This window comes from Ottowia thiooxydans DSM 14619, assembly GCF_000422885.1.
GTDB lineage: Bacteria > Pseudomonadota > Gammaproteobacteria > Burkholderiales > Burkholderiaceae_C > Ottowia > Ottowia thiooxydans.
The window spans coordinates 115,344-173,014 of record NZ_AUGX01000014.1 but is presented as its reverse complement, the minus strand read 5'-3'; the positions used below and the strand labels follow the sequence as shown (position 1 = coordinate 173,014).

Annotated in this window: 52 protein-coding genes (2 of these 52 cut by a window edge); 31 read left to right on the top strand and 21 right to left on the bottom strand. The window is 59.1% G+C overall.

What is annotated here, in order from left to right; genetic code table 11:
* Positions 1-1,110 carry the 3' portion of a (Fe-S)-binding protein gene (locus tag G518_RS0114140; RefSeq protein ID WP_028603110.1) on the top strand. It extends 213 nt beyond the left edge of the window, so only the last 1,110 of its 1,323 coding nucleotides appear in the window; its start codon lies beyond the left edge, outside the window; its stop codon occupies positions 1,108-1,110.
* Between the two features lie 83 nt (positions 1,111-1,193).
* Here G518_RS0114140 and G518_RS35165 read toward each other — a convergent pair whose 3' ends face one another.
* The 5 genes from G518_RS35165 to G518_RS0114115 all read right to left on the bottom strand — a co-directional run bounded on the left by G518_RS35165 (position 1,194) and on the right by G518_RS0114115 (position 6,803).
* Positions 1,194-3,404 (bottom strand): acetate--CoA ligase family protein, encoded by a 2,211-nt coding sequence (locus tag G518_RS35165; protein ID WP_084651811.1) that lies wholly within the window; start codon positions 3,402-3,404, stop codon positions 1,194-1,196.
* Positions 3,405-3,414: 10 nt separating this feature from the next.
* A complete protein-coding gene (locus G518_RS0114130; RefSeq protein ID WP_028603109.1) occupies positions 3,415-4,434 on the bottom strand; it encodes a 3-hydroxyacyl-CoA dehydrogenase family protein in 1,020 nt (339 codons plus the stop codon).
* A gap of 1 nt (position 4,435) precedes the next feature.
* Complete coding sequence (locus G518_RS0114125) at positions 4,436-4,831, bottom strand: RidA family protein (RefSeq protein ID WP_028603108.1); 396 nt, start codon at positions 4,829-4,831, stop codon at positions 4,436-4,438.
* 11 nt (positions 4,832-4,842) lie between these two features.
* A complete protein-coding gene (locus tag G518_RS0114120; protein WP_028603107.1) occupies positions 4,843-5,805 on the bottom strand; it encodes a Bug family tripartite tricarboxylate transporter substrate binding protein in 963 nt (320 codons plus the stop codon).
* Between the two features lie 194 nt (positions 5,806-5,999).
* On the bottom strand, positions 6,000-6,803 hold the full coding sequence (locus G518_RS0114115) for an IclR family transcriptional regulator (protein ID WP_051236658.1): 804 nt from the start codon (positions 6,801-6,803) through the stop codon (positions 6,000-6,002).
* Positions 6,804-6,908: 105 nt separating this feature from the next.
* Here G518_RS0114115 and G518_RS0114110 point away from each other — a divergent pair, with 105 nt between their 5' ends.
* Together G518_RS0114110 and G518_RS0114105 are read left to right on the top strand one after the other, a co-directional pair.
* Positions 6,909-7,883: an NADPH:quinone oxidoreductase family protein gene (locus tag G518_RS0114110; protein ID WP_028603105.1), complete on the top strand. Its 975-nt coding sequence runs from the start codon at positions 6,909-6,911 to the stop codon at positions 7,881-7,883.
* A gap of 22 nt (positions 7,884-7,905) precedes the next feature.
* The gene (locus tag G518_RS0114105) at positions 7,906-8,832 is read left to right on the top strand and encodes a LysR family transcriptional regulator (RefSeq protein ID WP_028603104.1); all 927 of its coding nucleotides are present in this window, start codon (positions 7,906-7,908) and stop codon (positions 8,830-8,832) included.
* Positions 8,833-8,929: 97 nt separating this feature from the next.
* Here the strand turns inward: G518_RS0114105 and fdxA are convergent, their stop codons facing one another.
* From fdxA to G518_RS0114080, 5 genes are all read right to left on the bottom strand, one after another.
* A complete protein-coding gene (gene fdxA, locus G518_RS0114100) occupies positions 8,930-9,268 on the bottom strand; it encodes a ferredoxin FdxA (RefSeq protein ID WP_028603103.1) in 339 nt (112 codons plus the stop codon).
* A gap of 213 nt (positions 9,269-9,481) precedes the next feature.
* Entirely contained in the window at positions 9,482-12,073 is a 2,592-nt protein-coding gene (acnB, locus tag G518_RS0114095) for a bifunctional aconitate hydratase 2/2-methylisocitrate dehydratase (RefSeq protein ID WP_028603102.1), read from the bottom strand.
* A 60-nt stretch (positions 12,074-12,133) separates the two neighbouring features.
* Positions 12,134-12,715, bottom strand: a complete 582-nt coding sequence (locus G518_RS0114090; protein WP_156909393.1) for a hypothetical protein — start codon at positions 12,713-12,715, stop codon at positions 12,134-12,136.
* Between the two features lie 82 nt (positions 12,716-12,797).
* Positions 12,798-13,772 (bottom strand): HpcH/HpaI aldolase/citrate lyase family protein, encoded by a 975-nt coding sequence (locus G518_RS0114085; protein ID WP_028603100.1) that lies wholly within the window; start codon positions 13,770-13,772, stop codon positions 12,798-12,800.
* A 167-nt stretch (positions 13,773-13,939) separates the two neighbouring features.
* Complete coding sequence (locus G518_RS0114080; protein WP_028603099.1) at positions 13,940-14,926, bottom strand: malate dehydrogenase; 987 nt, start codon at positions 14,924-14,926, stop codon at positions 13,940-13,942.
* 259 nt (positions 14,927-15,185) lie between these two features.
* On the opposite strand from G518_RS0114080, the gene G518_RS0114075 reads away from it, so the two are divergent.
* The 7 genes from G518_RS0114075 to G518_RS0114045 all read left to right on the top strand — a co-directional run bounded on the left by G518_RS0114075 (position 15,186) and on the right by G518_RS0114045 (position 21,080).
* Positions 15,186-15,983 (top strand): GntR family transcriptional regulator, encoded by a 798-nt coding sequence (locus G518_RS0114075; RefSeq protein ID WP_028603098.1) that lies wholly within the window; start codon positions 15,186-15,188, stop codon positions 15,981-15,983.
* An 80-nt stretch (positions 15,984-16,063) separates the two neighbouring features.
* Positions 16,064-16,492: a succinate dehydrogenase, cytochrome b556 subunit gene (gene sdhC, locus G518_RS0114070; RefSeq protein ID WP_028603097.1), complete on the top strand. Its 429-nt coding sequence runs from the start codon at positions 16,064-16,066 to the stop codon at positions 16,490-16,492.
* Positions 16,493-16,509: 17 nt separating this feature from the next.
* The gene (gene sdhD, locus G518_RS0114065; protein WP_028603096.1) at positions 16,510-16,875 is read left to right on the top strand and encodes a succinate dehydrogenase, hydrophobic membrane anchor protein; all 366 of its coding nucleotides are present in this window, start codon (positions 16,510-16,512) and stop codon (positions 16,873-16,875) included.
* A 47-nt stretch (positions 16,876-16,922) separates the two neighbouring features.
* Positions 16,923-18,728, top strand: a complete 1,806-nt coding sequence (gene sdhA, locus G518_RS0114060) for a succinate dehydrogenase flavoprotein subunit (protein WP_028603095.1) — start codon at positions 16,923-16,925, stop codon at positions 18,726-18,728.
* A 22-nt stretch (positions 18,729-18,750) separates the two neighbouring features.
* Positions 18,751-19,455: a succinate dehydrogenase iron-sulfur subunit gene (locus G518_RS0114055; protein ID WP_028603094.1), complete on the top strand. Its 705-nt coding sequence runs from the start codon at positions 18,751-18,753 to the stop codon at positions 19,453-19,455.
* A 3-nt stretch (positions 19,456-19,458) separates the two neighbouring features.
* A complete protein-coding gene (locus tag G518_RS0114050) occupies positions 19,459-19,722 on the top strand; it encodes an FAD assembly factor SdhE (protein ID WP_028603093.1) in 264 nt (87 codons plus the stop codon).
* A gap of 62 nt (positions 19,723-19,784) precedes the next feature.
* A complete protein-coding gene (locus G518_RS0114045; RefSeq protein WP_028603092.1) occupies positions 19,785-21,080 on the top strand; it encodes a citrate synthase in 1,296 nt (431 codons plus the stop codon).
* A gap of 57 nt (positions 21,081-21,137) precedes the next feature.
* On the opposite strand, the gene G518_RS0114040 is transcribed toward G518_RS0114045, so the two are convergent.
* Together G518_RS0114040 and G518_RS0114035 are read right to left on the bottom strand one after the other, a co-directional pair.
* A complete protein-coding gene (locus G518_RS0114040) occupies positions 21,138-22,592 on the bottom strand; it encodes an HlyD family type I secretion periplasmic adaptor subunit (protein ID WP_028603091.1) in 1,455 nt (484 codons plus the stop codon).
* Positions 22,589-24,832, bottom strand: coding sequence for a type I secretion system permease/ATPase (locus tag G518_RS0114035; protein WP_084651823.1), 2,244 nt, complete (start codon positions 24,830-24,832; stop codon positions 22,589-22,591). The genes G518_RS0114040 and G518_RS0114035 overlap by 4 nt, the downstream gene beginning before the upstream one ends.
* 280 nt (positions 24,833-25,112) lie before the next feature.
* On the opposite strand from G518_RS0114035, the gene G518_RS35160 reads away from it, so the two are divergent.
* The 16 genes from G518_RS35160 to accD all read left to right on the top strand — a co-directional run bounded on the left by G518_RS35160 (position 25,113) and on the right by accD (position 44,135).
* Positions 25,113-26,054 carry a LysR family transcriptional regulator gene (locus tag G518_RS35160; protein WP_036594657.1) on the top strand — a complete coding sequence of 314 codons (942 nt, stop codon included), beginning with the start codon at positions 25,113-25,115 and terminating at the stop codon, positions 26,052-26,054.
* A 29-nt stretch (positions 26,055-26,083) separates the two neighbouring features.
* Complete coding sequence (gene leuC / locus G518_RS0114025) at positions 26,084-27,538, top strand: 3-isopropylmalate dehydratase large subunit (protein WP_028603089.1); 1,455 nt, start codon at positions 26,084-26,086, stop codon at positions 27,536-27,538.
* 71 nt (positions 27,539-27,609) lie between these two features.
* On the top strand, positions 27,610-27,801 hold the full coding sequence (locus G518_RS0114020; RefSeq protein WP_028603088.1) for a hypothetical protein: 192 nt from the start codon (positions 27,610-27,612) through the stop codon (positions 27,799-27,801).
* A 187-nt stretch (positions 27,802-27,988) separates the two neighbouring features.
* The gene (gene leuD / locus G518_RS0114015) at positions 27,989-28,639 is read left to right on the top strand and encodes a 3-isopropylmalate dehydratase small subunit (protein ID WP_028603087.1); all 651 of its coding nucleotides are present in this window, start codon (positions 27,989-27,991) and stop codon (positions 28,637-28,639) included.
* Positions 28,612-29,316 (top strand): hypothetical protein, encoded by a 705-nt coding sequence (locus G518_RS0114010; RefSeq protein ID WP_156909392.1) that lies wholly within the window; start codon positions 28,612-28,614, stop codon positions 29,314-29,316. The genes leuD (G518_RS0114015) and G518_RS0114010 overlap by 28 nt, the downstream gene beginning before the upstream one ends.
* A 20-nt stretch (positions 29,317-29,336) precedes the next feature.
* Positions 29,337-30,407 (top strand): 3-isopropylmalate dehydrogenase, encoded by a 1,071-nt coding sequence (gene leuB / locus G518_RS0114005; RefSeq protein WP_028603085.1) that lies wholly within the window; start codon positions 29,337-29,339, stop codon positions 30,405-30,407.
* Between the two features lie 196 nt (positions 30,408-30,603).
* Positions 30,604-31,506, top strand: a complete 903-nt coding sequence (ku, locus tag G518_RS35155) for a non-homologous end joining protein Ku (RefSeq protein WP_051236655.1) — start codon at positions 30,604-30,606, stop codon at positions 31,504-31,506.
* Positions 31,448-34,150, top strand: coding sequence for a DNA ligase D (gene ligD / locus G518_RS0113995; RefSeq protein WP_028603084.1), 2,703 nt, complete (start codon positions 31,448-31,450; stop codon positions 34,148-34,150). Before ku ends, ligD begins: the two co-directional genes overlap by 59 nt.
* A 27-nt stretch (positions 34,151-34,177) precedes the next feature.
* Positions 34,178-34,888, top strand: a complete 711-nt coding sequence (locus tag G518_RS0113990) for a haloacid dehalogenase type II (RefSeq protein ID WP_028603083.1) — start codon at positions 34,178-34,180, stop codon at positions 34,886-34,888.
* A gap of 330 nt (positions 34,889-35,218) precedes the next feature.
* On the top strand, positions 35,219-36,349 hold the full coding sequence (gene asd, locus G518_RS0113985; RefSeq protein ID WP_156909398.1) for an aspartate-semialdehyde dehydrogenase: 1,131 nt from the start codon (positions 35,219-35,221) through the stop codon (positions 36,347-36,349).
* Between the two features lie 345 nt (positions 36,350-36,694).
* Positions 36,695-39,493, top strand: coding sequence for a FimV/HubP family polar landmark protein (locus G518_RS0113975; RefSeq protein WP_051236651.1), 2,799 nt, complete (start codon positions 36,695-36,697; stop codon positions 39,491-39,493).
* A 4-nt stretch (positions 39,494-39,497) separates the two neighbouring features.
* Complete coding sequence (gene truA / locus G518_RS0113970; RefSeq protein ID WP_028603079.1) at positions 39,498-40,283, top strand: tRNA pseudouridine(38-40) synthase TruA; 786 nt, start codon at positions 39,498-39,500, stop codon at positions 40,281-40,283.
* On the top strand, positions 40,280-40,972 hold the full coding sequence (locus G518_RS0113965) for a phosphoribosylanthranilate isomerase (protein WP_028603078.1): 693 nt from the start codon (positions 40,280-40,282) through the stop codon (positions 40,970-40,972). The genes truA and G518_RS0113965 overlap by 4 nt, the downstream gene beginning before the upstream one ends.
* A gap of 133 nt (positions 40,973-41,105) precedes the next feature.
* On the top strand, positions 41,106-42,389 hold the full coding sequence (trpB, locus tag G518_RS0113960; protein WP_028603077.1) for a tryptophan synthase subunit beta: 1,284 nt from the start codon (positions 41,106-41,108) through the stop codon (positions 42,387-42,389).
* On the top strand, positions 42,386-43,195 hold the full coding sequence (trpA, locus tag G518_RS0113955; protein ID WP_028603076.1) for a tryptophan synthase subunit alpha: 810 nt from the start codon (positions 42,386-42,388) through the stop codon (positions 43,193-43,195). Before trpB ends, trpA begins: the two co-directional genes overlap by 4 nt.
* A 67-nt stretch (positions 43,196-43,262) precedes the next feature.
* Complete coding sequence (gene accD / locus G518_RS0113950) at positions 43,263-44,135, top strand: acetyl-CoA carboxylase, carboxyltransferase subunit beta (RefSeq protein ID WP_028603075.1); 873 nt, start codon at positions 43,263-43,265, stop codon at positions 44,133-44,135.
* Between the two features lie 117 nt (positions 44,136-44,252).
* Here accD and G518_RS0113945 read toward each other — a convergent pair whose 3' ends face one another.
* On the bottom strand, positions 44,253-44,816 hold the full coding sequence (locus G518_RS0113945) for a YggT family protein (protein WP_028603074.1): 564 nt from the start codon (positions 44,814-44,816) through the stop codon (positions 44,253-44,255).
* 31 nt (positions 44,817-44,847) lie between these two features.
* Between G518_RS0113945 and G518_RS0113940 the strand changes: the two genes are divergently transcribed.
* Positions 44,848-45,495, top strand: a complete 648-nt coding sequence (locus tag G518_RS0113940; RefSeq protein WP_036594715.1) for an LON peptidase substrate-binding domain-containing protein — start codon at positions 44,848-44,850, stop codon at positions 45,493-45,495.
* 57 nt (positions 45,496-45,552) lie between these two features.
* On the opposite strand, the gene G518_RS0113935 is transcribed toward G518_RS0113940, so the two are convergent.
* The 4 genes from G518_RS0113935 to leuC (G518_RS0113920) all read right to left on the bottom strand — a co-directional run bounded on the left by G518_RS0113935 (position 45,553) and on the right by leuC (G518_RS0113920) (position 50,568).
* Positions 45,553-47,382, bottom strand: a complete 1,830-nt coding sequence (locus G518_RS0113935; RefSeq protein WP_051236649.1) for a polysaccharide biosynthesis protein — start codon at positions 47,380-47,382, stop codon at positions 45,553-45,555.
* A gap of 90 nt (positions 47,383-47,472) precedes the next feature.
* Positions 47,473-48,525: a LacI family DNA-binding transcriptional regulator gene (locus G518_RS0113930; protein WP_036594712.1), complete on the bottom strand. Its 1,053-nt coding sequence runs from the start codon at positions 48,523-48,525 to the stop codon at positions 47,473-47,475.
* A 17-nt stretch (positions 48,526-48,542) separates the two neighbouring features.
* Entirely contained in the window at positions 48,543-49,151 is a 609-nt protein-coding gene (gene leuD / locus G518_RS0113925; protein WP_028603070.1) for a 3-isopropylmalate dehydratase small subunit, read from the bottom strand.
* Positions 49,138-50,568, bottom strand: a complete 1,431-nt coding sequence (leuC, locus tag G518_RS0113920) for a 3-isopropylmalate dehydratase large subunit (RefSeq protein ID WP_028603069.1) — start codon at positions 50,566-50,568, stop codon at positions 49,138-49,140. Before leuC (G518_RS0113920) ends, leuD (G518_RS0113925) begins: the two co-directional genes overlap by 14 nt.
* Positions 50,569-50,724: 156 nt before the next feature.
* Between leuC (G518_RS0113920) and G518_RS0113915 the strand changes: the two genes are divergently transcribed.
* Genes G518_RS0113915 through G518_RS0113900 form a run of 4 tightly spaced genes read left to right on the top strand, consistent with a single transcriptional unit; the run spans position 50,725 to position 54,144 of the window.
* Positions 50,725-51,891, top strand: a complete 1,167-nt coding sequence (locus tag G518_RS0113915; protein ID WP_028603068.1) for a mandelate racemase/muconate lactonizing enzyme family protein — start codon at positions 50,725-50,727, stop codon at positions 51,889-51,891.
* 16 nt (positions 51,892-51,907) lie between these two features.
* The gene (locus G518_RS0113910) at positions 51,908-52,822 is read left to right on the top strand and encodes a ketopantoate reductase family protein (RefSeq protein ID WP_028603067.1); all 915 of its coding nucleotides are present in this window, start codon (positions 51,908-51,910) and stop codon (positions 52,820-52,822) included.
* Positions 52,823-52,856: 34 nt separating this feature from the next.
* The gene (locus G518_RS0113905) at positions 52,857-53,831 is read left to right on the top strand and encodes a Bug family tripartite tricarboxylate transporter substrate binding protein (RefSeq protein ID WP_028603066.1); all 975 of its coding nucleotides are present in this window, start codon (positions 52,857-52,859) and stop codon (positions 53,829-53,831) included.
* Positions 53,809-54,144 (top strand): antibiotic biosynthesis monooxygenase family protein, encoded by a 336-nt coding sequence (locus G518_RS0113900; protein WP_342663768.1) that lies wholly within the window; start codon positions 53,809-53,811, stop codon positions 54,142-54,144. The genes G518_RS0113905 and G518_RS0113900 overlap by 23 nt, the downstream gene beginning before the upstream one ends.
* Before the next feature lie 38 nt (positions 54,145-54,182).
* Here the strand turns inward: G518_RS0113900 and G518_RS0113895 are convergent, their stop codons facing one another.
* The 4 genes from G518_RS0113895 to G518_RS0113880 form a co-directional block, all read right to left on the bottom strand.
* On the bottom strand, positions 54,183-54,818 hold the full coding sequence (locus tag G518_RS0113895; protein ID WP_036594649.1) for a sugar transferase: 636 nt from the start codon (positions 54,816-54,818) through the stop codon (positions 54,183-54,185).
* 79 nt (positions 54,819-54,897) lie between these two features.
* Entirely contained in the window at positions 54,898-56,058 is a 1,161-nt protein-coding gene (locus G518_RS0113890) for a DegT/DnrJ/EryC1/StrS family aminotransferase (protein WP_028603063.1), read from the bottom strand.
* Positions 56,059-56,091: 33 nt separating this feature from the next.
* Positions 56,092-57,180, bottom strand: a complete 1,089-nt coding sequence (locus G518_RS0113885) for a glycosyltransferase family 2 protein (protein ID WP_051236647.1) — start codon at positions 57,178-57,180, stop codon at positions 56,092-56,094.
* Positions 57,170-57,671 carry the final stretch of a glycosyltransferase gene (locus tag G518_RS0113880; protein WP_028603061.1) on the bottom strand. Its footprint extends 569 nt past the window's final position, so only the last 502 of its 1,071 coding nucleotides appear in the window; its start codon lies beyond the right edge, outside the window; the stop codon is at positions 57,170-57,172. The genes G518_RS0113885 and G518_RS0113880 overlap by 11 nt, the downstream gene beginning before the upstream one ends.

Below are 57,671 nucleotides of genomic sequence, written 5' to 3'. Positions count from 1 at the left end.
TCTGCCACCTGGATCCGGCAATGCAACGGCTGCGGCGACTGCATCCCCGCCTGCCCGGAGGGTGTCAACCCGCGCAAGATGCTGATGATGAGTTGCTCCAAGGTCGCGGAGGTGCACAACCCCACGCCCCATGTGTTCCGAAAAATGGCGCGCGCCATTCGAATCATGGTGTCGATGCAGCTCGTGCCGGAAAACGTTGCACGCCTGCTCCGGCCTCCTCAGGCCCGCGATGTCGATGTGGTGTTCTATACCGGCTGCAACCCCATCCGCACACCGCACGTGCTGTTCAACGTGATGACCGTGCTGGACCATCTGGACATCGAGTACGAGGTGATGGGAGGGCCTTCCGCCTGCTGTGGCATCGTGTACAGCAAGTGGGAAGGCGATTTGAAGAAAGGTGGCCGCGTTTCGGAGCAAACCTTGCACCGCTTCGGGGAGTTCAAACCACAGAAGGTGCTGAGCTGGTGCCCGTCTTGCCAGATCCACTTGGGCGAGACCATCAAAGGTTACCGCGAGGTGAGTTTCGATTTGGACCACATCACCCAATTTCTGCTGGAGCACGAAGACGATCTCGTCGCCCGCTTCAATACACCGGTCAACAAACGCGTGGTGGTTCATACCCACCATGGCCTGCCCGAAGTAGGACAAGCAGTGCTGCGCCTGCTGCGCTCAATACCGGGCCTGACCATTGTCGAAGAAGCCGAGGAACCCGGGTATATGTGCGGCGCCTCCGGCTCCGATCGGTCCCCCGAGCTCAAGGCCCACGTTCGCAAAGACACCATTGCACTCTGTCAACGTGACGATGTGGACGCGCTCGTGTCGCTGTTTCACGGCTGCCACCTGCAACTGTCGAAGGAGGGTCAAACCCACGGCTTCCAGGTGATTAACTTCACCGAGTTGCTGGTAGCGGCCCTTGGCGAGCAGCCATGTCCCGACACGGTGGAGCCGTTCCGCCAGCTCAACGACTGGCGTGCCATGGTGCTGGAGGCCGGCCCCATGTTGAAAGCGAACGGTATCAATATGGACCCTGAAGAACTTGCCGCGGTGCTGCCCGAGGTGTTCACATCAGCAGAATTTCGGGGCGGGCTCTGCAGCTTTGCACCCCAGTAGCCGAACCTCCGGGGCAGCTACGCTGCCCCGTCAGGTGCGCCCTTCAAGCGAGGGTATACGCACCACGCGCCGCACAATAGCCTTTATGGCAGCACTCGTGCAGGTTGCCCGCAAGCTGTCTCTCGCAGACCGGGCAGCACGTCCGTGGGCTCCAGGCCACGGCTCAGGCGTAGAAGAGCATCGACCGCCACCACCCCATCGGCGCGCGCGATGAGAGGATTGATTTCCAATTCATCGAGGTCTGCGGCTAGCGCACAGGCTGCCTCAGAGATCGACGCAATGGCCTTCACCAGCGCGCCCTCGTTCACCTGCTCGGCGCCACGGAAACCTTCCAGCAACGGCCAGGCTTTGAGGCGCCGCAGCAGGGTTGAGGCGAGCTCAGCGCTCACCGGCAGCGGCGCGTGCACCACATCGCCAAACACCTCTGTCCACACGCCGCCCAGGCCCAGTGTCATCACAAGGCCAAAGACCGGATCGCGCACCACGCCCACCAGCAGTTCTGTGCCTGGCGCCTCCTGCTTCTGCACCAGCAGACCAGCCACCCTTGCCTGGGGTTCTCGCTCAGTCACTCTCTGCAGCACACTGGCACAAGCCGTCTGCACAGCACCGTCGTCGATCAGGTTCAGGCGCACCCCACCTACCTCGGATTTGTGGACGATGTCGGCACTCAGCACCTTCAGCACCACCGGGTAGCCGATGGCGCGCGCGGCCTCCACCGCCGTCGCCGGAGTCAGCGCTACGCGCTCTTCCGCTACGGGCACGCCGAACTCGGCCATCAATCGCTTGGCGCGGTGTTCGTCAATGGTCAGTTCGCCATCGCGGCGGGCCTCTCGAACGATTTCCTTAGCCACCGCAGGCAAGTTCGCGGGCGATGTGGCGCGAGGGCTGCCAGCGTAACGTCTGCGATTCTCGTGCCAATGGGCAAGACTGGCCAACGCGCGCACGGCGCGTGTCGTGTCGTCGAAGACCGGAACGCCGGCGGCCTCGAGCACCTCACGCGAGGCCACCTTGCCGGTGGAAATGGCCGCCACCAGACGACCTGTGGCCTTGGAAACCGCAGCCAGTCCTTCGGACATGCGGTCGATCAGGAAACCCGGCGCATAGATCACAGCGAAATCCACCTCGCCTGATGCGAAGAGCGTTTCAAGTGCCTGCGCTGCAAACTGGTGCCGATTGACGATGTTGCCCGTGAAATCTACCGGGTTGTGCACCATGCCGAAGCGCGGAATACCTTCGCGAAGCGCCTCGCGCACCGGCACACTCAGTTCAGGCAAGTCAATACCCGCCTGCGTAAAGGCATCGGCCAGCAACGCACCGATGGCGCCGGAGATGGTGAGCACAGCCACGCGCGGGCCGCTGGCGCGTTCACGAAAACGCCCCAGATAGGCCACATCTGCGGCATGCAGGATGTCGTGCGCGGACACCACGCACAGCCGCTCGAACATGGCGCGGTACACCGCACCGGAGCCTGCGAGCGCGGCGGTGTGGGACGCCGCCGCGAGCGCGCCCTTCTCCGTTTCGCCTGCCTTGAGCAGGGTCAGCAAACGGCCCTCGTCGCGCATGCGCGTCGCTACGCGCTCAAACCGTGCGCCATCACGCAGCCCTTCGATGTAGCCGACAATGGTCTCGGTGCCAGGGCGATCGGCCAGGTACTCCAGGTATTCTGAAAACTCGACGCAGGCCTCGTTGCCGGTGTTGATCACCACATTGAACCGCACGCCCAACTGGCGGCCGGCAGCGTAAATGGCCGAGCAGATGCTTCCGCTCTGCGTCACCAGCCCGGTATCGCGCGGTGAGGCGGGCGGCTCGACCGTGCGGAAGATGGCTGTGAAGGTGCTGTACGCGTGGCTGTCCAGGTTGCCAAAACCCATGCAGTTCGGGCCTGCAACCACCATACCCAATTCGCGGGCAACGTCAACCAGTTCGGCCTGCAGCGCCAGCCCTTCGCTGTCGTTTGCCTCCGCGAAACCAGCGGCGAACACTACCGCGGCGCGGATGCCGCGCGCGGCAGCCTGGCGCATCACGCCCACCACCTCAGGCGCCGCCACAGCGATCACGATCAGGTCGGCAGGTGCGGGAAGGGAGGCGATGTCAGGGTAGCAAGGCAGCCCTGCGATCTCCGTGTACTTGGGGTTGATGGGGTAGATGGCGCCCTTGAAACCACGTTCTGTGAGCAGGGCCACGGGCATGCCGCCCAGCCGTGTGAGATCGGCGGAGGCGCCGTACACAGCGATCGAGCGCGGATCGACAAGAGGCCGGAGGCGCGCCGCCCCTTCAGATAAGGAAGATGTCATGGAATTGAATTCAGATGGGCTTTGGATCAGAGGCGTGTTCAGCCAGGCCTCGCATGACCTGCCACAGACGAAGGTCGCGCTCGCGCTGCAACTCCAGCGTGGAGCGGCCGCCGTAGTCGTAGAAGCCGCTGCCACTTGCAACGCCCAGTTCGCCACGGGCCACGCGTTCTTGCAGCAATGCCGGGCTCCGGTTGACCGGCGCGTCGACGATGTCTGGATCGGCCAGGTTGCGCAGGCTCAGGTTGAGCCCCGTGTAGTCGTAGCGTTGCATGATGCCCAGGACCTGCATGCGCGGCGCCAAACTGGTGCGCACGGCCACATCGAGTTCGGCGATGGAGATGACGCCCGACTCAATCATGTCAAAGGACTCGCGCCCAAGCGCCCGCAGCAAACGATTAATGACAAAACCAGGGACGAATTTCTCCAGAACCACGGGCGCCTTGCCCAGCGCTCGTAGCAGCGCGACACTTTCCTCGCGAAGTGACTCTGGCACGGGGTCTTGGCAGACGACTTCTACCAGCGGCAGGATGTGGGGCGGCGCGAACCAATGCGCCACCAGCAGCCGAGGTGCCACTGCGGGGGGTGCGAGAGAAAACACATCCAGCGTGGAGGTGTTGCTCCAGACCACGGCGTGCGCGGGCGCTGTGTCAGCCACCTGTGTGTACACGGCGCGCTTGATCTCCCGGTCTTCCGGCACGGCTTCCACGATCAGATCCGCATGAGCGATGCCTTCAGCGATACCGATGCGCGGCGTCACGCGGGCAAGCGTAGCGCGCGCGCTTGCGGGATCACATACCTGCGCATGCACCTTGAGGTTCAAGGCGTCAGCCAGCGAGGCCATCCCGGCGTCCAGCGCGGGCTGCCGCACTTCACAGAGATCGACCTGATATCCGTACTCGGCAAAGACCAGCGCGATGCCCGGCCCCATCACGCCGGCGCCGAGTACCGCAACACGTGCTGAACCCGGCGTGAACCCGCGCCCGTTGAGTGTCAGGCCACCGGGCCTGGGTTGCTCCTGTGGTGCGGTCATGTCAGTACACCACCGCGATCGCTTCGACCTCAAGAAGAAGCTCTGGCCGAGCCAGGGACGATACACCCACCATGGTGCTGGCGGGTGGGCCGTCCGGGCGCAGGAAGCTTGCGCGCACCTCGCGGATAACCCGAGCCTTCTCGGTATCCAGGTCGCGCACGAAGAGCACAGTCTTGACGATATCGTCCGTGGACGCGCCCTGAGCCTGTAGTGCTTGCTGAATATTGAAGTAGACCTGACGCGTCTGCGCGGCCAGATCGCCCTCGCCCACCACGCTACCCGCGTTGTCATAGGCCACCTGCCCTGACACGTAGATCGTCGTCCCGCCCTGAGCGCGGGCGGTATGGGAAAACCCATTCGGCTTCGCAAGCGATGCCGGCTGCTGGAAGCTATTCATCTAAGCGCCTCCTAAAGCGAGTTCTTCATACCCAGGCGCGCAATGGTGCGTGCTTCATCGGCATAGGTTTTCTTCGCCCACTCGGCGTAATCGGCCGGGTTCATGTAGATCGTGGGCTGGTCGTAGCGATCAATCATCTCAACCACCTTCGGATCGGCCAGCCCCGTGCGGAAGGCATCATGCAGAACCTTGACCACGGCAGGGTCCATACCAGCGGGGCCAACGATGCCGAACGGTGAGTCGGAGGCCATATCAAAGCCCACCTCTCTCAGTGTAGGCACCTGAGGCCAGCGTTTGGTGCGCTGGCTGCCATACGTCACAAGCAGGCGCATCTTGCCGCTCTCCACATGCGGCGCCCAACCGGTGGTGTCGGTGCCCACCATCACATGCCCGCCCAGTAGCGCGGGCAGCATGTCGGCGCTGCCCTTGAATGGCACATGAACAATATCAATGCCGGCGCGAGAAGCGAACTCGTCCATGGCCAAGTGAGGGCCAGCGCCGATACCGGTGGAGCCGTAGGTGAGCTTGCCCGGGTTGGCCTTGGCGAAGGCCACGATGTCCTTCACGCTTTTGAATGGCGAGTCGGCACGCACCACCATTCCGAAGGTATAGCCAGTCAGGTTGATGATGTAGGTGAAGTCCTTCAGCGGATCGAAGGTCTGCACGCGCTGCATATGCGGCACACGGAACATGCCCATTGGGCACTGCGTGAGCGTATAGCCGTCGGGGCGGGCCGTACGCATGGTGGGCGCGGTCATGGTGCCGGCGGCACCAGGGCGGTTCTCCACCACCACCGGCTGCCCAAGCACACGGCCGGTCGCATCTGCCAAGGAGCGGAACATCAGATCAGTAGGCCCGGCTGCCGGAAACGGACAGTACAGGGTGATGGGCCTGGCCGGGAAGGTCTGGGCTGCAGCACCCAAGGGCAACGCGCCCAGAGCACCAGTGGCAAGAAGCAGATCACGACGTCGCATGGAAGACTCCTGTAAGTGGGATAGGACACCAGTGACAGCCCGGAGTCCAGAATGCTTTCTTTTAGTTCCGCTAAGCGGAATTTGATGCATCCTTAAATTTAGTTTACAGACGCCAACCCGCGCGGTAAACCGGGTTTTGCCTTGAACCAGGTTGTTTATGCGTCCCGAAAGGTTTCATTCACCGGCGCTTGTTTTCAGTTTTCGGAACGGATGGCTCGCTCCATTCGTGCGGCGGTATCCAGCAGGCGCGGAGCGATCTGCGCCAACCGCTGCGGCGTCATCATGCTGGCCGGCCCGCCACAATTGAGCCCAAAACGCTCCCGGCCGTCACCAGGGTCCAAAGTAACCGCAGCCGCGCCGATATCAGCCCCCGGAAGGGACAACACCACTCCCTGGCGCGCGTAGCTTTCGCGGGCCTGCTGCAGACCAACCTGTCCCTGCTCCCACTCCAGCGGCGCCTCTGCTCGAAGACTGGCGAGCGCTTTTTCGCTCGTGGAATCATCCAGCGAAAACAGAACTGCACGCCCTATGGCGGAGGTCGCCAGGGACAGGCGTGCCCCTACATCCAAACCCAGCGTGAGCGGTGCCCCCGAACGGCAGTGGGTCACGTACACGACCCAACCACCACTGCGTACGGCCAATGAAACGGCGGCCTGGGCCTCATCCGCCAAGGCTTGCATGAACGGCCGCACGATGCGCCCCAACTCAAAGTGCGAAAGCACCCTGAATCCCAGACCCAGCACCGGCAACCCGAGGGCATACATCTCACGCTCGGGTGAATGCTCCAGATAGCCGAGCGTGGTGAGCGTGTACGTCAGACGTGAAACAGTGGCCTTGGGTAAATTGGTGCGGCGTGCAATTTCCTGGTTGGGTAACCACCCGTCGGAGTTCTGGAAGCAGCGCAAGACATCCAGACCGCGCGCCAGGGCACTTACAAAGCGACGATCCTCCTCGGATTCGCTGCGAGGTGTTTTGATCGGTTTAACGGTTCGTCCCAAGGGTATCTTTCTAGTTTCGCTGTGCGGAATATAAATTTAAAGTGGATAGCGCGCAATGGGGCTCTTGGCTATACTGACCCGCCAACTACAACTAAAAAGACAACGATGAAAGCAGTGGTGTGCAGGCAATGGGGACTCCCCGAACTCCTCGTCGTGGACGAGATCTCGCCTCCCGTGCCGGGGCCCGGACAGGTTCTTATCGAGGTACACGCGGCTGGCGTCAACTTTCCCGACACCCTCATCATCCAGCGCAAGTACCAGGTGCAGCCCGAACTGCCCTTCTCGCCTGGTGGCGAGGTAGCGGGCCGTGTGAAGGCGCTGGGGCCTGGCGTCAGCGGCTGGAGCGTAGGCGATCGCGTGGTGGGTAGCGCCACCTTTGGCGGCTTCGCCCAGGAAGCGGTGATCGCGGCCGAGCGCGTCGTGCCTATACCCGAGGGCATGGATTATTCCGTAGCCGCCGCCTTTGTTTTGGCCTACGGCACCACCCTGCACGCACTGAAGGACCGGGGCCGGCTCGCAGCGAACGAAACCCTGCTGGTGCTGGGCGCGGGTGGAGGGGTCGGCATCGCGGCAGTCGAGATCGGCAAGGCCATGGGCGCACGTGTCATCGCCGCTGCATCAGACGCCGGCAAACTCGAACTCTGCACCACCCACGGTGCAGACGCCGTCATCAACTACACGACCGAAGACTTGCGCGAACGCATCAAGGAATTAGCGCCCAACGGCATTGACGTCATTTTCGACCCCGTTGGTGGTGAGCGGTCCGAAGCCGCGTTTCGCTGCATGGCATGGGAGGGACGACATCTGGTGGTGGGATTCGCCGCTGGCGAAGTTCCCCGGTTGGCACTCAACCTGCCGCTGCTCAAGGGTGCGTCGATTGTTGGCGTGTACTGGGGCAACTTCCTGCGTCGCGACGCCGAAACCACGCGGGCGCACATGAGAGATCTCTTCGCGCTGTACGCCTCAGGCTCCGTACACCCCCCCGTCACACGCAGCTACCGCATGGAAGAAGCCGGCCAGGCCCTGCGGGACGTCATGGAACGCCGCGTCAAGGGCAAGGTCGTCATCCTGACGCGCTGACATCAACCCCAGGAGCAACACCGTGCATCGCCTGAGTGAAGATATCTCGTCGCGCAAGCTGGAGGCCCTGGTGGCTTATCTGGAGTGCAAGACGCTCAACGCCGCCGCCGACGCACTCAACACCAGCGCCGTGAGCGTGCACCGCGCACTGCACTCCCTGGAAGACAGTGTGCGCTGCTCGCTATTTCGCCACGAGGGCCGGGGCCTGGTGCCCACAGAGGCCGCTCACACGCTGGCCGGCGTGGCCCGGGACGTACTCAGCAGGCTGGATCGGGGCATTGAGGCTACGCGCATTGCTGCCGGCTACGCGTCTGATCGGCTGAAAATAGGCTCGCTCTATTCCCTCACGAGTCATGTGCTACCCGAGCTCATCAAGTCCATGAATCAGCGCCGGCCCAACCTGCAGTGTGAGCTGATCCTGGGCAAGTCCCGCCACGAACTTCTGCCCCGCTTGAAACAGGGGCAGATCGACGCGGTGTTCGCCGAGATACTTCCCGGCGACTCGGACCTGGTGTCGCTGCCCATGTTTGAGGACGAGCCCTATTTCGCCGCCCCGCTGAGCTCGCCGCTCGCCGTGCACGAGACCATCGTACTCTCAGAGCACGTGGGCGAGAAGGTGGTTACTTTGGCCGAGGGGCCCTTCTCCGCAGTCCAACTGGCAGAGCGATTCAAGAATTTTCACCCATCCGTGGTGATGGAAGTACAGGACATCTTCACTCAAATGAACCTGGTTTCTAGCGGAGTAGCCTGCGCAGTGGTTCCCGGCCGCATCCGTGCGATGTATCAGCACCTGGTGCGGTTCATTCCGTTTGCTGAAAGCGAGGGCGCTAGCCAGACCATGGGATTGAGCATCATGAAAGCGCGCGAGCGCGACCCCAATCTGCTGGTCCTGACCTCGGTGGCGCGCATCTTCGTCAGGGAACGCGAGACTCGGCTGCCAAGCGTTTAAATCAAAACGGCGCGCGCCAGTTCATCGCTGAACGTAGCCCCTTTCGCAGCCGAAGGGCAACACCATACGGCTCCTATAGGCGGTCTAAAACACCCGCTCAAGCCAGCGCAGGATCGCTTGCACCAAAGGCGGCCTTGAGCTTCTCCGGGGCGCCGTCCCATGCCGAAGCATCATCTGGCGGTACGCCTTTGGCGGAAATTGGGCGCCATACAGATGCGTACTTGGCGTTGAACAGGGCCCAGCCACGCATGCCGTCGTCGACGTCGGGGCGAATCGCCCCGACCGGGCATTCGGGCGTGCACACACCACAGTCGATGCAGACCTCCGGGTTGATGACGAGCATCGTGTCCCCTTCGTGGAAACAATCGACGGGGCAGACGGCGACGCAGTCCATGTATTTGCATCGGATGCAGTTTTCGGTGACAACGTAGGCCATGGCAGAGCTTGGTAATTGGAAAGCCCTGAAGTTACCGACCTCGCCCGTTCCAAACAAACACAGCGCAGCGGTGTCTTTCCGCTTTGTGCAACGTTGGCCGCAGCGCACTTTACGTCAGCCCAGAATGAACAAAACCTCCGTTTTACAGGAGGCTTTGTCAGCGCGCTCAAACAGCCCGCAGGCTGCTTGATTGCAAAGGGGAAGCTACAGCGCTTACGCCGCTACTTCCTTGGCCACATTCGCATACTCTTCGATCTGATCGAAGTTCATATAGCGATAGACACTTGCCTTGTCTGCATCGATCACGCCCATTTCCTTGAGGTATTCCTCTTTGGTAGGCAGCTTGCCGATACGCGAAGCAATGGCAGCCAACTCGGCCGAGCCCAGATACACATTCGTGTTCTTGCCCAGACGGTTAGGGAAGTTACGGGTGCTGGTGGAAATCACCGTGGCGCCCTCACGCACTTGAGCCTGGTTACCCATGCACAGCGAGCAACCGGGGGATTCCGTGCGCGCACCTGCGGTACCAAAGGCAGAGTAATGCCCTTCCTTGATCAGCTCATCCTGGTCCATCTTGGTAGGCGGTGCCACCCACAGCTTGACCGGAATGTCCCGCTGGCCGCCCAACAGCTTGGCAGCTGCACGGAAATGGCCGATGTTGGTCATGCAAGAGCCGATGAAGGCTTCGTCGATCTTGGTACCGGCCACTTCTGACAGGAACTTCGCGTCATCAGGATCGTTGGGGCAGCAAACGATCGGCTCCTTGATGTCAGCCAGATCGATCTCGATCACTTCGGCGTACTCGGCATCCTTATCAGCTTCCAGCAGATCAGGTTTGGCGAGCCAGGCTTCCACTTTTTCGATGCGGCGTATCAAGGTTTTTGCGTCTGCATAGCCTTGGGCGATCATGTTCTTCATCAGAACGACGTTCGACTGCAGGTACTCCATGACTGGCTCTTTGTTGAGCTTGATCGTGCAGCCAGCAGCCGAGCGCTCAGCGGATGCATCTGACAACTCGAACGCTTGCTCAACCTTCAGATCTGGCAGGCCTTCGATCTCGAGAATGCGCCCAGAGAAGGCATTGATCTTGCCGGCCTTGGCTACGGTGAGCAAGCCTTTTTTGATGGCGTACAGAGGAATCGCGTGCACCAGATCACGCAAAGTGACGCCCGGTTGCAACTCGCCTTTGAAGCGCACCAGAATGGATTCGGGCATATCCAGTGGCATCACGCCAGTGGCTGCACCGAAGGCCACGAGGCCGGAACCAGCAGGGAAGGAAATGCCGATGGGGAAACGAGTATGCGAATCGCCGCCGGTACCCACGGTATCAGGGAGCAGCAAACGGTTGAGCCATGAGTGGATCACGCCATCGCCCGGACGCAGCGCCACGCCGCCCCGGTTGCTCATGAAGGCAGGAAGTTCACGGTGGGTTTTCACGTCCACTGGCTTTGGATACGCGGAGGTATGGCAGAACGATTGCATCACCATATCGGCGGAGAAGCCGAGGCAGGCCAGGTCTTTCAGCTCGTCACGCGTCATGGGACCAGTGGTGTCCTGGCTTCCTACGGTGGTCATGCGTGGCTCGCAGTACGTGCCCGGACGAACGCCCTGTCCTTCTGGCAGGCCACATGCGCGGCCAACCATTTTCTGAGCAACCGTGAAACCGGCTTTGGATTGAGCAGGTGCTACGGACAGACGGAACACGTTCGAGGCCGGAAGCCCCAAGGTCTCACGAGCCTTGGCTGTCAGCGAGCGGCCGATGATGAGGTTGATGCGGCCGCCGGCCTGCACTTCATCCAAAAGCAGATCGTTTTTGAGCTGGAAATCTGCGACCTTCTGGCCGTCCCGCTCGATCCTGCCTTCATAGGGGAAGATGTCCAGCACGTCGCCCATGTTGAAGTTGGTGACGTCCACCTCGATCGGCAACGCACCGGAATCCTCTTGCGTGTTGAAGAAGATAGGAGCGATTTTGCCACCCAGTGTGACACCGCCGAAACGCTTGTTTGGCACAAACGGAATGTCTACACCTGTCGCCCAAATCGTGCTGTTGGTAGCTGATTTACGGCTGGAACCGGTGCCGACCACATCGCCGACATAAGCCACCAGATGGCCTTTTTTCTTCAGGTCTTCGATGAACTTCATCGGGCCGCGCTTGCCATCTTCTTCTGGCACGAAGGCCGCGTCAGAACGAGTGTTCTTCAGCATGGCCAGGTAGTGCAGCGGGATGTCAGGGCGGCTCCAGGCATCAGGTGCAGGTGAAAGATCGTCGGTATTGGTTTCGCCGGGGACCTTGAACACCGTGACGGTGATCTTTTTAGCCACTTCAGGTCGGCTGGTGAACCACTCAGCATCAGCCCAGCTCTGCATGACTTCCTTGGCCTTGACATTGCCTGCCTTGACCTTGATAGCGACGTCGTTGAAGAAATCGAACATCAGCAGCGTCTTCTTCAGCGCATCCGCTGCCACGCCGGCCACTTCAGGGTCGTCCAGCAATTCGATCAACGGGTGTACGTTGTAGCCGCCGACCATTGTGCCGAGCAACTGCGTAGCTTTGGCCTTGCTGATAAGGGCAACTTGCAAATCGCCATGGGCCACGGCCGCCAGGAAGCTGGCTTTGACTTTAGCGGCGTCATCTACTCCCGGCGGAATGCGGTGCGTCAGCAAGTCGAGAAGGAAAGCATCTTCGCCTGCTGGCGGGTTCTTGATGAGTTCGATCAAATCTGCAGTTTGCTTGGCATCCAGCGGGAGCGGAGGAATACCAAGGGCAGCGCGTTCAGCAACGTGGGTACGGTAGTTATTTAACATTTTTTCTCCTGAAACTTGACTATTCACAACACTCGCCAATGCGGACGCATTTTTCGTGCCTTACTTTTTCGGGTCGTCCAACAGGCCGGGGGTTTTATTGACTTTCATGTGCTCGGCGACGAGGCGCTGAGCGTCCGTGGCGCATTCATCAGCCACTCGCTGGCCGGCTCGCTGATCCATCAGCATGGATTTGTTGCCCAACTGGAGCCACATGGCACCCGCACGGCCATCTTCCAGACGAATAGCGCCTGTGCGGCTTTCGACCGGGTACATGTAGTAACGACGCTTGCCAGTGCTGATATAGAAGAAACCACGGTTGGCTTCATCCGCTTTCACGGTGACGTCGGCGCCAAGCTCACACTGGATCTTGCCGGTATGAATAACGTCGGCAATGGCCAATTCCGCTTCTGTCAGGCGGCTGGAAAGAGGCACCACAGGGGTGTTGGCTTCCACCGCCTTAGCCGTTTTCACAGGTACCCGAGGTTTGGGAGCGGCTTTCTTGACTGGGGCTTTTTTCGCGGCCGGAGCCGCCTTCGTGGCTGCCGGCTTCTTGGCATTGTTGGCCGTTTGCGCCTGAACGACACCACTCGGCAGCGACAAGGCAGCAGTCAACGTAGCGAGGGCAATGAGCTTAATGGTCATGGGTAAGCCACCTTCTGGGTAAAAGCGAAAGAATACGAGAGGGAAATGACATTCAGACGCGGGTGCGTCACACGGTCAAAGTTCAAAACCATGGCATCACCTCCGAGGGAAGCGCTCGGCCAGTACCGTGTGCTCGTTCCAGCACATGCCAGAAATGCCGATAACTGGCACGGTCATGCAATGCACCGGCATAGCTGATGGGAGCCCAATCGGCTTTAACGGCTGCCAGCAAAATGGCAGCGGCCGTTTCTATCTGCCTTTCATCCGGGGCAAAGGCCTCCAGAATGGGGCGAATTTGGCTAGGGTGAATACTCCACATGCGGGTATAGCCAAACTCGCGCGCCGCGCGCCGCGCGGCTGTCTGCATGGCCTGCACATCATTGAATTCGGTCACCACACAATGCGAGGGAACCTTGCCAGATGCGTGTGCGGCCGAAGCAATTTCAAGTTTGGCACGCAATACCAGTGGATGCGTAAACTGGCCTTCAATGCCCATGCCATCTGCGGGAATCGCGCCTGCATGGGCAGACACAAAATCCATCAAACCGAAACTGAGCGATTGAACGCGCGGATGGGCTGCGATTTCAAAAGCACGGTGCACAGCCGCTGGCGACTCAATCAACACCTGTAAGGGCAGGCCGGCAGGATAGGCCGACAAAAGGGCTTTTTCTGCGAGCTCAACATCATTCACTGACTCCACCTTGGGAATCATGATGTGAGAAAGCCGGCCACCCGCCCTGCCAGCGATTTGCGCGATATCAGCTTCGAATGAGGGGTGATCGACCGGGTGCACCCGAACCCCGACCCTTGCATCCGCAGGGGCCGCGAGGGCCAGTTCAGTGACCAGCGCGGCATGTTCGGTCTCGCCACCCACCGGAGCACCATCTTCGCAATCGAGCGTGACATCGAAGACGCAGGTTCCGAACTCCTGAGTCATTTCAGCCTGCAGCTGCAGGCTCTTGCGCATACGCGCTTCGACGCCGCTGTAATGGTCACAAACCGGCAGCATGCCAGCTGTGGCTTGAGCGCCGAGAAGAATATCGCGAGGATGCTGCATGGTGGGAGGTGTGAAAAAGCGATTGGAGGGCTGATGCGCAGAGAGATTTCTCTTCCTTGTAGCAACATGCTCTAAGCACAGGCTTTTTTTCTTATCTGCGCCGCCGCCCTCCCCCCAAACCCGGCCTCACTCTCACCCCAAAAAAGGAGAGAGTGAGCCAAGTTGCATCAAAGCAGATGCTTGACGCCGTCTTTCTCGCCTTCGAGCTCTTCCAAGGTTTTGTTGATGCGCTCTTGGCTGAAAGCATCGATTGGCAGGCCTTCGATGATTTTGTATTCGCCGTTCTCGCAAGTCACGGGGAAGCCAAAAATCGTATCCTGAGGAATGCCATACCAGCCCTGCGATGGAATACCCATCGTGACCCACTCGCCATTGGTTCCCAGTGCCCAATCACGCATGTGATCGATAGCGGCATTGGCAGCGGAGGCAGCTGAGGACAAGCCACGTGCATCAATGATGGCGGCGCCACGCTTGCCGACGGTGGGCAGGAACACGTTGGCGTTCCACTCTTGATCGTTGATCATGTCCTTGACGGCTTCGCCATCAATGGTGGCAAAGCGGTAGTCAGCGTACATGGTGGGCGAGTGGTTGCCCCAAACTGTAAGCTTCCCGATAGCGGCCACAGGCTTGCCTGTTTTCGCTGCCACTTGGCTCAGAGCGCGGTTGTGGTCCAGACGCAGCATGGCGGTGAAGTTCTTAGCAGGCAGGCTAGGAGCGGATTTCATCGCGATGTAGGCGTTAGTGTTAGCAGGGTTGCCCACCACCAGCACCTTGACGTTGCGGCTGGCCACTTTGTCGAGCGCTTTGCCCTGTGCAGTGAAAATCTGCGCGTTGGCAGCCAGCAAATCGGCGCGCTCCATGCCAGGACCGCGAGGACGAGCACCCACCAGCAGTGCGTAATCGATATCCTTGAAGGCGGTCATGGGATCGCTGTGCGCTTCCATACCCACCAGCAGTGGGAATGCGCAATCTTGCAACTCCATCATCACGCCTGTAAGCGCCTTTTGCGCTTTTTCATCAGGGATTTCGAGCAACTGGAGGATGACCGGCTGATCCTTGCCCAGCATTTCGCCGGAAGCAATGCGAAACAGCAGGGCGTAACCAATTTGACCGGCGGCGCCGGTAACGGCGACGCGAACAGGCTTCTTGCTCATCGAAAAAACTCCAGTTGGTATTGAGAAAACGGTAACGGCCTATACGCCCCGATGCGGTCAAACCGCAAGCCAAGGAGCATGGCGATTAACCTGGGAGTGTATCCGGGAAATCCCCATACGGTCAATTTGTCTTGTGTCTTATATAAGATATGATTGCCCTGCCCCGACGGCGGCCAGGGAACCCGTGAAAAACTGGGGGTCCCCATGAAGGGCGCGCTTTTTCATTTCCTGCTTTCGCGCCGAAGACATCTACCCACCTATGGCCACCCCCGCCTTTTCTCTCTCAGATTCCGAGCCGCCGTTCTCTCCCGGCTTGCCCTCGGGTGGTGGAACCCCTGCATTCAGTCCGCTTTATCAGCAAATCAAGGGTTTGATCCTGCGCAGCCTGCAACAGGGCGAGTGGAAGCCTGGTGAGGTCATCCCCAGCGAATTCGACCTTGCAGCACGTTTTCGCGTCAGCCAGGGAACGGTACGCAAAGCCGTGGATGAACTGGCTTCTGAGAACTTACTGATGCGTCGGCAGGGCCGCGGCACGTTCGTGGCCACGCATGCCGAGCAGCACGTGCAGTACCGTTTCCTTCGCCTGGAGCCTGACAGCGGCACCACAGACAGCGAAGGCCCGGCCCAACGAGAAATCATTGAATGCAAGCGCCTGCGGGCAAGCGCTGAAATTGCGCGTGCGCTGGCATTGCGCACTGGAGACCCTGTTCTTCAGGCACGGCGCGTACTGACCTTCACCGGCGTTCCCACCATTTGCGAAGACCTCTGGCTTCCTGGCGGCCCATTCAAAGGCTTGACCGCCGAACGACTGGCTGCCTATCACGGCCCCATGTACGCGCTCTTTGAAGCTGAATTTGGAGTGCGCATGGTGCGCGCCGACGAGAAAATTAGGGCCGTTTTGCCGGATACAGCGCAAGCAGATTTGCTGGGAGTCACTCCGGCGACACCACTGCTCAGCGTAGAGCGTATTGCCTACACTTACAACGACGTTCCCATGGAGCTTCGCCGCGGCTTGTACCGCACTGATACGCACTACTATCGCAACCATCTCAGTTGAGTCTGCTGCATTGCAATAGAATTTACAAAATTTGCCCGCGAACTACGACCTTGTCGTTACACATTGAAGAAAGATCTCCCATGAGCGAAGTTGCCAAGAAACGGCCTGAGTTCCGCAACATCAACATCACCGACATAACCACCTACCGCATGCCGCCGGCGGCCATCGTGTCGATCCTTCACCGGATCAGTGGTGCCCTGATGTTCCTGTTGTTGCCGTTCATCATCTGGCTGTTCGACAAATCGGTTTCTTCGGAAGTTTCTTTTGGTCAGTTCACTGCGGCCTTCACCACCGGACTGTGGTTTTTCCCCGGCTGGTTCATCAAGTTGGTCGTGCTCGCGCTCATCTGGGCCTATCTGCACCACCTGATCGCAGGCTTGCGTCACCTCTACATGGATGCCACGCATAAGTTGAGCAAGGAATTTGGTAGAAGCACGGCCCTCACGACCCTGGTCCTGAGCGTGGCGCTCACCGTGATCTTGGGTGCCAAGCTGTTTGGTTTGTATTGAGAAGAAGGGGAAAGAAAATGGCAGTGAACTACGGTTCCAAGCGTCTTGTCGTAGGCGCGCACTATGGTCTGCGTGATTGGCTAAGCCAACGTTTCACAGGCGCGCTGATGGCCGTCTTCACCTTGATCGTGCTGGTCCAGGTGCTGGTCAACAAAGGCCCAATGGGCTATGACAAATGGGCGGGCATTTTTTCCTCGCAATGGATGAAGGTGTTGACGTTCTCCGTCATCGTGGGATTGGCCTGGCACGCCTGGGTTGGTATCCGCAACGTCTTTATGGATTACGTCAAACCAGTTGGTCTCAAACTGTTTCTGGACACCCTGACGCTTGTCTGGCTGGTGGGCTGCGCAGGATGGGCCGTGCAGGTGCTGTGGCGCCTCTGAGTTGCCGTTGATCTACTTGAAACGACATAAGAATTGAATCCACGATCATGAGTTATACAAAAGAGCAAGTAACCACTCGCAAGTTCGATGTGGTGATCGTTGGCGCAGGCGGATCTGGCATGCGCGCATCTCTACAACTGGCGCGTGCTGGCTTGAACGTTGCCGTGCTGTCAAAAGTCTTCCCAACCCGTTCGCACACGGTAGCTGCCCAAGGCGGCGTGGGCGCATCGCTCGGCAATATGAGCGAAGACAATTGGCACTATCACTTCTACGACACCATCAAGGGCAGTGATTGGCTGGGCGACCAGGATGCCATCGAATTCATGTGCCGCGAAGCACCCAAGGTGGTTTACGACCTTGAACACATGGGCATGCCGTTTGACCGCAATGCAGACGGCACCATCTACCAACGTCCATTCGGCGGCCACACAGCCAACTACGGCGAAAAGCCCGTGCAACGTGCCTGCGCTGCTGCAGACCGCACTGGCCACGCCATGTTGCACACCCTGTACCAACAGAACGTGAAAGCCAAGACCACCTTCTTCGTTGAATGGATGGCACTTGATCTGGTTCGCGACGACCAGGGCGATGTGGTGGGAGTCACTGCCCTCGAAATGGAAACGGGCGAGCTGTACGTGCTGCATGCCAAGACCGTCATGCTCGCCACTGGCGGCGCCGGACGCATCTTTGGCGCCAGTACCAACGCCTTCATCAACACAGGCGACGGCTTGGGAATGGCAGCCCGTTCGGGCATCCCTCTCCAAGACATGGAGTTCTGGCAGTTTCACCCCACCGGCGTTGCCGGTGCCGGCGTGTTGCTGACCGAGGGCTGCCGCGGAGAAGGCGCCATTTTGCTGAACAGCAACGGCGAGCGCTTCATGGAGCGTTACGCGCCTACGTTGAAAGACTTGGCTCCACGCGACTTCGTCTCCCGCTCCATGGATCAGGAGATCAAGGAAGGACGAGGCTGCGGTCCTAACAAGGACTACATCCTGCTCAAGCTGGATCACCTGGGTGCGGAAACCATCCATAAGCGCCTGCCCTCCGTGTATGAGATCGGCGTCAACTTCGCTAACGTCGACATCACCAAGGAACCTATTCCTGTGGTGCCCACCATCCACTACCAGATGGGCGGTATCCCGACGAACATCCACGGCCAGGTGGTTATGCCCACCGCGACGGATCCCAATGTGCCGGTGAACGGCCTCTACGCCGTAGGCGAATGCTCCTGCGTGAGCGTGCACGGTGCCAACCGCCTGGGCACAAACTCGCTGCTCGATCTGCTGGTATTCGGCAAAGCCGCCGGTAACCACATCATTGAGTTCAGCAAAAACACCACGCACAAAGATCTGCCGGCCAACGCTGCAGACGCTTCGCTTGAGCGCCTCAACCGCCTCGACAATGCGAACAACGGCGAATACTCCCAAACCGTCGCCAACGATATCCGCTCCGCCATGCAATTGCATGCGGGTGTGTTCCGCACGCAAGCCAGCATGGATGAAGGTGTCGTCAAGATTGCTGCCTTGCGCGAGCGCGCCAAGGGCATCGGTTTGCAAGACAACTCCAAAGTGTTCAATACAGCGCGCATCGAAGCACTGGAAGTTGAGAACTTGATCGAAGTTGCTCAGGCCACCATGGTCTCAGCCGCTGCACGCAAGGAATGCCGCGGCGCCCACACGGTGCTCGACTACGAACACCCCGCGGACCACCCTACCGCCCCACTTGGCCGCGACGACGCCAACTGGATGAAACACACGCTGTGGCATTCGGAAAACAACAGCCTGAGCTACAAGCCCGTGCGCATGCAACCGCTCACGGTCGAATCTGTGCCGCCTAAAGTGCGCACGTTCTAAGCAAAGAACAGAGGACTAGACGATGGAAAAACGCACATTCAAGATCTACCGGTACGATCCCGATAAAGATACCAAGCCCTACATGCAAACCATCGAGATCGAACTCGAAGGCCATGAGCGCATGTTGCTTGACGCACTGGTCAAGCTGAAAGAACAGGACCCTACCCTGTCGTTCCGCCGCTCCTGCCGTGAGGGTGTTTGTGGCTCGGATGCCATGAACATCAACGGCAAGAATGGCTTGGCGTGCCTGACCAATATGCGCACGCTCAAAGGCACGATCGTGCTCAAGCCCCTGCCCGGCCTGCCTGTGGTGCGGGATCTGATCGTCGACATGACGCTGTTCTTCAAACAGTACGATTCGATCAAGCCTTACCTCATCAACGAGGCGATCCCGCCCGAAAAAGAGCGCTTGCAGTCGCCTGAAGAGCGTGAAGAGCTGAACGGCCTTTACGAGTGCATTCTGTGCGCCAGCTGCTCCACTTCGTGCCCTAGCTTCTGGTGGAACCCTGACAAATTCGTAGGCCCAGCCGGTCTGCTGCAGGCTTACCGGTTCATCGCCGACAGCCGTGACCAAGCCACCGGTGAACGTCTCGACAACCTGGACGACCCCTATCGTCTGTTCCGCTGCACTTCGATCATGAACTGTGTCGATGTATGCCCCAAAGGCTTGAATCCAACCAAAGCCATTGGGAAGATCAAGGAATTGATGGTTCGTCGCGCTGCCTAAGAAATGAGTACCGACTGCATTGATGAACGTGCTCTGAGCAAGTTACGCTGGCGCTGCCGGCGTGGCTTGCTGGAGAATGATCTATTCATAGAGAAGTTCTTCGCCAGCCATGAGTCGTGCGTCACTCAATCACAGGCGCACGGTTTAACGCAGCTGATGGATCTTGCTGACAACGATTTGCTTGATCTGCTTCTGCGGCGGACCGAACCCAAAGATGACCTGGACACACCGGAAGTGCGCGAAGTATTGCAAGCCATGCGCCACTGAACGAACCGGTATTCGCAGCCATTCCAACTGATTTCAACCGCCAACTCATCAGGAATTAATCGATGAAAATTGCCGACAACAAAGCCACCCTGTCGTTCTCGAACGGCAGCCACGGAGTCGAACTGCCAATCTACGAGGGCACTATTGGGCCAGATGTCATTGACATCCGTAAGCTCTACGCTCAGACCGGCATGTTCACGTACGACCCTGGGTTCATGTCCACAGCGGCCTGCGAGTCGGCCATTACCTACATCGATGGCGACAAGGGCGAGTTGCTCTACCGCGGCTACCCGATTGAACAGCTGGCTGAAAAGTGCGACTACCTCGACACCTGTCATCTGCTGCTCAAAGGCGAATTGCCCAACACCACTGAGCGTGATGATTTCCACAAGCTCGTGATGAACCACACCATGGTTCATGAGCAGATGCAATTCTTCCTGCGTGGTTTCCGTCGTGATGCTCACCCCATGGCCGTATTGACCGGTTTGGTGGGTGGTATGTCCGCCTTCTATCACGACAGCACCGACATCCACAACCCCGAGCATCGCGATATCGCGGCTATCCGCCTGATCGCCAAAATGCCGACTCTGGTGGCCATGGCCTATAAGTACGGCGTTGGACAGCCATTCATGTACCCGCAGAACGATCTGTCATACGCAGGCAACTTCCTGCGCATGATGTTCGGCACACCTTGCGAAGAGTACAAGGTCAGCCCAGTGCTGGAAAAAGCGCTTGATCGCATTTTCATCTTGCACGCTGATCACGAGCAGAATGCCTCCACTTCTACTGTTCGCTTGTGCGGCAGCTCCGGAACCAACCCCTTCGCAGCCATTGCCGCAGGTGTGGCCTGCCTGTGGGGCCCTGCTCACGGTGGCGCCAACGAAGCCGCACTGACCATGCTGGAAGACATCCAGAAAATGGGTGGCGTAGCCAAAGTCGGCGAATTCGTAGCCAAGGTCAAAGACAAGAACTCGAACGTCAAACTGATGGGCTTCGGGCACCGCGTCTACAAAAACTACGATCCACGCGCCAAGCTCATGCAAGAAACCTGCGATGAGGTTCTGGCTGAACTGGGCCTGGAAAACGACCCGCTGTTCGCCTTGGCTAAAGCCTTGGAGAAAATTGCCCTGGAAGACGACTACTTCGTGCAGCGCAAGCTCTACCCGAACGTTGACTTCTATTCCGGCATCGTTCAGCGCGCCATCGGCATTCCAGTGAAGCTGTTCACCGGTATCTTCGCCCTCGCCCGCACCGTAGGCTGGATCGCCCAGCTTAACGAGATGATTGGTGATGCTGATTACAAAATCGGTCGCCCACGTCAGCTCTACACCGGCCCCGTGCGCCGCGACATCGCATAAATCACTGCCAAGCCAGTTGAAAGCCCCCCAACGCAGCCGCGTTGGGGGGCTTTTTTACTACCGCTCTCTGAGACTTTCATCCCCAGCCCGCTGGATAGGACTTAACAAGTATTCGATCACTCTTCGCTTTCCTGTCTTAATTTCGGCTGTGACATTCATTCCGGGCGCGAGCTTGACGGATCGACCATCTACATCGATGTGGCGTTGCTTTAGCTTTAACACCGCAGGGAACATGGCTCCCCCTTTTTCATCCATCACCGCGTCCTGCGTCAACTTGTCGACAATGGCATTCACGGTTCCATAGCGTGTAAACGGAAAGGTCTCCAGCTTGAGCGTGACTTCCTGACCTGGATAAACGAAACCGATGTCCTTGTTTTCCAGCGTGACTTCGGCGCTCACTTCTGCACTCTCTGGAACGATCACAAGCAAGGCTTGAGCTTCCGTGACCACTCCGCCTTCAGTGTGCATCGCCAGTTGCTGCACGGTGCCGGCTACAGGCGCTGTGAGCGTGGCTAGTTGCTCGCGCTGCGTCGCCTTGGTTAATTCCTGCGCGGTTTGATGGCGCTTGAGGTCTGCCTGTACCTGGCGATCTTTCAACGCTCTTCTGGTCTCGGCGAGATAGGCTGTGCGTGTTTGCCCTGCCTCGTGCAACGCTGCCTGCGCTTCGCGCCAGCGGGCCTGTTGGGTAAAAAGATCTCGCTCCAACTCGATTCGCTCCCGCATCCGGTCCTGGTTGGCATGGCCGGACATGAAGCCCTGGGCAGCTAGAGCCTGGAAATCTTGCTCTCGTTGGCGAGCAATGGGGAGCGTGGCTTCAATCTTGGCGAGCATGGCATGCACGGTGGATTGCTCTGCTTCGCGGCGTTGATATTCCGCCGCCAGGCGCCCCAAGCGGGCGGTGATGTCGTTCCACTCGGTGACGAGTTGTGCATTCGCTTCGAGCCGAGTGGAGGCGCTCCAACCCTCGGGGATGTCTTGGTTCTCCAACGCCGCTCTAAGGCTGGAAGGGTCTGAAAGCAAACTAAGCAGCGCACGCGCGCGCAGCCACTCCGATTGAGCAGCCCTGCCACTTTCGACCAGGCTGGATTTATCGGCCTGAGCTGTGGTGGGATCAAGTTCCACCAAGGGCTGCCCTGCCCTGACCTGATCGCCATCTTTGACCAGGATGCGCCGCACTACGCTGCGCTCCAGAGGCTGTACGACCTTGGTGCGGTCGTTCACGATGATTCGACCTGGCGCCACGGCCACGATATCTATGGAACCCAGAAGCGCCCACACCAGCGCCGCCAAGAAAAGCACCATGATGATCCACGCCAAGCGGCGCGACGCCGGGTGGACCGGGGTTTCCTGCAGGCTCAGCGCTGCAGGTAGAAAAGCGATTTCATCCGCCAGGCGCTTAGGTCCAGCCAGTTCGGAACGGTTGACCCACGCACCCTTGAAAACGGCACCGTACCGAGCCAGCAGCTCTATCACCGGATGGCGCAACGGGGATTCTGGGATGTTCGCACTCATACCAAGATCTCCGCCTTGCTCGGCTCAGGCATACCCGCTTGCCCTCCTTGCATGCGCCACAGGTGGGCATACAAGCCCTGCGGTTGCTGGATCAGGCTTTCATGCGGGCCCGCTTCCACGATGCGGCCCTTGTCCATCACGATGATCCGGTGGGCGTGGCGAACGGCGCTCAAACGGTGGGCAATGATGAGTACGGTGCGGCCACGGCAGATAGCGGCCATGTTGTGCTGGATGATGGCTTCGCTTTCGTAATCGAGGGCGCTGGTGGCTTCGTCCAGAATGAGGATGCGGGGATTGGTGAACAAAGCACGCGCAATGGCCACACGCTGGCGTTGACCACCTGAAAGGTTGCCGCCCTGCTCCCCGACGAGGGTGTCATAGCCCTCCGGCAACTCGCTGATGAAATCATGCGCACCGGCCATGCGGGCCACATTCATCACGGCCTCCAGAGGCGCGGCGGGGTCAGTGATAGCAATGTTTTCGCGCACGCTGCGGTTGAACAGCAGGTTTTCCTGCAGCACCACGCCCACCTGCTTTCGCAACTGTGCGGCATCTATAAGCCCGATGTCGATGCCATCCACCAGAATCCGGCCTTGCTCCGGGGTATACAGGCGCTGCACCAGCTTGGTTAAGGTGCTTTTGCCAGAACCGGAACGGCCCACGATGCCAATGACTTCTCCTGGGCGCACGTCGAGGCCCACGCCGCGTAAAACCGGATTGGCTTCCGGCCTGTAACGGAAGTGCACCCCATCCAGGGTGATGCGCCCCTTGATGGTTGGCAATTGAGCCGCACTACTGGGAGGCGCTTCGGTTCGAGTATTGAGTATGTCGCCCAGCCGCGCCATGGAGATTCCGGTTTGCTGGAAGTCTGTCCAAAGCTGCGCCATGCGCATGATGGGCTGGGCCACCCGCTGAGCAAACATATTGAAGGCAATGAATTGCCCCACCGTGAGTTGCCCTGCCATGACCAGATGCGCGCCGTACCAAAGAGTGGCCGCGTTGACCAGCTTGCCAATGAGGTTGACGCCTTCATTCGCCCAACTGGCGACGTTCTGCGCATGGAAGCTCGCGCTGACATAGGCGGCAAGCTGGCTGTCCCAACGGCGGGCGAAGCTGGGCTCCAGTGCACTGGCTTTCACCGTCTGGATGCCTGTGATGGTTTCGACCAACATGGCCTGGTTCTCCGCGCTCCGCGCAAACTTTTGATCCAGACGGCGGCGCAAGACGGGCACCACCAAAAGGCTCAAGCCGAAGTAAAGAGGAAGGCTGACCAGCACGATGAGGGTAAGCGGCACGCTGTAAAAAAGCATCACCGCCACAAAGATCACCGAGAACAGCACATCCAGCACCACGGTTAAGGCATTGCCTGTGAGAAAGCTCCGAATGCTTTCGAGTTCTCGCACCCGAGCCACCGAATCACCTACCCGCCGGGCCTGAAAATAGGCCAAGGGCAAACGCATGAGGTGACGAAACAGCCGGGCGCCTAGTTCGACATCAATACGGTTGGTGGTGTGGCTGAAAACGTAGGTGCGCAGCGCGTTCAGCACACTTTCGAACACCACGATGACCACCAGGCCAATCACAAGAACGTCCAGGGTGGTGACACCTCGGTGCACAAGCACCTTGTCCATGACCAATTGGAAAAACAGCGGGCTGACCAATGCGAAAAGCTGAAGCATGAGCGAGATGAACAGCACTTCGCCCAAGAGTTTGCGGTACTTGACAAGGCTGGGAACGAACCAGGAAAAGTCGAACTTGGCCAGTTCGCCAGTCAAACTGGCTCGGCTGGTGAGCAAAATAAGCTCGCCAGTCCAGTTTTGCGCAAAGGCCGCCAAAGACTCGACCACGGGGCGGCTAGCGGCGCCGGTTGCAACCGGGTCCTGGACCAACACCCGCTGCGCATCACATAGCGCCAGGACTACCGCACGCGTACCACTTCCTTCCGAGCGCACCAACGCCAATGCAGGCAAAGGGCACAACGGGAGTCGCTCCACGCTGGAGCGGGACAAGCTTGCCCTGAGGCCCAGGTGCTTGGCGGCCCTGAGCAAGTCATCCGTCCCTGCGGCCTCGCTCGGGCGCAGTCCCATTTGATGCGCCAGTGTGGCGGGATCGGCCGCCGTATGGTGCAGGCGAGCCAATGCGCACAGTGCCAGCAGACTCCGAGTGGCTTTGGAGGGCACTGCGCGGCTAACCTCATCGTTCAGACTGCCTCGACCATCCCCCTGCTCGCCCAGCTGCATATTCATGTGCCCCTATCCGTTATTCAAGTAATTTTGAACATTAAAGTAGTACTTTATTGAGTCGAACTATACCTAATCTTGATGCAGATAAGACATATAGAACTAATTTTGAAGCGCAACGTATCTGACAATTAGCACCAAAGGCAACGGCAAAAACGTGCCGATGAAGAACGGCGAAAGCTAAGGTCGCCAGCACGACCATCTCCAACGGAGATGGCGAACAGCTCCATCACATGGGAAAATAGCGACAAGTCATCTCCAGACGAGAAGACTATAAGAAATGAAACCCACAGAGCGCAGCTTCGTCCGCCGGATTGATCTCACCTCGCTTCAGCTTTTCGTAGCTGTGTGCGAGCTGGGTAGCATTGGGCGCACAGCTGAGCGCGAGTTCATCGCGGCATCGGCCATCAGCAAGCGCCTGGCAGATCTGGAAGAAGCCCTCGGCACCAGCTTGCTCTACCGCCACACTCGTGGCGTTGATCTCACCCCTGCTGGTGAAAACCTGCTCCACCACGCACGCAGCGTGTTGTTCAGCTTGGAAAAAATGCAGGGAGAGCTTTCGGAATATGCCGATGGCGTGCGCGGCCATGTGCGCATGCACGCCAGTATTTCTGCCATCGTTCAATTCCTGCCTGAAGACTTAGGCGCGTTTTCTCGCCGGCATCCGCAGGTCAAGATTGATCTTGAAGAACACCTCTCCAGCGAGGTGGTCCGTGCCGTACAAGAAGGCGCCGCTGATCTCGGCATCTGCAATGCCAGCGCACTCAGCCACGGCGGTGCCTTGCAGGCACGCCCTTACCGTGAAGACCATCTTTCTCTGATCGTGCCCAGCGGCCACCCGCTGGCTGAAAGAGAAACCATCGATTTCATGGAAACGCTGGACTTCGACCACGTTGGCCTGCACGCCAATTCATCCCTCTACCTGGCCATGCACCATGCCGCCGGAGATGCTGGCCGCTCCATACGGCTGCGTATCCGTATCACGAGCCTGGACGCCATGTGCCGCATGATCGACAACGGACTGGGCGTGGGTGTGATGCCCGAGAGGGCTTTTGGATTGATGCACGGCGTTGGCGATCTCCGCGGTGTGCCACTCACCAATGACTGGGCCGCGCGCCAGATCAGTTTGGTAGCCCGCGACTTCGACAGCCTGCCCGTGACTGCACGAGCCTTGGTAGATCACCTGACGGAGGCCTCCTCGGAGCTTGCCGTCGCCGCATAGAATTTGAATCCCCACGAGAGACCATCCATATGACTGCCCGCACCCTCTACGACAAACTCTGGGACGAACATGTCGTCCATACCGAAGAAGATGGCACCGCCATTCTCTACATTGACCGCCACCTGGTGCATGAGGTCACCAGCCCTCAAGCCTATGAAGGCCTGCGCCAAGCCGGTCGCAAGGTCTGGCGAGTGAGCTCGGTCGTTGCCACCGCTGACCACAACACCCCCACCACGGGCTGGGAGCGAGGCTACGACGGTATTGAAGACCCGATCAGCAAAGAGCAGATCACCACGCTGGATTCCAACATCAAGGCCTTCGGTGCGGCGGCATTTTTCCCGTTCCTGCACCAGCGCCAAGGCATCGTGCATGTCATTGGCCCTGAAAGCGGCGCCACTTTGCCCGGCATGACCGTGGTTTGCGGCGATAGCCACACCAGCACGCACGGCGCCTTTGGCGCGCTTGCACACGGCATTGGCACGAGCGAGGTCGAGCACGTGCTGGCCACGCAAACGCTTTTGGCCAAAAAAGCCAAGAACATGCTGATCAAGGTCGAAGGGCAATTGCGCCCGGGCATCACCGCCAAGGACATTGCGCTGGCCATCATCGGCAAGATTGGTACAGCGGGCGGAACCGGCTACACCATTGAGTTCGGCGGCAGTGCCATTCGTGCCTTGAGCATGGAAGGTCGCATGACCTTGTGCAATATGGCGATTGAAGCCGGCGCGCGCGCCGGGATGGTGGCCGTAGATGAGAAGACCATCGAGTATGTCAAAGGCCGCTTGTTGTCACCAGGCACGGACCCGGTATCCGGCAAATTCGTTGGGGGCCCTGAGTGGGACCAGGCCGCCGCATACTGGAAAACCTTGCACTCTGATGCTGGCGCGCAGTTCGATACGGTAGTTGAGCTTGACGGGTCCGGTATCGTGCCGCAGGTCACCTGGGGTACCAGCCCTGAAATGGTGCTGGGTGTTGATGCCCGCGTCCCTGATCCAGACAAGGAAAAGGATTCCAACAAGCGTGGCGCCATCGAGCGTGCCCTTGTCTATATGGGCCTGGAGCCCAATAAAGCGATGGAAGACATCCATATCGATAAGGTCTTTATCGGCTCATGCACCAACAGCCGGATTGAAGACATGCGCGAAGCGGCCGCAGTCGTCAAGAAGCTTGGCCAAAAGGTGGCTCGCAACGTCAAACTGGCCCTCGTGGTGCCAGGTTCCGGGTTGGTGAAGGCACAGGCAGAAGCTGAAGGCTTGGACAAAATTTTCACCGCTGCGGGTTTCGAGTGGCGTGAACCTGGCTGCAGCATGTGCCTGGCTATGAACGCCGACCGCCTGGAACCGGGCGAGCGCTGTGCCAGCACCAGCAACCGCAACTTCGAAGGCCGTCAAGGCGCCGGAGGCCGTACACATTTGGTCAGTCCTGCCATGGCAGCCGCTGCAGCAGTGCATGGTCATTTTGTCGATATCCGCCGTTTCTCCTGAGCAGTAAAGCTTTGTAGTTGATAAGCTTGTCATCCTTACTTACTTACTGAAACAACCGAAAGGAATCTCTCATGAAACAAACACTCGCCCTGACCCTCATCGTGGCCGCTGCTGCTCTGGCTGGTTGCAATACGTGGAGCGCCGCCAAGCAAGACGCCAAAGAAGTGGGCAGCACCGTGACCCACGCAGTCGGCACCGGTCTGGACAAAGCCGGGGAAGGCCTGAACACCGCTGGGGAAAAAGTAAAAGGCGTTGGCAAGTAAGCGTTCCGCAGCATCTTGATTGCGCGACCTATCGTCCGCGCCCCGAATTCATATCTTCAGCCCTCCTCAGCTGAAGAAAAAACGGGGAGCTGGCGGGAAAACGCGTCTTGTTCAAGCGGCTACCTGACTGTCGACCTCCAAGAGCGTGCTCAAAACACCTGTTTTAACTACTTAACTTATTGCCACCGTGGATAAATTCACCGTACACAAAGGCTTGGTCGCCCCGATGGACCGCGAGAACGTCGATACAGACGCCATCATTCCAAAGCAGTTTCTCAAGTCGATCAAGAAAACCGGCTTCGGCCCCAATCTTTTCGACGAATGGCGTTACCTGGACAAAGGCGAGCCCGGCCAAGATCCAAGCAAGCGCAAACCCAACCCCGACTTCGTGCTGAATCAGCCGCGCTACCAAGGTGCGAGCGTTCTTCTGGCACGTAAGAACTTCGGCTGCGGTTCAAGCCGCGAGCATGCGCCCTGGGCGTTGGAGCAGTACGGCTTTCGCAGCGTCATCGCGCCTAGCTTCGCTGATATTTTCTTCAACAACTGCTTCAAAAACGGCGTGCTGCCCATTGTGCTGCCCGAAGCTACCGTCGCAAGCCTGTTCGATGAACTCAAGGCCTTCCCAGGCTATGAACTCACCATCGACCTGGAGCGCCAGGTGGTGCTGAAACCTGACGGAAGCGAGATCGCCTTTGATGTACAGCCTTTCCGCAAGTATTGCTTGCTGAATGGTCTGGACGACATAGGCCTCACGCTGCGCCAAGCAGACAAAATCAAAACATTCGAAGCCCAGCGGCTCGCTGAGAAACCTTGGATATCGCACACGCACGTTTCTTAATCCTGGCAATCCGAGCTTCAATGTTGATAAGCTTTTTAGCTCGCAGCAGCATCGTGATTTTGGGGCTAGTAGGAGCGGTCTATACCGCTCACGCGCAACCGTCTGAATCCTCTCAAGCCTTAGCAGCTGCTCGTGCCATGGCTGACCAAGCAAAAGCACTTGCTAAATCACAGCGTGATGCGTCGGAGGAAAGGAGCGAAGAGCGCAATAAAAACGATCCAACATGGAATACGCGCTTAGAGTCCGCAAAAAAAATTATGGAGCACCCCGCTGTTCACAAAGCTTTGTTGCGTAGCCTTGGCGTTAGCATAGTTCGTTGCCATAGGGAAGTTGTCGGTTACCCCGACCTGGCGACCGAAAAGCATAGCCGTATAAGCCAGAAATTGACTGAGCAAATCAGTGGCGGCCCCCCCTTAGGTCAGTTAGTTGCCCCCGGCACGGTGGCTTTTCAGGAATCCGTGAATAAGCGCGCCGATTGGATTGCAACCTGGCACTCTGAGGAGACGCTAGTGCTTGGCGTACAGATGCTCGGAAACTCGGCTGGGCAGCCGATAGTGGTCGCGTGGGCGGCGTCCTACTTTAACCTCAATGTTTCCTGCCTCGGCAAAGTGAACACATGGGAGACAACTCCCGAAGATCGCATCTACATGGAAGTCAAACGTCAACTTGGCTTCTAATTTTTTAACAAGAAAGAATCATGAAAATCGCAGTTCTTCCCGGTGACGGCATTGGCACAGAAATCGTTGCAGAGGCAGTCAAAGTCCTCAATTCGCTCGATCTGAAATTCGAAATGGAAGAGGCGCCCGTGGGCGGCGCCGCTTACGATGCGCACGGCCATCCCTTGCCAGAGAGCACGCTCAAGCTAGCCCAGCAAGCTGACGCCATCTTGTTCGGCGCAGTGGGCGATTGGAAATACGACACGCTCGATCGTCCGCTGCGGCCAGAACAGGCCATTTTGGGCTTGCGCAAGCATCTGGGCCTTTTTGCCAATTTCCGCCCTGCGATCTGCTATGAAGAGCTCACGCACGCCAGCAGCCTGAAGCCAGAGCTGGTGGCTGGCCTGGACATCCTGATCATCCGCGAACTGACCGGTGACATTTACTTCGGCCAGCCGCGCGGCCGCCGCATCGCGCCCGATGGTCACTTCCCTGGTGCCGAAGAAGCCTTTGACACCATGCGCTACTCGCGCCCTGAAATCGAACGCATCGCCCGCGTTGCCTTTGAGGCCGCGCGTAAGCGCAGCAAGCGTTTGACCAGCGTTGATAAAGCCAACGTTCTGGAAACCTTCCAGCTGTGGAAAGACGTGGTCACGGATGTCCATAAAGAGTACCCCGACGTGGCGCTGGATCACATGTATGTGGACAACGCGGCCATGCAGCTTGTCAAAGAGCCGAAGCGCTTTGACGTTGTGGTCACGGGCAATATGTTTGGCGATATCCTGAGCGATGAGGCTTCGATGTTGACCGGCTCTATTGGCATGCTGCCCTCGGCGAGCCTGAACGATAAGAAGCAAGGTCTCTACGAACCCAGCCATGGCAGCGCTCCTGACATTGCAGGAAAAGGTGTGGCCAATCCGTTGGCGACTATCCTCAGCGCGGCCATGATGCTGCGTTTCTCGCTCAATAAGCCCGAGGCGGCGGACCGCATCGAAGGTGCGGTTAAGAAGGTGTTGGCGCAGGGGTTGCGCACGCCTGATATCTATAGCGAAGGCACGACCAAAGTCGGTACCCGCGAGATGGGTGAGGCAGTCGTCAAGGCACTGGGATGATGGCCTAAGGGCCGTGAGAACTTCTTACGGCACTACCCTCCCCTTTAAAGGCCGTCTGGAACGCACACGCGATCCAGACGGCCTTTGAATTTGGTGAATGTAGGCAGCAAACGGCGGATGCAGTCCTACAGCACTTAAGTTCAGTAGCACCTATGCTGGAGTTTAGAGAACTTAACTAACCAAGCGAGGAGCTGTCATGGCTGACGACACCCCCGAAGAATCAACGCCCAGAGCCACAGCCAGGGTGCTCTGGAAAGGTGCTATCAGCTTCGGCTTGGTGCATATTCCTGTGGCGCTCTACACCGCCACCGCCAGTTCTGGGGTGGACTTCGATTGGCTGGATCGCCGCACCATGGAGCCTGTGGGCTACAAACGCGTCAATAAAAAGACCGGCAAGGAGATTGCTGCGGCAGATATCGTCAAAGGCGTGGAAATTGAAGATGGGCACTACGTGGTGCTCACCCCTGCTGAGATCAAGGCAGCATTTCCCAAGACTACGCAGACGATAGAAATTGAATCGTTCATTGAGGCTTCCGAGATCCCCTTTATCTATCTCGAACGACCCTACTACCTTGCGCCACTTGCTCGTGGGGAAAAGGTATATGCGCTTTTGCGCGAAGCGCTTCTGAAGGCCGGGCGAGTGGGCGTGGCGCGAGTAGTGATCTCGTCCAAGCAACATTTGGCGGTATTGGTCCCATCAGGACAGGCGCTGGTGCTCAACCTGCTTCGCTGGGGGTCAGAGATCCGCTCTTGGCAGGATCTCAAACTACCTCCTGCAGGTGTGAAGGCTGCTGGCCTCAAAGAGGCCGAATTGAAAATGGCGGAAAAACTGATTGAGGAAATGTCTGCACCTTGGAACGCTGATGCGTTCCGTGATTCGTTCAAGGACGAAATCATGCGCTTGGTCCACCAAAAGGCCGAAGCCGGTGAGGTGCAGAGCATCGAGAAAATCGAGTCCAGCTCGAACACCAAGGGCAGCGCAGAAATTATCGATTTGACAGAACTTCTCAAGCGCAGCCTGCAGGGCGCGGGAGATCGCGATGGCAACAAAACGGCCACCCCGGGCGACAGCAAAGCGCGCACCCGCAAGCGCGCCTGAAGTGGCAGGCGCGTCAAACACGCGTTCCCGCAAGCAGCAACCACAAGCGTTGCAGGACTACCGTGCCCGACGCAATTTCTCCCTTACCCCGGAGCCTTCTGGTGGGGTTTCCGAAGCAGGCGAGCTCGCTGGTCTGAATAGATTCGTGATTCAGAAACATTGGGCCAGCAAACTCCACTACGATTTTCGGCTGGAGATAGGTGGCACCATGAAAAGCTGGGCTGTCCCTAAGGGGCCCAGCCTGGATCCGCAGGACAAACGGCTAGCGGTTCAGGTTGAAGACCACCCAGTCGAATACAACCAATTCGAAGGGCAAATTCCCACGGATCAATATGGCGGTGGTCGCGTGATCATTTGGGATAGGGGTACTTGGTCGCCTCTTTCGGGACACGATCCAGCTCATGGATTGGCCGCAGGAAACTTCAAGTTCAAACTGACTGGCGTCAAGCTAAACGGCAATTGGGCGCTAATACGCCTTAAGGGCGAAGACGACACCGCCAAAACGAACTGGCTGCTTATCAAAGAAAAAGACGATGAGGCACGTCCAGCCGCAGAGTTCAGCGTGACACACGCCCTACCCGACTCTGTGGGCCCTGCACCTGCCTTGGCGCCCGCAAAAGCGAAGAGATTAAAGAGTGTTGCGATCCCACCGGAGCGAGAGGTGGGCGGTCTCCACGCTCTGAAAGCCCCTCAGCCTGAAACCATGGCGCCGCAACTGGCCTCATTAGCCCAGGCGCCACCGGCAGACTCACTGGAGTGGCTTTGGGAATTGAAGTTTGATGGCTACCGCCTTCTGGCGCGCATGGCCGCAGGAAGAGTCAAACTCTATACGCGCAATGGTATCGACTGGACTTCGCGCATGCCAGAGATTGCGGCGGCTCTGGCCTCCGTACCAGTCAAGACTGCTTGGTTCGATGGAGAAGTCGTCGTTCTGAATGAGCAAGGCGTGCCAGACTTCGCTGCACTTCAGACTGCATTCGATGGTCGTCAGGCGAAGAACCTGGTTCTGTATCTGTTCGACCTGCTCTATCTGAACGGCGCAGATTTGCGTCAAATCCCACAGGAGCAGCGGCGCACTTGCCTGACAAAGCTGATGGAGGAAGCTCCCATGAGCCCCGTGTTGCGGGTGACGCAGTCATTCGAAACGGATCCGGGGAGCCTTCTGGACAGCGCCACCCGAATTGGAATGGAAGGAGTTATTGGCAAACGGCGCAAAGCTGCCTATCTCAGCGGGCGCTCGAACGACTGGATCAAACTAAAAACGCGCCAAAGCGATGAGTTCCTGATAGCGGGCTTCACTGACGGACGGGGTGCTCGCGCCGCGCAAGGAGACATTGGTGCTCTGGTATTGGCAGCCTATGACGAGATCGGATCTCTTCGCTATGCAGGCAACGTAGGTTCTGGCTTCGACTCGGTGACGCTGGCAACACTCAAGAAAAGGCTATCTCCGCTGCTTACAACGCACAAACCAATGTCCAAGGAAGACCTCGTAGCAGGCGCCGTGCACTGGGTTCGTCCGCAATTGGTCGTTCAGATTGCGCACGCGGGCATGACGCCCCAAGGGCGATTGCGCCAACCAGTTTATATGGGCTTGCGAGAAGACAAAGCGCGCGAAGACATCTTGCTACCTGGACTTAGCTCCGCAGGACATCCCATGAACGAAAAGAAGCCTGTGGGCAGCAAGGCGAAAACCTCATCGAAAGCGAAAGAAAAACCTGAGCCTGCTTTGGCTTCCACGGCCCCTGGGGTCCTGCTGGGACAGACCCTCACCCATCCCGAGCGCGTGGTGGACCCAAGCACCGGCGTCACTAAGCTAGACCTCGCCCGTTACTACGCTAGCGTGGCTCCCTTGCTCCTGCCTCACTTGGCTCAACGCCCCGTGGCGTTACTTCGAGCTCCCGGGGGTATCGATGAAGACGCTTTTTTCCAAAAGCATATGGAGGGCAGGCAGCTACCTGGCGTGACTGTGCTCGATACTCAACTCGACCCTGGCCATGCAGGTCTGCTCGAAATCAACAACGCTGCAGCCCTCCTCGGATCCGTACAAATGAATACGGTGGAGCTGCATACCTGGAACGCGACAAGCGACAAAATCGAACGCCCTGATCGCTTCACCCTGGATCTCGATCCCGGTGAGGGCGTGGCTTGGCTGGCGGTGCAGGAAGCCGCGCAACTGGCCTATACCCTTCTCACTGAACTAAAGCTGGTGCCTTTCCTGAAAACCAGCGGGGGGAAAGGATTACATGTCGTGGTCCCCATTAAGCGCTTACACGGATGGACCGAAGTCAAGGCCTTCAGTAAATTACTCACCGAGCACCTGGCGCGGTTGCTTCCTGACCGCTTCGTGGCCATTTCCGGCCCCAAGAACCGCGTGGGCAAAATTTATGTGGACTACCTGCGCAATGGCCGTGGCGCCACCACCGTGTCAGCCTGGTCTCTTCGTGCCAGGCCGGGCATGGGAATCTCGGTGCCCGTGGGCTGGGAGGAATTGCCAAACGTGGAAAGCGGTGCGCACTGGAACATCACCAACATCCAGGCCCGCCTGCGCTTGGGCAATCAACCTTGGCACGCCTACGCAGCATCCTCCCGATCCATTGGAGCGGCGGCACGGCAATTGAATGCCGCCATACCCAATAATGAATAACGCAAGATAAACCACACCAAACGCACTATGGCCGCCACACTCGCTATTCCGCCCAGAGTTCTTGTTTTCGACGTGTTTGGCACGGTCGTTGACTGGCATGGCTCCATCGTCGCCGAGATGGCGCACCTCTATCCAGATATTGACGGCGACGCTTTTGCGCTGGCTTGGCGTGAAGGGTATCGCCCCGCGATGGCTCGTGTCATGTCCGGCGAACTGGGGTGGACAAGAATCGATGATTTGCATCGCTTGATCCTTGACGAGATCCTCCCCAGGTTCGGACTCCAAGAGATGCCGAACGTGGAACGACGCGAACTTAACCGCGTCTGGCACCGCTTGGCACCCTGGCCAGATGTGGTGGAAGGCTTGTCGCAGCTCAAGCGCCGTCACACCATCTGCACGCTTTCCAACGGGAACATCGGCCTTTTGACCAATATGGCCAAGCAGGCAGGCCTGCCTTGGGATTGCGTACTCTCGGCTGAAGTATTTCGCGCTTATAAGCCTGACCCAGCCGTATACCGCGGCGCAGCCGAGGTATTTGATCTAGCTCCGGCCGAAGTCATGCTGGTGGCGGCCCATCAGGACGACCTGGCCGCTGGCCGCGCTTGCGGCCTGCAAACCGCGTATGTTGAAAGGCCGCTGGAATTTGGCGCCCGCCGGCCCAAAGATATTTCACCCGATCCCGCCAATACCTTGCACGCCACTGACCTTCTTGATCTCGCTAGGCTACTGGGGAAATGAAATATTTTTTCTACATTTCAGAATAACGCCGTCGTATCAACGCGACATTCCCCTCAGGGCCATCTGGATTTAAGTCCTGTCCACTCAGTGAACCCAGCGCGCTCTACTAAAATTGATCCACTATGAACGCGCGTGATCGCCTCGATCCCATCGCTTCGGTTTCCACACCGAACGCGTGCGCTGTCATTGCCTGTCTCTTTTCCATTACCACGATCACCAAAAAGGGCTGACCTCAGTCCCGGTTCGTCGTGCGCCCACCCTCCCGGAGCCAGACGAGCCGGGCAGGTCAGACAGATTAACTTTGTTTGAAAGGCGCGAAAGAAAATGAAAATCGGCAACACAGTTGGCCTGGTCGGCTGGCGCGGCATGGTCGGCTCGGTCCTGATGGATCGCATGCAGGCCGAAAAAGACTTCGATTTGATCGAACCTGTCTTCTTCTCCACCAGCAACGCCGGTGGCGCAGCACCTGCCCTCGCACGAAACGAGAAAACACTCAAGGATGCGCACGACATCAATGCACTGAAAAAGTGCGACATCATCATTACCTGCCAAGGTGGAGACTACACCTCGGAGGTGTTTCCAAAACTGCGTGCCGCAGGTTGGAACGGCCACTGGATTGATGCCGCCAGCACATTGCGCATGAATGATGATGCGGTGATTGTTCTGGACCCCGTAAACTTGCCTGTCATCAAAAATGCGTTAGCCAAAGGTGGCAACAACTGGGTTGGCGGCAATTGCACCGTCAGCTGCATGCTCATGGGTGTGGGTGCGCTCTACAAAGCCGGACTGGTCGAGTGGATGAGCACGCAAACCTACCAAGCCGCCAGCGGTGGTGGCGCCCAGCACATGCGCGAACTTCTCACGCAGTACGGCACCCTGTACGCTGAAGTGAAGCCGCTGCTGGATGACCCTAAAAGCGCCATTCTGGAAATCGATCGCAAGGTGATCGGGCGCCAGCGCAGCCTCAGCCCGGACGAGACCGCCAATTTCATTGTGCCCCTGGGCGGATCACTGATTCCCTGGATCGACAAGGATCTGGGTGACGGTTACTCCCGCGAAGAGTGGAAAGGCATGGCTGAAACCAACAAGATCATGGGGCTTGGCGAGGGCTTCGACACAGCAGCCATCCCTGTTGACGGGTTCTGCGTGCGCGTGGGTGCCATGCGCTGCCATAGCCAGGCACTCACCTTCAAGCTGAAAAAAGACGTGCCTCTTGCCGACATCGAAGCCATGATCGCGGCGGACAACGAATGGGTGAAGGTCGTTCCCAACAACAAGGAAGCCACTCTAGCTGATCTGACACCAGTGGCAGTTACAGGAACCATGACCATTCCAGTGGGCCGCATCCGCAAACTGGCCATGGGACCGGAATATCTAGGCGCCTTCACCATTGGCGATCAGTTGCTGTGGGGTGCTGCAGAGCCACTGCGGCGTATGCTGCGCGTCTTGCTGGACGCTTGAGTTTCACCGCGCGCCTCGGTTTTTTCGCTTCCGCGGAAAACCCGAGGTAGCCTGGATCAGGCATTGCGTTGTTTCTCTGAGTGACAAATGAGGCCTTTTCTCGTTGCGCCACGGCAACATCGTGAGTTTGATCACTACTCTGCCCTTGAGCATCACGCCAGGCCTCAGGAGTGGGCTCAGTTGGGCTATATCATTGGCACACTTACCAAACGGCGGTTGAATACGTTGGACTTCGTGCCAGCAAAAAGCAATCGCAGGCTGGTTCTCAGCTTGTCAGCCTAATTCGTTGATGTTAATGTCGATTTCCGTATCTCCTCGCGGTAGGCTCGGCCTGTCTAAAGAACTATGAAGAAAACTTCCAACGCTGCTCAACGGGGATCGGAGATTGCCGGCAACAGGTTCCCATCCTGGAAGAAGGCAACCCTTGCTTCAGCCGCCGCACTAGCCACCATGGGCGTATGCCTGGATGCCCAGGCCTTGGCGCTGGGTGCCATCACCGTGCGCTCTGCCCTTGGCGAGCCCCTGCGCGCTGAGATCGAAGTGCCGCAGATCTCCTCCGAGGAAGCCTCCTCCTTTCAAGCCCGCATTGCATCCCCGCAAGCATTCCGCTCGGTTGGTGTGGATTACACACAGGCATTGAGTGGTACTCGCCTCACGCTGGAGCGGCGCTCCAACGGGCAAGCGTATCTGCGGCTGGTGGGCGAACGCCCCATCAATGAGCCCTTCGTCGGAGTGGTGATCGAGGCCAACTGGGCGAACGGCCGCATGGTGCGCGACTACACCATGCTCGTCGATCCACCAGGGCGTGTACCGGCACCAGCGGCACCATTACCCGCTCCTCAAACTCAATTGCCCCTCGGCGCACAAGTACTTCAGGCGCCGCCACCAGCGCCAGTAGCTCGCCCCTCGGTAGCGGAACAGACCACCCCAGCGGCCTCCCCGCGTGCCGCGCAGAGAGCTAAGGCAGCTGAAGCCAGCCAAAGTGGCGGCAATGGGCAAGTGTCGGTTCGCCGTGGCGATACGGCCTACGGCATCGCTTCAGCCAACCTGCCTGCAGGCGTTTCGCTGGATCAAATGCTGATGGCCATGTTGCGCGCCAACCCCAAGGCCTTCGTCCGCGGCAACGTCAACTACATGAAGGCTGGCGCAGTCATTGACCTTCCCAGTTCGGAGCAGGCCGCGGCCATGTCCCGGACGGAAGCACGCCGTGCAGTGGTGGCGCAAAGCCGTGATTTCCAAGCGTTCCGCACCGGTTTGGCCCAAAGCGCGCCCAGCGCACAGGTTGAAGCAGCTGGAAGAAGCGCCTCTGGCCGTGTCTCCGCAAACGTGCGAGATGGCGCGCCCGCGCCGGCCAGCCCGGACCGCCTGACGCTGTCAAAAGGTGCCGCCAGCGCAGCTTCAGCCCCCACCAGCCAAGCAGAAACCGGCTTGGCGCGAACCCGGCAAGCTCAAGAGCAAGCTGATCGCATTGCTGAGTTGAACCGAAACATCGCAGAATTATCTCGCCTGCAGAAAACGCCTCCTGCACCGAAAACGGCACCAACCGCATCCGCAGCCGGAGCGGCCGCCGCAGTGCCCACGATCAATCTACCAACCGGCGCCGCCCAACCCGCCAGCGCTGCGCCAGCACCAGCACCAGCACCAGCACCAGCACCAGCACCAGCACCAGCGGTTGCTGCAGCACCTGTGATTGCTGCGGCATCTGCCGCGGCAGCCAGCCCAAGCACCCCCGCAGCCTCTGCCGCTGAGGCAGCCGCTCTCGCGGCCAGCAAAGCTGCTGCCGCAGCAGCGGCTACTGCTGCAGCTGCAAGTGCTCCCGCGTCCAAGCCACGGCCGGTGGTCAAGCCCGCGCCAATGCCAGTAGAAGAGCCATCACTACTCGATTCGCTCACAGAAAATCCGCTGCTTCCCGTTGCCGGTGGTGGCCTTCTGGCTCTGCTGCTCGGATACGGGTTGTATCGCTCCCGCCGGAAAAAGGACGTTGACGGCCAATTCGACAGCACGCTCACTGAAAGCCGCCCACAAGGTGACTCCTTCTTTGGTTCGAGCGGCGGCAGGCGTGTGGATACGAGTAACCGCACCTCGCACATGGGCAACCAGTCTTCCATGATTTACTCGCCAAGCCAGATCGACGCGGCGGGAGACGTGGATCCGGTTGCTGAGGCCGACGTGTATCTGGCTTATGGCCGCGACATGCAGGCAGAGGAAATCCTCAAGGAAGCGATGCGTGTTAACCCAACACGACTATCCATCCACCGCAAACTGGCGGAGATCTACCTCAAACGCCGCGACGCGCGCGCACTTGAAGCTATAGCCACAGAAGCCAACGCAATCTCCGGTGGAGCCGGCCCAGACTGGGCGTACATCCGCGGCCTGGGTGTGCAGATCGAAGCGGACAACCCGCTCTACTCGGTCGACGCCAGCCTGCTCGGGCCAGACGATGGACCAGATGCGCCCAAGCGCCCCTTCAGCAGCGATACTGGCCCCATGCCAACACGGCTGATTGATGAGAATGGCCTGCCCAGCAGCTTCTCCGCCCTGGATCTTGATTTGGAAAGTGCTCCCGTCAAGGCCCCCACGATCAAGCCATCAAAAGCTCCAGTAGCAGCCAGCCCAGCGCCGGTGGCTGCAGCTGTAGCGGCCGCGGCAGTTGCAGCGGCAGCACCAAAAGCGCCAGCGCCTGCCCCGCGGGTTGTGTCCGCAGCCGATATCCCTCCACTGGATTTCGATCTTGACCTGGATATTGGAGGCGGCGCAGTATTTGCGAGTTCCGCCCCAATGGAGCTCGATCTACCAACGCCCAAGCCTGCGGCACCGGTCGTTCGCGCAGCCCCAGCTCCGTCCCTGCCACCGCTGCCCGCGTCCCCCTCCATCGATACCGGAAACTCCGGCATGATTGAGTTCGATCTGGAAGCACTCTCCGTTAATCCGGATTCACGCTCTGGCGGAGAACTCAGCACAGAGCAACCTGATGCGGCAGACGATCTCGATGACAACCCTCTGAGCACCAAAATGGCTTTGGCTCAAGAGTTCCATGCTATTGGCGATACAGAAGGTGCCCGTAGTCTCATCACGGAGGTGGTGGCTGAAGCCACCGGGCCACTCAAGGCACGCGCAGAGCGCTTTCTGAATGAGCTGAGTTGAACCCATGAGGCTTGCGCTCGGCCTCAGCTACGATGGCCGCGCCTACCAGGGCTGGCAAAGCCAGTTGACCGGGCTCACGGTTCAGGACAAGCTGGAAGCCGCCCTGGCGGCCTTTACGACCCAACCGGTCACCACGCTCTGCGCTGGCCGCACTGATGCGGGCGTGCACGGGCTCATGCAGGTCGTGCACTTCGATATCGACATGAGCCGAGACATGTCTTCCTGGGTGCGTGGTACCAACCGGTACCTTCCCGCCAACATTGCGGTGCAATGGGCGAATGAAGTCACCCCGGAGTTTCATGCCCGTGGCAGCGCCCTCGCCCGCCGATACGCCTACATACTGCTCGAATCGGCCGTGCGGCCCAGCATTGACGCGGGGCGCGTGGGGTGGGTATTCCGCCCCTTGGATGAGCAGGCCATGCAAGCGGCAGCGCTTCATTTGATCGGGGAGCATGATTTCACCTCCTTCCGAGCTTCGGCGTGCCAGGCACTTTCGCCCGTAAAACACATTAAACGAGTAAGCATTACCCGCCGAGGTGCCTATTGGCGCTTCGATTTTGAAGCCAATGCGTTCTTACACCACATGATCCGGAACATCATGGGCTGCTTGATCGCGGTTGGCCATGGCGCACAAACACCTGATTGGCTGCGCGAAGTACTGCAAGCACGCGATCGAAAAGCGGCGGCACCCACCTTCGCGCCCGAAGGCCTGTATTTTCTTGGCCCGGTCTACGATCCGAAATGGGAATTGCCAGAGCGGACGCCCGCGTATGATTGGCTGCCATTATGAGTAGCAGAACCCGCATCAAGATCTGTGGTTTGACACGCGAAGAAGACGTGGATGCAGCCGTGGCTGCCGGGGTAGACGCCATAGGTTTCGTGCGCTATGCCAAAAGCCCGCGTCACGTCAGCGCGGAGCGCGCGGCCGAGTTGATCCGCAGGTTACCGCCCTTCGTCAGTTCAGTGCTGCTTTATGTGAATGCCACTGCGCAGCAGATTGCATCCGATTGCGCCCTTTGCGCACCGACCTTGCTCCAATTTCATGGCGACGAAACGCCAGCCGAATGCGAAGCCATCGCTCAAACCTGCGCTCGACCATGGGTTCGCGCAGCGCGTATTCCGCTCGGTACGGCAGCGCAGTTCGACTTGCTAGAATTCACCCAGGATTTTCATCACGCCCAAGCCATCTTGCTCGACGCTGAAGTCGAGGGTTATGGCGGCGGCGGCAAGGCATTTCAGTGGTCACTACTACCACCAAGCGTCAACGCTCACCTCGTCTTATCTGGTGGACTCACACCTGCAAACGTGGGAGACGGTGTGCGCGCGCTCCGCAAGCGGGGATTTTCACTCGCGGTTGACGTCAGTTCTGGCGTCGAAGCGGATGGCCCCGAAGGCAAGCCGCTTAAGGGCATCAAGGATGCTGGCAAGATCCAGCAATTCGTTGCCGCTGTGAAAGCCGCTGATTCCCATGGCGACTGACTCGCGCCGCTAGATTGCTGTTCAGTGCCCGATGACTGAACCCCAAACCCGGTTGCGGTCTGTTGTCCCTATTTGGAGAGACCGCCCTCACGGCGCGTCATTCGTGTTCATCTAAAAAAACCTTGTTTATCCCATGTCCACCTACCATCAACCCGATGCCTCCGGACACTTTGGTCCTTACGGCGGCAGCTTCGTCAGCGAAACGCTGACCTTCGCCATCAGTGAGTTGCGAGAGGCTTACGCCAAATTCCAGAACGACCCTGAGTTTCTGACCGAATTCCACTACGAGCTCGCCCATTACGTGGGCCGGCCCTCCCCCGTCTACCACGCGGCTCGCACCAGCCGGGAGCTAGGCGGTGCGCAGATCTACCTGAAGCGGGAGGATCTCAACCACACCGGCGCGCACAAGATCAACAACGTCATCGGTCAAGCCATGCTGGCCAAGCGCATGGGCAAGCCGCGCGTCATTGCGGAAACTGGTGCAGGCCAGCACGGCGTAGCCACTGCAACCATCTGCGCGCGCTACGGGCTCGAATGCGTGGTCTATATGGGTAGCGAAGACGTCAAGCGCCAAAGCCCGAACGTTTACCGCATGAAGCTCCTGGGCGCCACGGTGATTCCGGTTGAATCAGGCAGCAAAACGCTCAAAGACGCGCTGAACGAGGCCATGCGTGACTGGGTAGCCAATGTGGACAATACCTTCTACATCATCGGCACCGTCGCCGGCCCGCACCCCTACCCTGCCATGGTCCGAGACTTCCAAAGCGTGATCGGCAAGGAATGCCTGACCCAGATGCCTGAAATGCTGGCCGCACAGAACATTGCGGCCGAACAACCTGATGCAGTCATTGCCTGCGTAGGTGGTGGCAGTAACGCCATGGGCATCTTCTATCCCTATATCCCCTACGAAAAAACCCGCCTGATAGGCGTGGAAGCTGCTGGCGAAGGTTTGGAGAGCGGCAAACATTCCGCCAGCCTGCAGCGTGGCTCCAGTGGCGTGCTCCACGGCAATCGGACCTACATACTGCAAGACGACAACGGGCAGATCACTGAAACTCACAGTGTCAGCGCTGGCCTGGACTACCCGGGGGTGGGCCCTGAGCACGCATGGCTGAAAGACATTGGCCGCGCCGAATACGTAGGTGCGACTGATGTGGAGGCCCTGGCTGCCTTCCATCATCTGTGTCGAACTGAAGGCATCATCCCCGCACTCGAATCCAGCCACGCTTTCGCCTACGCCATGAAGCTCGCCCCCACGATGCGGCCAGACCAATCCATCCTGGTCAACCTTTCAGGACGTGGCGACAAAGACATTGGTACCGTGGCCGACCTCGACGGCGCAGAGTTCTATGATCGCCCCTCCATGCGTGGCCATGTCGTCAAAGGCATACCGACCGGCAAAGGAGGTAAATCATGAGCCGCATCGCCGCAACTTTCGAAAAGCTCCAGAAGGAAGGCCGTAAAGCGCTGATTCCGTACGTCACGGCTGGTTTTCCGTACGCCGACATCACGCCCGCCTTGATGCACGGAATGGTGACCGCTGGCGCGAATGTGATCGAACTCGGCGTGCCTTTCTCTGATCCCAGCGCCGACGGCCCGGTGATCCAGAAAGCGGGAGACCGCGCACTTTCGCTAGGAATTGGCCTGAAGCAGGTCCTGGCTATGGTCAAGGTCTTTCGCGAAAAAGACTCCACCACGCCGGTCGTACTGATGGGTTACGCCAACCCGATTGAACGCTACGACCAGAAAAACGGCACCGACGCCTTCATTCTCGACGCCGCAGCAGCAGGTGTTGATGGCGTGCTGGTGGTGGACTATCCACCTGAGGAATGCGAAGCCTTCGCCAGCAAGCTGAAAGACAACGGCATTGATCTCATCTTCCTGCTTGCACCCACCTCCACCGAGCAGCGCATGCTTGAAGTCGCTCAGGTCGCAAGCGGTTATGTTTACTACGTTTCGCTCAAGGGCGTCACTGGCTCGGGAACCCTGAACACGGCGGAAGTGGAAAGCATGTTGCCGCGCATCCGCCAGCACGTGCATGTTCCCGTGGGTGTGGGCTTCGGAATCCGTGATGCGGAGACAGCCAGGGCCATTGGACGCATCGCGGACGCGGTGGTCATTGGCAGCCGGTTGATTCAACTTATAGAAGACCAACCCCACGAGCGCGTGATTGCGGTGGCGGCTGATTTCCTGCGCGGCATCCGTACCGCCCTGGACGCCTGATAATCACCCATCTCCTGCCCATTTTCGCTTTCGGCCCTTCAAGGCCGACAGTCTCCAAGGAACTTCCATGAGTTGGCTTGAAAAGCTTCTTCCTCCCAAGATCCAAAAATCCGACGTCGCTGATCGGCGGCAGATGCCCGAAGGCCTCTGGATCAAGTGCCCTCAGTGTGACACTGTGCTGTACAAAACCGATCTGGAACAAAACCAGAACGTCTGCCCTCATTGCAGCCACCACCACCGCCTGGGTGGGCGCGAGCGGCTGAATGTCTTTCTCGACAACGAAGGGCGTTACGAGATTGGCCAGGAAGTCGTGCCGGTAGATGCGCTCAAGTTCAAAGACAGCAGGAAGTATCCGGAGCGCATCAAGGAAGCGATGGAAAACACCGGGGAAACCGATGCGCTGGTGGTCATGGGCGGTGCCGTCCATTCGATCAACGTAGTGGCTGCCGCGTTCGAATTTGACTTCATGGGCGGCTCCATGGGCTCCGTGGTCGGTGAACGCTTCGTGCGCGGCGTTGAAACCGCCGTAGAGCAAAAAGTGCCCTTCATCTGCTTTACCGCCACAGGTGGCGCGCGAATGCAAGAAGGCTTGCTTTCATTGATGCAGATGGCCAAGACCAACGCCGCGCTGACGCGTTTGGCCAAGAAGGGCTTGCCATACATCAGCGTGCTCACCGACCCAACCATGGGTGGCGTTTCAGCCGGTTTTGCCTTCGTGGGTGATGTAGTGATCGCTGAGCCCAAAGCACTGATCGGCTTTGCCGGCCCCCGCGTGATCGAGAGCACGGTGCGTGTCACGCTGCCAGAGGGCTTTCAGCGAGCCGAATTCCTGCAAACCAAAGGTGCTGTCGATTTCATTTGCGATCGCCGCGAACTGCGCGAAAAGATCGCCAAGGTGCTTGCCATGTTGCAGCGTCAACCGACTGACGCGGTAAGCTGAACCTTCAAAAAGCCAGTCGGCCACCACCGAACGGACCACAACACGCCAACGGGCCCCGCGGGGCCCGTTGGCTATTGGATTTCCGCTTTCAGTCGAAGCGCTTCGGCGCAGTCAAAATTAAACCCCCAGCACCACGCCACCCAACAGACTCGCTTGGGCAGCCCCAAGCATGATGCTGGCAATCTGAAGCAGCACCAGCAACGCCAGTGGAGAAAGATCAATTCCACCGATGAGTGGAATGATCCGGCGCAGCGGTGCGAGCAAAGGCGCGCTCAAGCGGTCAAAGACGTCCCCTATCGGGCTGCGGCTCTGTGTCCATGACAGGAGTACGGAGACTAAAACCACCGAGGTAGCCACCGAAATGGCAAGTTTGAAGATACCGAGGAGCGCCAATACCGGGAGCACGGCCCATGAGTGGCCCCCTAAAAGAAGCATCATGACGATGAATTGGAGCAATTTGACCAACCAGGCCCCGAGCAGGCTGGCTGCATCCAGTGATCCGCGCGGCGGAAGCAGGCGCCGCAACGGAAGGACCAGCCAATCAGTGAGTGCCAGCACAAACCGGCCCACCGGGTTTTGCATGGACATTCGGCGCCACCCCATATACAGGCGCAGCAGACACGCGCCGCCCACTAAAGTGGCCGCAACTTCAAGCAGGAAAGAAATGATTTGGTAGAGCATCGGCTGCCGAATGAACGGCCAGAGGATTCATATGCGTGCGATCATAGCGACACCTATGGCTGACGAACCACTTACCCTCCATTGGCTGCCGTTATTTCCGCTGGGCACCGTGCTATTTCCAGGCGGAGAACTCCCGCTGCGTATTTTTGAAGTGCGCTATCTGGACCTTATGGACAAGTGCCAAAAAGCAGGCGCTCCCTTCGGCGTGGTCAATATACGCCAAGGCCATGAAGTTCAGGTTGCCGGCGCGCCTGATGAGCAGTTGCAAGCTGAAGGCACACTGGCACACATCGTGAAGCTGGAGCGACCTCAATCAGGCCTTTTCGTGGTGCAGTGTGAAGGCCGGCAACGCTTTCGCGTGGTTCGGCACGAGCGGCTCAAGCACGGGTTGTGGGTAGCAGATGTCGTATTGCTGGCCGATGATGCAGCTGTCAGCATCCCCGAAGACCTCCAACACACGGCCCAGGCGCTGCGTCAGCTGAGAAACTCACTTCGTGAACGCGGCGCTATTGCGTCGGATGATGCCGAAAGTGCCTATCAGGACTGCGGTTGGGTGGCTAACCGCTGGTGCGAATTGCTGCCGTTGTCCACTGAGATGAAGCAGCGCCTGATGACCCTTGACAACCCCCTGCTCCGCCTTGAGCTTGTGGCGGACATCTTGAGCCGCGAAGGCATATGACCAGGAAACGGCGACGACCACACTATGTACGTCGCGGCTGAAACCAAGTGTAGGAGATCACCCTCCGGGGCGGTATTCAGGCACGAATTGGCTCAGGAACCGCCGAACCTCAGGCCCGGACAGTCCTCCGCCAAGATCCGAGATACCTGCTTCTATTTCAATCAGCTTGCCAAGCTCAGATGACGCCACCTTGGCGACGCGCAACTTCGGGTGCGGCGTTGGCTCGGTGGTTTCATCGTCCGCAAGCAGCTCTTCATAAAGCTTTTCGCCAGGTCGCAGGCCCGTGTACACAATAGGTATCTCGGCTTCGGATTTTCCGGAAAGTCGGATCAACATGCGTGCCAGCTCAGCGATCTTGACGGGCTCACCCATGTCGAGCACGAAAATCTGGCCCGAACGCCCCATCAAACCGGCCTGAAGCACCAACTGCGCGGCTTCCGGGATCGTCATGAAGTAGCGCACGATATCCGGGTGCGTGACCGTCACCGGCCCTCCCTGCTCTATCTGTGCAGAGAAAAGCGGCACCACGGAGCCACTAGAACCCAGAACGTTTCCAAATCGAACCGAGACGAACTGCGTATCGGAGCACAGCGCCGCTACCTCCTGGACCACCTGCTCTGCCAAGCGCTTGCTGGCACCCATCACACTCGTAGGATTGACTGCTTTGTCCGTGGAGACCAGTACGAAACGCCGAGCCCCTACCTGACCAGCCACGCGCGCCGCGTGCAAGGTTCCGAGCACATTGGTACGCAGGGCTTCGACTTCATTGCCCCTCTCCATGAGTGGCACGTGTTTGTATGCCGCAGCGTGCAGCATCACAGCGGGCTGATAACGCGTGGCAATGGCCAGGAGGCGCTCCGGTTCACGCACACTCGCTGTCAGGTACACGCCCTGCATGTTTGGAAAGCTTTTTCGGAGTTCCTGCTCCAGTTGGTAGATGGCATATTCCGATTGGTCTACACACACCAGCCTGGCCACGCCAAAGCGCGCCACCTGGCGGCACAACTCCGAACCAATAGATCCTGCTGCGCCCGTCACCAGCACGGTCTGGCCCCCCAGCAAGCTTGACAGGCCGCGCGCATCCAGTTGTACCGGCGCACGCCCCAGGAGATCTTCAAGCTGGACCTCACGAGGCGCAATACCGCCGGGGCTCAGCCATTCGTCTGCGCTAGGCAGGGTGAGCAAGGTTAAGCCAGAGCCCGACCAACGCATGAGGACCTCGCGCCTGAGTTCGGCCCCCGCAGGGCTGGCCAGCAGAACGGTGCCTATGCCTCCGTCCTGTGCAAGCTTTGCCAACTGCTCAACCCCACCCGATACGGGCACGCCTTGCAGCGTGCGGCCGGTGTCCTGCACGTGGGGTGAAACGATTCCACTGACCTGCCAGCCGGCGACTCCTTTGAGTGTGCGCAAAGCCTGATCAGCCTCTTCCAATGTGCCGACGATCAACAAGGCCCGCGAACCAGGCGCACTGGATGCGGGCGCGTGGATCAATTCCATCAGCGTGCGCCAGGCAGCCCTGGCGCCGGCCAGAAAGACCAATGCCAAAAGCGCGCTGATCAGAAAGACGGAGCGTGGAAAGCCTTCGACGCGCAGCCCCATCACCACCGTGGTGGTCAGAAGCCCGCCCAGCGCTACTCCGGCCGCCAGACGCCGCAGATCGGCCAAGCTGACATACCGCCAGGATTGGCGAGGCACGTGCATCAGGGTGAGCCCACAGGCCATGCCCAGCAACGCAATGGGGGTGGTGAGCAAGGCGTCCTGCACGTAGCGCGCAGGCAAGCCCAGATTGAAGCGCAGCCAGAACGCGGCCCACCACGCCAGCGCAATTAAAGCCAGATCGGGCAGCCAGCTCTTGCTGACCAAGGTGCGCCGTAGTTCAGTCAGCATGGACCTATTTTCGCTATTTTTTGACGCTAATCCGACTACCTGGAAAAAACACTGGCCCTCTTTCCAACAGAGCGAGACTTCAGACCGGATTTACAACGGGGAGCGCGCGCAAATAGCCGTCGATCCCCGCACCACCAGCGACGGTGCGAACCGCGATGCATGCCCGGTTTGGCTGGGAACCAAAGTAGAACTGCCTTCAAAGCGCATCAACAAAAGGCTGGTTGCGTACCGGCCCATATCTTGCACGGGCAACTGCACCGTAGTGAGGCCATCACCAATCAGCTTGAACCAGACTGGGTCGCCGTAGCCTACAACCGAGATATCTTCGGGCCAGCGCAAGCGCAGGCCGCGCAGGGCCTCCAGCGCGCCGATCGTGAGGCTAGAGCTGCCCACTACCAAAGCGGTAGGCCGCTGGGTCCCACCTGCCAGCAGCGAAGTCACGGCATGTTGGGCAAACTCCGGCCGTGGGGGGCCAAGCGCTGCGTGAGATGCATCCAACCCATGCTCGGCCATCACCGTCCGGAACCCCTCATGCCGGTCCAGCCCGCAACTGATGTCAGGATGGGTGCCCACGTAGGCGATCCGGCGATGGCCGTAGTTGACCAGATGCCGGGTTGCAGAAGCCACTCCTGCGAAATCGTCGATCAGCACCGCCTCATGCGCAATCCCTGGGTGGTGGCGCACGAGTTGAGCCGCATTGACACCACGCAGCATGTCCAGGGTTTCTGCCCGTATGCCGCTACTGGGCGTGATGATGACCCCTGCCGCACGAGAGACGAGCAGCGCACGAACATCGCCCATCTCACGGTCTGGGTCGTCTTCAGTAATGCTGAGCGCAAGGTGAAAGCCGCGTGCCGCCGCAGCATCGGCCACGATCTGGGCCATGGAGGCGTAAAACTCGTTGCGGATGTCAGGGATGACCAGCCCCAGCACCGGCCCATGTGTGCCGCGCATGCTCTGCGCCAGCCCATTAGGCACGTAGCCCAATTCACGGGCACGTGCCTGCACCCTCAGTTTGGTCTCCGACTTGACGTTGGGGTGATCAGCGAGTGCGCGCGAGACCGTGGAATGCGACATGGCCAAGTCGTCCGCAATATTGCGGATGGTGACAGTGGCGTTGCCTGCGTGAATTGTGGCTTTCATTTTCGCCATCCTACCTGTCATGCCAACCACGGCATCCGAGCCAATTGCTGCTGCTGAAAAGCGGAAATACGATCCGCCTCGCGCTCTGTAAGGGCAATGTCGTCCAACCCCTTAAGCAGCGCCTGCCTGCGCCCGGCGTCCATGGTGAAGGGATAGACCACGCCATCAGGCCCGGTCACTTCATTGGTTCGAAGATCCACCCCACAACGCGCACCTGGGCTGGCCAGCAACTGCGCCATTAGTATGGCCACCTGGTCGGCCGGCAGCTCCACGGGCAGCAGGCCATTGTTCAGGCTATTGCCGTAGAAAATCGGGCCAAAGCTTGGCGCAATGACGGCGCGCACACCATAGTCCAGGTGCGCCCACACGGCGTGCTCACGCGATGAACCACAGCCGTAGTTAGCGCCGGCCACGATGATGCGAGCGCCTTGGTAGGCCGGTTGATTGAGGATGAAATCCGGCTGGTCGTGGCCATTGACATCGTATCGAAGGCTACCGAAAAGCCCTTCTCCCAGCCCGTGGCGCGAGACGGTCACCAACCAGCGCTGAGGAATGATGGCATCGGTATCGATGTTGGTTCGGTCCAGTGGCAGTGCGATGCCCTCAATCACTTCAAATTTCTGCATAAGGTGCTTTCAGCTCGCGGTGATCAATGATTCGGCCGGCAACCGCAGCCGCCGCAGCGCTCGCCGGACTAGCCAGATGGGTGCGCGCGCCCGGCCCCTGCCGCCCTTCAAAGTTGCGGTTGGAGGTGGAGACACAGCGCTGCCCGGGGGCCACCTTGTCCGCATTCATACCTACGCACATGGAACATCCCGGTTCACGCCATTCGAAACCGGCGTCCATGAAAATCTTATCGAGCCCAAGAGCCTCAGCCTCACGCCTGACGGCACTCGAGCCCGGCACGACCATGGCGTGCACGTGCGAAGCCACGCGGTACCCCTTGATAAGGGTAGCGGCCTCCTGCAGATCCGATAGTCGGCCATTGGTACACGAACCAATGAACACGCGGTCCACTGACTGCCCTTCCAGCGAAGTACCAGGCTCCAGCCCCATGTACTCATAAGAGCGCCGCCACTGGGCAGCTTCCTCCGCATCACGGGCCTCGCCAAGAAGCGGAAGGCGTTCCTGCGCAGCCAAAGCCTGCGCCGGGGTAATGCCCCAGGTGAACTGGGGTGAATGCAGCAAAACCTTGATCTCCAACTCTTCGGAGTATCTCGCACCCGCATCGCCGCGCCAGGTAGCCCACTGCGCGAGCGCCTGGTCCAGCTGTGGCAGCGCCTGGCATCGCTGACGCAGATACGACAAGGTGATCTCGTCTGGCGCGATCACCGCCGCACGCGCGCCTGCCTCAATCCCCATGTTGCACAAGGTGAAGCGTGCCTCCATGCTCAGCGCATCCACGACATTGCCGCACATTTCCACGAAACCTGCAGCCGCACCACGAACACCAATGCGCCGCAGCAAATACAGAGCCAGATCCTTGGCTGAAAGCCCTGGGGCAATTTCGCCGTTGAGGTGGATGCGCATCGCGTGAGGCATGTGTAGCGCAAGCGTCTGTGTAGCCAATACATGCTCCACTTCGGACGTGCCTATCCCCCACGCCCAGGCACCCAAGGCGCCCAGGGTGCACGTGTGGCTGTCGCCGCAAACCACCGTCATGCCCGGGTGCACCAGCCCCTGCTCCGGCGCAACAACATGCACGATGCCCTGCCCCGGGTCGCCCAGATCGAAATGGCGGATGCCAAACTGGCTGGCATTGCGGCGCAGCGCCACAATCATCTCCTCGCCACCAGGCACAGTGGCATCTCCTCTCCCCGTTTCTGTAGAAACGATGTGATCGGCCATGGCGAAAGTTCGCTCTGGGTTGCGCACTCTGCGGCCCGAAGCACGAAGTCCGTCGAACGCCTGAGGGCTGGAAAGATCGTGAACCAGGTGGCGATCCACATGGATCAGCATGCGCCCATCAGCCAGTTCGCCCACGCAATGGGCATCCCAGAGTTTGTCGAACAGGGTTCTCGGAGCGCCTGAGGCTTGCGTCATGGAAGTGGTTGATTAGCTTTGCACACGTAATCATTTTAAGCCTCCAACGAATACCATTCTTCCAATTTTTCAAAACCCATTGACAGCTAAAACTGTTTTAGCTAATCTCCAATCCGTTTTGCACACGTGTGCATTTTAAGAATCCGACTCACCCTCATGCGTATCACTGACATCCGCGAACTCACCGTCCCGCTCGAAGGCAATATTGCCAACGCTTTGGTCAACTTCTCCGAACACACCGTCTCGCTGGTCGCTGTTTTCACAGATGTGGTGCGTCAGGGCAAACCACTCGTAGGCTTGGCGTTCGACTCCATTGGCCGCTTCGCCCAAGGTGGCTTACTACGCGAACGATTCATTCCGCGCCTGTTGGCGGCGCCACCGGCGGATCTGCTCACGGACGATGGCACTGCGTTCGATGCAGCCCGCGCTCTGAAGGTGATGATGCGCAACGAGAAGCCCGGGGGCCACGGCGACCGCGCTGCAGCGGTTGGCGCACTCGAACTCGCGCTGTGGGACCTCAACGCCAAACTGCGCGATGAGCCGGCCTGCCACACCATTGCGCGCCACTTCGGCCGCACAGCCGCTGATGGCGTGCACGTGTATGCGGCCGGCGGCTACTACTACCCCGGTGAAGACAACGTACGACGGCTGTCTGACGAACTTGCAGGCTACCGCGATCAAGGCTTTAGCGCGTTCAAGATCAAGATAGGAGGCGCCTCACTCTCCCAGGATATGGAGCGAGTGCATGCTGCCTTGGAAATGGCAGGCGGTGGAAGCAATCTGGCGGTAGATGCCAATGGGCGGTTCGATTTACCCACCGCCCTTGAGTACGCGGAACAGCTCAAGCCCCTGGAGTTGCGCTGGTATGAGGAAGTCGGTGACCCACTGGACTTCGAACTCAATCGGTTGGTGATTGAGGGCTACGGCGGCAGAGTCGCCACTGGTGAAAACCTGTTCTCTACAGCAGACGTACGCAACCTTCTGCGCTTTGGCGGCATGCGCCGTGGCATTGATGTGTTTCAGATGGATGCCGGATTGGCCTATGGCTTAACCGAATACACAAACATGCTGGCACTGATGGAAGCGGCGGGCTACGACCGTGCTCAAGCCCATCCGCACGGGGGGCATCTGATCAATTTACACATTGCCACCGGTCTCGGGCTGGGAGGTTGCGAAGCCTACCCTGGCGTGTTTCAGCCTTTCGGTGGCTATCCACCTGGCTGCGCTGTAGGCGGCGGTTTGGTTCGCCCTACAGACGCGCCCGGTTTCGGCCTGGAAGCGAAGCAAGAGCTCGCACCTTCACTGCGTCAACTCCTGGCTTGAGCGAAAGAGGCTTCAAATGAAAATCGCAGTCATGGGATGTGGAGCCATGGGCTCGGTGTACGCCGGGCTTCTGGCGAGTGCGGGGAATGAATTACAGGTCATAGACCGTTGGCAGGAGCATGTGCAAACGATCCGTGACCAGGGTCTGCGTGTGGAAGGCGCCAGCGGCGACCGTACTGTGCGCATGGCGGCCGCTACGGAGGTCCCGCACGAACCCATGGACTTGGTGATCATCGCCACCAAGGCCTCGCAAACCGCACAAGCCGCGCGCGATGCACGTGCCATGCTGGCCCCGCACACCGTGGTGCTGACCATACAAAATGGCCTGGGAAGTGCAGATCTTGTTGCAGAGGAAGTGGGAGCCGATCGACTGCTTGTGGGGGTGGCGGCCGCCTTCGGCGCATCCCTGCGTGGCCCAGCCCACGCTCGGCATGAAGGCATGGCAGCAGTTCGCATGGGCGCTTATGCCGGCTTGCCTTTCGCGCAGGCAGATGGCGTCGCCAAGGTGTGGCGCAGCGCAGGATTCAATGCGGAAGCCGTAGCTGACGTGCTGGCCATGCAGTGGGAAAAACTGATCTGTAACGTGGCCTACAGCGCGCCCTGCGCACTGACGGGCATGACCGTCGGGCAGGTCATGGACGATCCTGGGATAGGTCCGGTGAGCCGAGCTGCCGCCGTGGAAGCATGGCATGTGGCCCGCGCGTGTGGCGTGGCCATTCAGGTTGAGGATGCCGTGGCGCACGTTAGGGCCTTCGGGGCCCGGGTGGCGGATGCCAAACCGTCCGTGCTGCTCGACCATGAAAAACGTCGCCATAGCGAAATTGACGTCATCAACGGCGCCATCCCGCGGCAAGCCGCCAGAGCCGGCCAGGAAGCCCCCGTCAATGCCACCCTCACAGCGCTAGTTAAGCAACGCGAGCGAGATTTTTAAACACGAGAACACACCACTCTTTGAGGAGACATGTATGAACTTACAACGCAGAAAAACAACCCAGGCTCTCGCCGCCGCCCTACTGCTTTCGCCATTTGCAGCACGTGCGCAGGCCTACCCATCCAAGCCAATACGGATGATCGTGCCGTTCTCGGCGGGCGGTACCACGGATGTGATGGGCCGGATCATTGCGCAGCATTTATCGCCTCTGCTCGGCCAGCAGATCGTGATCGACAACCGCCCTGGCGCCAACGGCAACATCGGTACGGACATGGCGGCCAAGTCCCCACCAGACGGCTACACCATGGTGATGAGCTTCGATGGCACCATGGCCATCAATCCCCACACCTACAAGAAGTTGCCGTTTGACCCTCAACGTGATCTGGCCCCCATCATCAACATCGGGCAAGCGGCACTGGTACTGGTGGTGCATCCTTCGGTTCAGGCCAACACCATTCAGGAATTCACAGCACTGGCCAAAGCAGCACCTTCGCCCTTGTTTTTCTCGTCCGCAGGCAATGGAAGCACGGGTCATTTGGCAGGAGAGTTGTATGCCGCGCGCGCAGGCACCCGCATGTCTCACGTCTCGTACAAAGGTGGCGCCCCAGCTCTGCAAGATCTGTTGGCAGGCCAGATCCAGATGCTGGTCACCGCACTCCCCACAGTGGAAGCGCTGATCGCCAATGGCAAGGTACGGGCCCTGGCCGTGACTTCAGCTAAGCGGCTCAGCTCCCTGAAAAACGTACCTACATTGGGCGAAATCTATCCCGGGTACGAGGTGGCTTCGTGGTACGGGCTGTTGGCCCCTGCCGGCACGCCAGCGCCCATCATGCAGACGCTCAACACTGAAATCAACAAAGTGCTTGCGCGAAAAGATGTGCAGGACCGCTTCGAAACGCTGGGCGTGGAACTGCTCGGTGGATCACCACAGCAGTTCGCCGCCACCATCAAGGCAGACACCGCAAAATGGGCAAAGGTGGTCAAGGATGCCAACATCCAACTTGACTGAATCCTGCGCCACCAACAACGAATTGGTGCTGGAGGTAGCTGTGCTTCGCATCCTGGAGGGCCAGGATGCAGCCTTTGAAGTTGCGTTTGGGCAAGCGCGCCTTTGTCTGGATGGCGCGCAAGGATACGTTTCGCACTCTCTGCACCGCAGCGTTGAAGAGCCAAATGTCTACCTGCTCTTCATTCAATGGCGGACGCTGGAGGACCATACGATTGCCTTCCGTGCATCTTCACAGCACGACGAATGGAAGCAATTGTTGGCGCCGTTCTATGACGGACGCCCACTTGTCAATCACTACACCCGCTGCTTCTAGATATTCCAGAAGCTTCTCAAAACCAGAAACCCGCGCATTCAATCACGATTGGACGCGCGGGTGTTGATCAGCTTTTTAATAGTGTCAAACATGATCCGAAGGTCACCAAGCACGGTGTGATGCTCAACGTAGCTCAGGTAGTAACCCTGTTTGATGGGCATGATCTGCTGCACATAGGTAGCCTCCGGGTCATCGCTGGCCGCCAACAGACGCTCTTCGTCCCGAAACTCAATCGCGGCTCTGTCAGTAATGCCCGGTCGCACAGACAGAATTCGGGCGCGCACATCTTCAGGGTACATCGCCATGTAGTGCGGCACCTCCGGGCGCGGGCCCACAAGGCTCATATCGCCCTTGAGCACATCAATCAACTGCGCTAGCTCATCCAGCTTGCTTTGCCTCAGCCAGCGTCCGGCACGGGTAATGCGCGCGTCTCCTGCGGCGGTCACCAGCGAACCTGTGCCCGCCTGATGCACGTGCATGGTGCGAAATTTGTGAATCCGAAACACACGCCCACTTCGGCCGGTGCGTTGTTGCCTGAAAAAAACTGGCCCGGGAGAATCCAGTTTGACCCATAGCGCAACGATAGCCATCAATGGCAGCGCCAATGGCATGGCGATCAAGGTGAGTCCCAGGTCTAGCGCCCGTTTGGCCGAAGCAGAACCTTTTGAGGTCATGCGATGTGAAAATGACTGCTTAGACACGCTGCCCTGCCGCCCGCTGAAGGCATCTTACGAATGGCAAGGCAGGCAAACCTCACCGCACTACAGACTTCAGTGCCGCAATGACCCGGGCTTGTTCGTCATCGCTCATCGCCGTGAACAACGGGATGCTGAACATGCGCTGATAGGCTTTTTCCACCACCGGAAACTGCTCAGGCGCCAGCCCATACCGATCACGCCAATAGGGCTGGCGATGCAGTGGCACATAGTGAACGCTGGTGGCCACGCCAGCGTCAGACAGGCCCTGAATGACTTCGTCTCGCGTCGCCTTGGCTTCGTCCGAGAGGCGCAGCACAAAAAGGTGCCAGGCATGCGTCTGGCCTTCAGGGGCCCTCGCTGGCAAGATAAGAGGCAAATCGCTCAGTTCCGCAAAGTAGCGCGCGGCCAGCATCTGACGGCGCCGCTCAAAATCCGGCAGCCTCCGCAACTGCACGCGGCCCAGCGCTCCGGCCATATCCGTCATGTTGTACTTGAAGCCCGGAGCCACGATCTCGTAATACCAGGATGGCGTTTTACTGGAAAACCGGTCGAATGCATCACGGCTGATCCCATGCAGCCGCATCACTTTCATGCGCGCCGCCAATGCCTCGTTTTTAGTCACCACCATGCCCCCCTCACCCGTGGTCATGGTTTTGTTTGCGTAGAAACTGAACACTGTGACGGCACTCTGCAACTGACCGATGAGCGATCCGTTGCAAGTTGCAGGCAAGGCATGAGCTGCATCTTCCACCACGTGTATTCCGTGCTTGTCCGCAATCTCCAGAATGCGGGTCATATCGCAAGCCAACCCGCCATAGTGAACAGGGATGATGGCTTTGGTTCGCGGCGTGATGGCTGCTTCGATCTTGTCGGCGTCGATATTCAGCGTCTCAGGATCGCTGTCCACGAGGACCGCGTCAGCCCCCAGGTAACGCGCAACTTCCACTGTGGCGGTAAAGGTAAGCGTTGGTGCAATCACTTCATCGCCCGGGCCAATACCAAGCGCTTCCAACGCCAGGTGCAAGCCGGCCGTCGCCGAGTTCACAGCAATCGCTTCCAATCCGCCGCCGAGATAAGAGGCAAACTCCTGTTCGAAGGCACGCGTTTCTGGCCCGGTGGTGACCCAGCCCGACCGCATGGCGCGCGCTACCGCATCGATTTCGGCCTCCCCTATATCTGGGCGAGCAAAAGGAATAAAGCTATCAGCGGTGGACATAGGTCAACGAACAAAAAGACAAAGAAGAAAGGGTCAACGGGTGATTTTCGCCGACGCGCCTGAAACTCGCCGGCCACGCACGATATCCATCAATCCGCGCCAGGTTCCTAGCCCGTAACCTATGTGAAAGCTGGCAATGGCCAGTGGCAGCCGAGCCAGAAGCGGCGCCATGCTGCGCCGTGCATCATCATTGGAAGACTTGCCCTGAATCTTGCCGGCACCCAGCGCCGCCGACCACGATGCCAGGGCCAGATACAAAGCGTAGCTGCCTGCCAGGGCTGTCACGGGGAGCAGGCTCCATGGCATTGCGGCAACGGACACCACCAAGGCAGCCACGAACAAAGCCGGCACCAATTGGCGCAGTGATCCGGGTTGGCCGTGCTTGCGCATCACAAATGGGCGCCAGTAACCATACTGGTACTGCTGCGCAAACAGTTTGGGCAATGAGCCCCGCGATTGATACCATGACCGGATCCGGCCGCTTTGCCAGATGCGCCCTCCGGAGAGGCGCAAACGAAGGTTGTGCTCATCGTCCTGGTTGCGCACCAGCTGCTCATCGAAACCGCCTATGCGTGTGAACACCGCTCGAGGCCAGCACCCCAGATAGACCGTGTCGACCGGGCCTTCATAGGCGGTATCACGCGAAAGAGCACCACCCACCACCCATCTGCACTGAAATGCGGCGGCAATGGCCTGGCTCATGGCGCCCTCGCCGCGCGCCACCCATGGGCCACCCACGTTATCCGCCCCGCTCTGCTTCAGAACCGCAATGCACTGAGCCACATAGTCGGGCGCGAAGGACGTATGAATATCCATCCGCACCACGATTTCCCCACGTGCACGCAGCAGGCAGGCATTCAACCCGGTTGAAACAATGCGGCCAGGGTTGTCCACCACGACCAAAGGGGCATCTTGCCCGGCACGCCTCTCCAGGCGTTCACGCGATCCATCGTCACTGCCGCCATCAGCCACCAGCAACTCCAGAGCCCATCCGGGCGGCAGTTGCTGCGCCAGAACCTGATCGCAAAAAGCATCTATATACGACCTTTCATTGCGGCAAGGCGCCATCACGCTCACCAGGTGTGCGGCACTGCGCTCGGTGTTTTCCGCATCATTCGCCATGGTGATCACGGCCTCCTTTGGCCAACAATTGGCGATAAAGCTGATCGACCGCATTCATCTGCGTTCGCCTGTCGCCTTCGAATGCAATGCGTTCCGCGTTGCGCAGCCCTAACTCCGCGGCATGCTCACCGTCTTGCATCAACGCCAGCCACCGCTCGGCCAACCGCCCGACATCGCCTGCCGGCACCAATGCGCTGGCGTCCAGCCAGTCTCTGTTGGCTGGTAGATCCGAAGCAATCACCGCCAAACCACATGCCATGCTTTCCAGGACAGAAACCGATGTGGCGTCACTCTCAGGAACGCTGATCGACAGCCTGCACCGAGCCAGCACTGCTGCCATGCCCGCGTCGTCCAGGCGTCCATGGAACTGCACGGCATCGCCTAGCCCAAGCGAAGCTGCTTGAGCGCGTAGCGCAGCCTCCTGTGACCCCCCTCCCAGCAGATGCAGGCGGACATCCGCGCGTTCGGCGCGCACCCGCGCCAAGGCTTGC

Coding starts and splice junctions, on each gene's coding strand:
- G518_RS0113915 (WP_028603068.1), top strand. CDS start 50,725: ATGCGTATCACTGACATCCGCGAACTCACCGTCCCGCTCGAAGGCAAT.
- G518_RS0113890 (WP_028603063.1), bottom strand. CDS start 56,058: ATGTCCACCGCTGATAGCTTTATTCCTTTTGCTCGCCCAGATATAGGG.
- G518_RS0113940 (WP_036594715.1), top strand. CDS start 44,848: ATGCGTGCGATCATAGCGACACCTATGGCTGACGAACCACTTACCCTC.
- G518_RS0114075 (WP_028603098.1), top strand. CDS start 15,186: ATGGCCACCCCCGCCTTTTCTCTCTCAGATTCCGAGCCGCCGTTCTCT.
- G518_RS0113935 (WP_051236649.1), bottom strand. CDS start 47,382: ATGCTGACTGAACTACGGCGCACCTTGGTCAGCAAGAGCTGGCTGCCC.
- G518_RS0114110 (WP_028603105.1), top strand. CDS start 6,909: ATGAAAGCAGTGGTGTGCAGGCAATGGGGACTCCCCGAACTCCTCGTC.
- G518_RS0113965 (WP_028603078.1), top strand. CDS start 40,280: ATGAGTAGCAGAACCCGCATCAAGATCTGTGGTTTGACACGCGAAGAA.
- G518_RS0113900 (WP_342663768.1), top strand. CDS start 53,809: ATGCCAACATCCAACTTGACTGAATCCTGCGCCACCAACAACGAATTG.
- truA (WP_028603079.1), top strand. CDS start 39,498: ATGAGGCTTGCGCTCGGCCTCAGCTACGATGGCCGCGCCTACCAGGGC.
- G518_RS0113930 (WP_036594712.1), bottom strand. CDS start 48,525: ATGAAAGCCACAATTCACGCAGGCAACGCCACTGTCACCATCCGCAAT.
- G518_RS0114035 (WP_084651823.1), bottom strand. CDS start 24,832: ATGCAGCTGGGCGAGCAGGGGGATGGTCGAGGCAGTCTGAACGATGAG.
- leuD (WP_028603070.1), bottom strand. CDS start 49,151: ATGCAGAAATTTGAAGTGATTGAGGGCATCGCACTGCCACTGGACCGA.
- leuB (WP_028603085.1), top strand. CDS start 29,337: ATGAAAATCGCAGTTCTTCCCGGTGACGGCATTGGCACAGAAATCGTT.
- G518_RS0114050 (WP_028603093.1), top strand. CDS start 19,459: ATGAGTACCGACTGCATTGATGAACGTGCTCTGAGCAAGTTACGCTGG.
- G518_RS0114045 (WP_028603092.1), top strand. CDS start 19,785: ATGAAAATTGCCGACAACAAAGCCACCCTGTCGTTCTCGAACGGCAGC.
- G518_RS0114085 (WP_028603100.1), bottom strand. CDS start 13,772: ATGCAGCATCCTCGCGATATTCTTCTCGGCGCTCAAGCCACAGCTGGC.
- G518_RS0113975 (WP_051236651.1), top strand. CDS start 36,695: ATGAAGAAAACTTCCAACGCTGCTCAACGGGGATCGGAGATTGCCGGC.
- sdhD (WP_028603096.1), top strand. CDS start 16,510: ATGGCAGTGAACTACGGTTCCAAGCGTCTTGTCGTAGGCGCGCACTAT.
- G518_RS0114020 (WP_028603088.1), top strand. CDS start 27,610: ATGAAACAAACACTCGCCCTGACCCTCATCGTGGCCGCTGCTGCTCTG.
- G518_RS0113945 (WP_028603074.1), bottom strand. CDS start 44,816: ATGCTCTACCAAATCATTTCTTTCCTGCTTGAAGTTGCGGCCACTTTA.
- leuC (WP_028603089.1), top strand. CDS start 26,084: ATGACTGCCCGCACCCTCTACGACAAACTCTGGGACGAACATGTCGTC.
- sdhC (WP_028603097.1), top strand. CDS start 16,064: ATGAGCGAAGTTGCCAAGAAACGGCCTGAGTTCCGCAACATCAACATC.
- trpA (WP_028603076.1), top strand. CDS start 42,386: ATGAGCCGCATCGCCGCAACTTTCGAAAAGCTCCAGAAGGAAGGCCGT.
- G518_RS0113910 (WP_028603067.1), top strand. CDS start 51,908: ATGAAAATCGCAGTCATGGGATGTGGAGCCATGGGCTCGGTGTACGCC.
- fdxA (WP_028603103.1), bottom strand. CDS start 9,268: ATGGCCTACGTTGTCACCGAAAACTGCATCCGATGCAAATACATGGAC.
- sdhA (WP_028603095.1), top strand. CDS start 16,923: ATGAGTTATACAAAAGAGCAAGTAACCACTCGCAAGTTCGATGTGGTG.
- G518_RS35165 (WP_084651811.1), bottom strand. CDS start 3,404: ATGACATCTTCCTTATCTGAAGGGGCGGCGCGCCTCCGGCCTCTTGTC.
- acnB (WP_028603102.1), bottom strand. CDS start 12,073: ATGTTAAATAACTACCGTACCCACGTTGCTGAACGCGCTGCCCTTGGT.
- G518_RS0114130 (WP_028603109.1), bottom strand. CDS start 4,434: ATGACCGCACCACAGGAGCAACCCAGGCCCGGTGGCCTGACACTCAAC.
- G518_RS0114055 (WP_028603094.1), top strand. CDS start 18,751: ATGGAAAAACGCACATTCAAGATCTACCGGTACGATCCCGATAAAGAT.
- ligD (WP_028603084.1), top strand. CDS start 31,448: ATGGCAACAAAACGGCCACCCCGGGCGACAGCAAAGCGCGCACCCGCA.
- accD (WP_028603075.1), top strand. CDS start 43,263: ATGAGTTGGCTTGAAAAGCTTCTTCCTCCCAAGATCCAAAAATCCGAC.
- G518_RS35160 (WP_036594657.1), top strand. CDS start 25,113: ATGAAACCCACAGAGCGCAGCTTCGTCCGCCGGATTGATCTCACCTCG.
- G518_RS0113990 (WP_028603083.1), top strand. CDS start 34,178: ATGGCCGCCACACTCGCTATTCCGCCCAGAGTTCTTGTTTTCGACGTG.
- G518_RS0113895 (WP_036594649.1), bottom strand. CDS start 54,818: ATGACCTCAAAAGGTTCTGCTTCGGCCAAACGGGCGCTAGACCTGGGA.
- trpB (WP_028603077.1), top strand. CDS start 41,106: ATGTCCACCTACCATCAACCCGATGCCTCCGGACACTTTGGTCCTTAC.
- G518_RS0114040 (WP_028603091.1), bottom strand. CDS start 22,592: ATGAGTGCGAACATCCCAGAATCCCCGTTGCGCCATCCGGTGATAGAG.
- ku (WP_051236655.1), top strand. CDS start 30,604: ATGGCTGACGACACCCCCGAAGAATCAACGCCCAGAGCCACAGCCAGG.
- G518_RS0114080 (WP_028603099.1), bottom strand. CDS start 14,926: ATGAGCAAGAAGCCTGTTCGCGTCGCCGTTACCGGCGCCGCCGGTCAA.
- G518_RS0114120 (WP_028603107.1), bottom strand. CDS start 5,805: ATGCGACGTCGTGATCTGCTTCTTGCCACTGGTGCTCTGGGCGCGTTG.
- G518_RS0113885 (WP_051236647.1), bottom strand. CDS start 57,180: ATGGCGAATGATGCGGAAAACACCGAGCGCAGTGCCGCACACCTGGTG.
- leuC (WP_028603069.1), bottom strand. CDS start 50,568: ATGACGCAAGCCTCAGGCGCTCCGAGAACCCTGTTCGACAAACTCTGG.
- G518_RS0113905 (WP_028603066.1), top strand. CDS start 52,857: ATGAACTTACAACGCAGAAAAACAACCCAGGCTCTCGCCGCCGCCCTA.
- G518_RS0114125 (WP_028603108.1), bottom strand. CDS start 4,831: ATGAATAGCTTCCAGCAGCCGGCATCGCTTGCGAAGCCGAATGGGTTT.
- G518_RS0114090 (WP_156909393.1), bottom strand. CDS start 12,715: ATGACCATTAAGCTCATTGCCCTCGCTACGTTGACTGCTGCCTTGTCG.